Consider the following 56642-nt stretch of genomic DNA (forward strand, 5'->3'; position numbering starts at 1 on the left):
CGTTCAGGCCCAGCCTGCCGGCGATCATCATCGAGCGGCGCATATGCGGCGGATCGCTGACGACGAGGATCGAATCCAGGCCATTCTCCCGCAGCAGCGGCTTCGCGTTCTCGAGATTCTCGAACGTGGTCGTTGATCTGTTCTCGACCACGATGTCGGAGGCCGGCACGCCCTCGCGGACGGCCCAGTTGCGTGCCGCCTCGGCTTCGGTGACTCTGTCGCCTCCTCCGAGCCCTCCGGTCATGACGATCCTCCTGACCTTGCCGGCCTTGTAGAGATCGACCGCATGGCGAATGCGCTCGGCGAAGACGGGCGACGGCTCACGGCCGAACACCGCTGCGCCAAGCACGACGGCCGCGTCCGCAGGACCATCGCTGGATCGGACGGAATAGACCGCGATCTCCGCGACGGCGGCCACCGCGAGCAGCATCGTGACGATCAGCGCCAGCCGGACAAATCTGACGAAGCGTCTCACCACCGGCCCCGAAGGTCAGACGCCCTCGCCCGTCCAGTTGCGTACGCGATAGAAGATGTGACGTCCAAGCCGCGCTTCCTTGACCATGTCCCGTATCCAGTACGGTCGAACATAGGTCGCGTGATAGTGCGTCGCGGTTCCGACATCCGGCAGATAAGTGCCTTTGACCAGAACGTCGTCGGCCACGCGCTGGGCGATGGCCCAGGACTGGCGGTCGTAGATGCGGTCCGGAATGCCGTCGCAGGCGAACGAGAACTGACACTGGTTGCGGCGGTTCTTGTTCTCGTAGACGACGGCGCAGACATTGTCGGGATAATAGCCCGAGCGGGTGCGGTTCATCACCACCTGCGCCACCGCATACTGACCCTTCAGCGGCTCGCCGCGCGCTTCGAAATAGACCGCCTCGGAGAGGCACTTCTTGGCGCGCGCCATATCCTTATCCAGCGTTTCCTGGACCGGGCTCGATATCGGATCGCTGGGCAAAGCAGCGAGGACCGTCGCCGTGCCCGGAGCGACCGGCATGGCGGCGATTTCGAGCGGGGTTTCGGAGGAAGACGGAGTCAGCGACGCGAGCGTCAGCGTTCCGGGCGTCGAGCCATCGGCTGCCGCGTCGTCCGGAATGGTTTGGTCGGTCGGAGCCGAATCCGGCGAGCCCTCGGCATAGACGCCGATGCCGGTCATCGTGTCGATCCGCTCTATGATTGGTGCCTGCGCGAAGGCGAAACGGCTGGCGAGACTCGGCGGAAGAATTGTGTGGCGCAGCGAGGATTGCTCGGCGTCGACATCGTCTTCCGGTATCGAATTGGCCTCGGCGACGACGAATGCCCCGTCATCGGGAGACTGATCGGGGAAGCTGGAATCGAAACTGTCGAGCGTGGCGAATTCCACGGTGGGACGCGGAGCCGCCGGCGCAACATAGGACAGCCAGCGCACCTCGCCTTCCCATTTCGAGCCCGCCAATGCAGCGGCATCCTGGAAGGCGATCGTCGTCGTGGAAAGCGTGAACGCCGCGAGCACCGAACCGGCAATCGTAACGGGAGACGGAAGCCGGGAACGACGCTGACGCATGAGAACGCAACCCTACGCAACCACGGACGCGACACGATGAGTCACGTCAAAAGCACAGGATCATGATGATCAGGTCTTAAGGTTGAGGGAGGGTTAAATTGGGAGGCCGTCGTCCTCCGGCTCCGGAGGACCCATCGATGCCGATGTGTGGATGCTCCGGTCAAGCCGGAGCATGACGGCTACTTCAAGCGCTTCTGCCGAACCGCCGCCTGCGCCGCTGCGAGCCGTGCGATCGGCACCCGATAAGGCGAACACGAGACGTAATCGAGGCCGACATCCTGGCAGAAGGCGACGGAGGCCGGATCGCCGCCATGCTCGCCGCAAAGCCCCATCTTCATGCCGGGCCTTGTCCTGTGGCCGCGTTCGGCACCGATACGTACGAGTTCTCCGACGCCCTCGACGTCGATCGTCGTGAACGGGTCAGCCGGCAAAACGCCCTTCAGGATATAGGCGCCGAGGAAGGTGCCGGCGTCGTCGCGCGACATGCCGAAAACGGTCTGCGTCAGATCGTTCGTGCCAAAGGAGAAGAATTCGGCACTCCTGGCGATGTCGCCGGCGCAAAGCGCGGCGCGCGGCAGTTCGATCATCGTGCCGACCCGGTATTTGACCTGCGTTCCGGCTTCCCGACTGACCGCGTCTGCCGTCACGTCGATCCGGTCCTTCACCATGTCCAGTTCGTTCCTTGTGGCGACGAGCGGCACCATGATCTCCGGTACGACCTCGACGCCCGTCGCCTTTGAGACCTGGACGGCGGCCTCGAAGATCGCGCGAGACTGCATCTCGACGATCTCGGGATAGGCAATCGCAAGTCGGCAGCCGCGGAAGCCGAGCATCGGGTTGAACTCGTCGAGTTCGTCGGCGCGGCGGCGCATTTTCTCCGGAGACATTCCGAGCGCAGTCGCGATCTCGATCGTGTCCTCTTCCGTCTTGGGCAGGAATTCATGCAGCGGCGGATCCAGCAGACGCACCGTGACCGTGCAGCCGAGCATGACCTTGAATATTTTCGCGAAATCGTGCCGCTGCACGGCCAGCAGCGTCGCGAGCGAGGCGCGGCGGTGTTCCTCGCTCTCGGCGATGATCATCTCGCGCACCGCGCGGATACGCGTCGCGTCGAAGAACATGTGCTCGGTGCGGCAAAGGCCGATGCCCTCCGCGCCGAAGCGGCGGGCGGCCTTGGCGTCATCCGGCGTATCGGCATTGGCGCGGACGCCGAGCGAGCGGACTTCGTCGGCCCAGCCGAGAACTATGGTGAAGTCGGCCGGAAGCTCCGGCTCGGTCATCGGCGCCGCGCCTTCCAGCACCTGGCCCGCCGTGCCGTCGAGCGTAACGATGTCGCCCGCCTTCAGGATCATGCCGCCGGCCGACATCGTGCCGGCGCGCTCGTCGACGCGGATCTCGCCGGCGCCGGTGACGCAGGGCTTGCCCATGCCGCGGGCGACAACGGCGGCGTGGCTCGTCCGGCCGCCGCGCGCGGTCAGGATGCCGGTCGCGGCGTGCATTCCGTGGATGTCCTCGGGGCTCGTCTCGACGCGGACGAGGATGACCTTCTTGCCCTCGCCGGCCAGTCTTTCGGCCTCGTTCGGCGAGAAGGTGATCTCGCCCCAGGCGGCGCCGGGAGATGCGGGGAGGCCCTTGGCGATGACGCAGCGCTGGAACGCCGGATCGATCATCGGATGGAGAAGTTCGTCGAGCAGCAGCGGAGGGATCTGCAGCAACGCGTCGTCGCGTGTCAGCGAACCGGCCTCGACCCTGCCGACAAGAGTGCGCAGGAGCATGCGGGCGCGGCTTTGCGTCGGCGCGTGCTCTCCCGCCGGTCGGTCAGGCAATGAGTCCTTCCTGCCGTCCTCCACGGCATTTTCGCTACGCACGTCTTGTTCCCCAGCGAGGTCGCGGCGTTGTGGGTGACGAATATGGCGTGTTCGCGAGCGACACATAACCCCAAAAGAAAAACGGCCGGCATGACGCCGGCCGTTTCTTACGAAGTGATGCAGGATTACTGCGGCGGAGAGGCCGGCGGCGAGGCCGGAGCCGGGGCCGGGGCCGGCGGCGAAGCCGGAGCCGGGGCCGGCGGAGAGGCCGGTTCGGCCGGAGAGGCCGGGGTCGACGCGCGGCCGGTATCGGCCGGAGCCTCGGTTGAAGTCGGCGAAGTGTTCTGCGCCGTCGTGTTGTTCTCGCCGAAATAGAGATAGGCGAGCACGCCGGCGGCGATGACGAGGGCGCCGACGATGAACCAGGTCACCCCGCTGTCGGAGCGGGTCTCGACCGGGACCGGATCGATCCGGCGTTCCATCGGGTCATTTGGATCGGTGTAGCTCATTATGTCACCCTTTCGGTTGTCGAGCGGCTCTCCGGTACGCGGGAAGCAGCCCCGGGTTTTCAGCGGCCGAGGAGGCCGGAAAGACCAATGAAGATCAGGTAGATCGCCACGATGTAGTTGAGCAGGCGCGGCATGATCAGGATGAGCACGCCGGCGAGCAAGGCGACGATCGGTTGTAACGTGACGATATTGATCTCCACGGACGTTTTCCTCTCTTGAACGGCCTTTCGGGCCGAGGCTGCCGCACATTCCGGCACGGCGGTCCGCACGCAAAACGTTCCCGAGCGTGTCAGGTTCCAGTTTTGGGGCGGGCGGATGGCAAAGCCGCGACGGGGTGACGCGGCCGATCATGCTCTCCAGAGGAGACGCCGGAAAGACGAGGCGTGACGTTGACCACAACCACAGGATTCGCACCAACGGACCATTGACTCTGGCTGCGCGAGTCACGATTTTACATTCAGGATCAGTAGTTTAGATTATTTCTAAACTGCGTTTGTAGCTCCGGACCCTATGATCGTTTGCTCCTGTAATGTCCTGAGTGAGACCGCCATCCGCGAGGCATGTGCTTCGCTGGACGCGGCTCCGCGTACCCCCGGCCAGGTCTATCGCTGCCTTGGGTGCAGCCCGCAGTGCGGCCGCTGTTCGCGCACCATCAAGACGATCCTGGATCAGGCACTGGCCGCCTGCCCGGCGGCGTGCGCGGTCTGCCCGAGCGGGCATGCGCACGCGCACAACGAGAATGACATGCTCCCACACATCAGCGAACTGGCGATCGACGAAGCCGCCGAATAAGGCGCTTGCGTTCCTGTTGCCTCTTGCCCTCGCCACCTCCATAACTTAGAAGACTTCTAAGAAGTCGAATTCAGGAGACGTGCCGTGAAGGGCGACGCCAAGGTCATCGAATATCTCAATCGCGGTCTGCGATCGGAGCTGACGGCCATCAATCAGTACTGGCTGCACTACCGCATCTTCGATAATTGGGGCTTCAAGGACCTCGCCAAGAAATGGCGCGAGGAATCGATCGAGGAGATGCGTCACGCGGACAAGTTCATCGCTCGCATTCTCTTCCTCGAGGGCTTCCCGAATCTGCAGGTACTGGACCCGCTCCGCATCGGCCAGTCGGTGAAGGAGATCCTGGAAAGCGACCTTGCCGCGGAACACGACGCGCGCAAGCTCTACCAGGAAGCCGCGATCTACTGCCATTCGGTCGCCGACTTCCCGAGCCGTGACCTGTTCGAGGAACTGATGAGCGACGAGGAAGGCCACATCGACTTCCTCGAAGAGCAGCTGGACCTCATCGCCAAGCTCGGCGTCGAGCTGTACTCGCAGCACCATATCGGCGAACTCGAAGGCTGATCGGCCTTTTCGCTGGACACCGAAGCCCGGGCAATGCCTGGGCTTTTTGTTTTTGCACGTGCTTCCACCCGGGGGTCGGTACGGCATTCCAGTTCCCGCCTTTTGTGAAATTTCGCGCCGACAAAAAACCGTCCAAAGAAGCTCCGGCTTTCGACTTTCGGCTAGGTCCGTGAAGGCGCCCGCCTATTTCGGCCAATATCGAATTGTTCTAATTATAAGCTATTGAATCTGCTGGCGTTTCTATTGCCGCGTCCTCCCCGGGCTTCTACAAGGCACCACATTCCGGTCAACCGGAACGCGATCCAAGGAGGAATGTCGTGTCTGCCTTCTCCCTCTCCCGACCGCTTGCTTACGCCGCAGTCGCGATCTCCATGCTTCCCATGCCCGCGTTCGCGCAGAGCAAGGAAGTCAACATCTACACGACCCGCGAGCCCGGCCTGATCCAGCCGATGCTGGACGCCTTCCAGGAAAAGACCGGCATCAAGGCGAACTCGGTGTTCATCAAGGAAGGCCTTGGCGAGCGCGTTAAGGCCGAGGGACAGAACTCCCCGGCCGACCTGCTGATCGCCGTCGACATCGGCAACCTCAAGGACCTCGTCGACCAAGGCGTCACCCAGCCGATCGTCTCGAAGGTGCTGGACTCGGAAGTGCCGGCTAACCTACGTGCCGCCGATCACAGCTGGACGTCGCTGACCCTGCGCGCCCGTGTCTTCTACACGTCCAAGGACCGGGTGAAGGACACCAACATTACCTATGAGGACCTCGCCGATCCGAAGTGGAAGGGCAAGGTCTGCATTCGCTCGGGCAAGCACCCCTACAACGTCGCCATGATCGCAGCCTTCATCGCCAAGCACGGTGAGGCGAAGACCGAGGAATGGCTGAAGGGCGTGAAGGCCAACCTGGCGCGCAAGGCCGCCGGCGGCGATCGCGACGTCGCCCGCGACATCCTCGGCGGCATCTGCGACATCGGCCCGGCGAACTCGTACTATGTCGGCCTGATGCGCACCGCCAAGGAAGACGAGCAGCGTAAATGGGGCGAGGCGATCAACGTCCTCTTCCCGACCTTCTCGGACGGCGTCGGCACCCATGTGAACGTATCGGGCGCGGCGCTTGCCAAGAATGCGCCGAACAAGGACAACGCCATTGCCCTGCTCGACTTCCTGGCTTCGCCGGATGTCCAGAAGCTCTATGCGGACGATAATTTCGAGTACCCGATCGTCGGCGAGCCTAACCCGACCATCAAGGCGCTTGGAACGCTGAAGGTCGATTCCCTGTCGCTCACCGAGATCGCGAGCCATCGCAAGCTGGCAGCCGAACTCATCGACCGAGTCGGTTTCGACAATTGAGGTTTGACACGGCGATCCGGGTCCGCCCGGGTCGCCGCCTTATGAAATGACCGTTTTCGAAGAGATCGCCCACACGTCGAAAAGCCGTGCTCCGTTGAACGGCTGGCTCGTCGCGAGCGGATTTGTGGTCGCTCTCGTCCTCGCGCCGGTCGTCGCCCTGGGCTTCATCGCCGCCCGCGGATCGGGCGAGCTCTGGCCGCACCTCATTCGCTATGTTCTGCCGACAGCCATCGTCGACACCGCGACCCTCCTGATCGGCACAGGTAGCCTTGCCGCCTTTATCGGCGTCGGCACGGCTTGGCTCGTCACCGCGCATCGCTTTCCCGGCCGCGGCCTGCTCGAAGTGGCGCTTCTGCTGCCGCTCGCGGTGCCGACCTACATCATGGCCTATGCCACGATCGACCTGATGCACCCGCTCGGGCCAATCCAGACCGCGATCCGCGCCGTCCTCGGCATCGCCAGCCCCGCCGACTTTCGGCTGCCGGATCTGCGCACGATGTGGGGCGCGATCCTGATCTTCGGGTTTGTGCTCTACCCATACGTCTATCTCGCCACGCGGGCGATGTTCCTGATGCAATCAGCCTGCGTGATCGACGTGGCGCGCACGCTGGGTGCGGGACGCCCCGCCGCCTTCTTCCGCGTGGCCCTGCCGCTGGCGCGGCCGGCGATCGCGGTCGGCACCAGCCTCGTAATGATGGAAGCGCTGAACGATCTCGGCGCGTCCGACATCCTCGGCGTTCGCACGCTGACGGTCTCGATCTATTCGACCTGGGTCAACAATTCGAGTCTCGGCGGCGCGGCACAGATCGCGCTTGTGATGCTTGCGGTCGTGCTCGGGCTGATCGCGCTGGAACGGTGGGCCCGGCGGCATCAGCGATTCAACACGCAGGCGCAGCGAAGCCGACGCATTGCTCCCTCGCCGTTGACTGGTATCGCGGCCTTTGGCGCGATCCTGTTCTGCGCCGCACCGATCCTGTTCGGCTTCCTGTTCCCGGGGCTATACCTGCTGAAGGAGGCCGCCAAAGTGATCGCACGGGACGGCATCGCTCCCCATCTGCTCAGGGAAGCCGCGACGACCGTGACGGTTGCCAGCATCGCCACCGTTGTGACGGTGGGGCTCGGCCTCATCCTCGCCTATACGGCACGTCTCGTGCGCGGACCGCTGCCGCCGTTTCTCGTCCGCGCCGGCAGCATCGGCTATGCGATCCCCGGCACTGTGCTAGCCGTCGGCCTGCTCGTCCCGCTTGCCGGCTTCGACAACGCGATCGACGGCGTGATGCGGCAATGGTTTGGCGTCTCGACCGGGCTGCTGCTCTCGGGTACCGGCTTCGCGCTCATCTACGCCTATGCGGTGCGCTTCCTCGCGATCTCGACCGGCGGAGTGGAATCCGGCTTCCTGAAGATCGCACCGAGTCTCGATGCCGCTGCGCGCAATCTCGGCGAAACCTCATCGGGCGTCATCCGCCGCGTCCACATTCCGCTGCTGCGCCCCGCCCTCGGAGGAGCGGCGCTGCTCGTCTTCGTGGATGCAATGAAGGAACTCTCGGCGACGCTGCTGCTGCGCCCATTCGGCTTCGAAACGCTCGCGACGCACGTCTATTCGGAGGCCTCGCGCGGCACCTATGAAGACGGGTCCGTCGCGGCGCTGCTCATCGTTCTCGTGGGCCTGATCCCGGTGGCGTTGCTCGCCCGCGCAAGTCAGGTGCCTCATGCCGAAGGTGTACGAACCGCCGGCCGGATTTCATCCGAAGCCTAGCGGCTCAGCCACCAGCGGCGGCCATCCGCTCGGCGCGCTCGCGCTCGACCGCCGCGCGCTTGGTCGCGATCGATGAGACGATCACAATGACCGTGACGATGCCAATCAGGATGGTGCAGACCGCGTTGATCTCAGGCGTCACGCCGAGGCGGACGGATGAATAGATGCGCATCGGCAGCGTCGTGGCCCCAGGGCCCGTCGTGAAGCTCGAGATCACCAGATCGTCCAGCGAGATGGTGAAGGCGAGCATCCAGCCGGAAATCACGGCCGGCGCGATGATCGGCAAAGTGATGACGAAGAAGGTCTTGGCTGGCGTCGCACCGAGGTCTTGCGCGGCCTCTTCCAGACTTCGATCGAAGCTCAGAAGCCGCGACTGAACGACGACCGTGACGTAGCACATGCCGAACGTGATGTGCGCGAGCGTCAGGGTCCAAAAACCGCGCGCCATGCCGATGGCGACGAACATCAGCAGCAGGGATAGGCCGGTGATGACCTCCGGCATGACGAGCGGCGCGTAGACCAGCCCCGAGAACAGAGTGCGCCCCCGAAACCGGCCGTGCCGGACAAGGGCGATCGCCGCCATCGTGCCGAGCAAGGTCGCGACCGTCGCCGACAGGAAGGCGACGCGGGCGGTCACCCAGGCGGCGTCCAGAAGCTGCTGGTTCCGGAAGAGCGCGCCATACCATTGCGTCGAGAATCCGCCCCAGACCGTGACCAGGCGCGAGGCGTTGAACGAGTAAATCACCAGGATGATGATCGGGATGTAGAGGAAGGCGAAGCCGAGCGTCAGCGAGACGATGTTGAACGGGGAGAGGCCCTTTTTCACTTCTCGGCCTCCAGTTGGCGCTGCTGGACATGCTGGTAGATCACGATCGGCACGACGAGCACGAGCAGCAGGAGCACGGCGACAGCGGAGGCGATCGGCCAGTCTCGGTTGAGGAAGAATTCGTTCCAGAGCGTGCGGCCGATCATCAGCGTGTCTGAACCGCCGAGCAGATCCGGGATCACGAATTCGCCGACGGCTGGAATGAAGCAGAGCATGCAGCCGGCGACGATGCCGGGGATCGAAAGCGGGAACGTGATCTGCCAGAAGGATCGGATCGGCGGCGAACCGAGATCGGCGGCAGCCTCCAGCAGCGTCTCATCGAGCTTTTCGAGGCTCGAATAGAGCGGAAGGACCATGAACGGCAGGTAGGAATAGACGATGCCGATGAAGACCGCCGTCTCGGTGTTCATGATCGCCAGCGGCTGATCGATGACACCGAGCCAGATCAGGAAGGTCGACAGGAGGCCTTCCGGCTTCAGGATGCCGATCCAGGCGTAGACGCGGATCAGGAACGAGGTCCAGAACGGCAGGATCACCAGCATCAGGAGCATCGGCTGGAGGCTCTTTGGCGCACGCGCCATGGAATAGGCGATGGGATAGCCGATCAGGAGCAGAAGCACGGTCGAGATCCCCGCGATGCGCAGGCTCGACAGATAGCTCTGATAGTAAAGCGGGTCGTCAGCCAGGAAGGCGTAATTGGCGAAGGAGAAGCTCCTGATCTTCTCCCAGATGCCGGAAATCCCGTCGACCAGAAGATCGAAGCTCGGATCATAAGGCGGCTGCGCAATGACGGCCGTCGACAGGCTGATCTTCAGGACGATCAGGAAGGGCACAAGAAACAGCAGGATCAGCCACAGGAACGGCACGCCGACCTCTATCAGCCTCTGCCAGTTCCTTTCCCCCCGTTCTGCCAAGACCGCCCCCGTCAGTTGGTGAGGAGAACGCCCTGTTCGGGCGCCCAGGTAAGCCAGACCTTGTCTTCCCAGCTGATCGGCCGCTCGACCAGACGCGTGCGGTTGGTCACCGTCGCCTTGACGATATCGCCGCTCGGAATTTTCACGCGATAGACCGAGAGGTCGCCGAGATAGCCGATGTCCCAGACCTCGCCCGCGAGCACGTTCGGCGTACCGGGCGGCGGCGGCTCGAGCGCGACGATGAGCTTCTCGGGGCGAAGGGCGAGCCACGCATCGCCGCCCTGCGCGCATTCGACGGGATTGGTGACGAGGATCGGCGCGTCGGTCCACTCGCTCTTGAGCTTCACATTGCCGGACGCGTTGTTCTCGACCTTGCCGGGGATGATGTTCACATCGCCGATGAAGTCCGCGACGTAACGGGAATTCGGCTGTTCGTAGATCTCGCCAGGCGTCGCGACCTGGATGATCTCACCGTGATTCATTACCGCGATGCGGTCGGCGACTGTCATTGCCTCTTCCTGGTCGTGGGTGACGATCAGGAAGGTCATTCCGAGCGTGACCTGGAGATCGGTCAGCTCGAACTGGGTTTCCTCGCGAAGCTTCTTGTCGAGTGCGCCAAGGGGCTCGTCGAGCAACAGGACGCGCGGCTTAAGCGCCAGCGACCGGGCGAGCGCGACGCGCTGGCGCTGGCCGCCGGACAGCTGGTGCGGCTTCCTCTTGGCGAACTGGGTCAACTTGACGAGCGTCAGCATCTCGTCGACGCGCTTGGCCCGCTCTTCCTTCGGCATGCCCGCCTGCTTGAGGCCGAAGGCGACGTTGTCTGTGACGCTCATATGCGGAAAGAGCGCGTAGGACTGGAACATCATGTTGACCGGCCGCTTGTAAGGCGGCGTGCCGACGATGTCCCGGCCTTCGAGAAACACATGGCCCTCGGTCGGATCCTCAAACCCGGCCAGCATGCGCATCAGGGTGGTCTTGCCGCAGCCCGACGGGCCGAGGAGCGCGAAGAATTCGCGCTCATAGATGTTCAGCGTGAGATTGTCGACGGCGGTGAAATCGCCGAAGCGCTTGGTGACGTTCTCGAAGCGAATCAGCGGTTTGGCGGCCGGATCGGTCCATGGGCTGAACGCCCGGCGGACCGGTCCGAGTGCCGCCTTGACGGGTGCTGCGGGCATTTCTGGGCTCCCCCACCGGGCGCCCCCGCGCCCGGCTCCAGACTGCGAGGTTGGATAGTCGGGCTACTTGCCGGTTTTTGCTCTCGTCCAGGCGCGCGTGATGACGCGCTGCAGCTTGGGATCCTCCACCGTCGAGACGGTATAAAGCCGGCTCAGCGTGTCCGCGTCAGGATAGATCGACGGATTGTCGAGCACTTCCTTGTCGACGAACTGCTGCGAGGCGAGGTTCGCATTCGCGTAGGCTACGAAGTTCGTGGCCTTCGCGATAACCTCGGGACGCATCATGTAATCGATGAACTTGTGCGCGCCGTCCGCGTTCGGAGCATCGGCCGGGATGGCGAACACGTCGAACCAGAGCTGCGCGCCCTCCTTCGGGATCACATAGGCGATCTCGACACCCTTGCCAGCTTCCTCGGCGCGCGAGGCGACCTGGAAGACGTCGCCGGAATAGCCGACCGCCGCGCAGATATCGCCGTCCGCGAGCGCGTTCTTCCATTCGTCGGAGTGGAATTTCTTGATGTTCGGACGAAGCTTTTCGAGCGTCGCGCCGGCCTTCTCGATGTCTTCGGCATTGGTGAGGTCGGGCTTCAGGCCGATATAGTTCATCACTGACGGCAGGAGGTCCTCGGCGGAATCGAGCAGCATCACGCCGCAGGAGCTGAGCTTCTTGAGGTTTTCCGCATCGTAGAGCAGGCCCCAGGAATTCACCGGCGCGTTCGGCAGCGTCTCCTTGATCTTGGCGACGTTGTAACCGATGCCCGTCGTGCCCCACATATAGGTGACAGAGTATTCGTTGCCGGGGTCGTAGCGCGCGACGCGGTCCTGGATTTCCGGCCACATATTCTTGAGGTTCGGGATCTTCGACTTGTCGAGCTTCTGAAACACGCCCGCCTTGATCTGACGGTTCAGGAAGGTCGCGGTCGGGACGACGATGTCGTAGCCGGTCGAGCCGGTGAGGAGCTTTGTCTCGAGCAGCTCGTTGGTATCGAAGGTGTCATAGACGACTTTGATGCCGGTCTCGGCGGTGAAGTCCTTCAATATCTGTTCGTCGATATAGTCGGACCAGTTGTAGATGTGGATTTCTTGCGCAGACGCCGCGACCGCGAAGTTGAACCCAGCCGTTAGAGTTGCGATTGCTCCCACAAACAACTTAAGAGGGCGACCACCCATACTTCGCGCTTCCTTCTGATAACGCATTCCTTTTGCAGGTTACGAAGCGTCTGCGGAATGCACAAGCCACCATTGGATAACGCTGATCGCCCGATTTGGTTGAGGTTGTCACGGCGCCCGGATTGACGGCCTTCATGCCGACCGGCACTCTTGGGGAAGGTTCGGCGCGGGCGCGTCGACCAGCAAAACGTACCGGAGCGCGCGGGCCCGAGGGGTCCGGAGCCGCAGTTTGAAGGGGCCTTCGCGGTTCCTTGAAACCGCGGCTCACGCGAAAGCGCATGGCAAAGAAAAAAGCTCAAAAGGACGCCGCCTCGTCACTTCGAGGCGTTGCGAACGTGGAAGAGGCGCGGGCCTGGGTGGCCGCGCGTGGCATCGAGGAACTGGAATGCGTCGTGCCGGATCAGGCGGGCGTCGCGCGCGGCAAGATCATGCCGGCGTCGAAGTTCTTCAACTCGCCGGCGATGAACCTGCCCTCCTCGATCTTTCACCAGACGATCGCAGGCGAGTATCCCGACGAAGACATGCCCGGAGCCGGCGATCCAGCGGACGCCGATCTCGTGCTCGTGCCGGATTTCTCGACGCTCTGCGTGGTGCCCTGGGCAAACGATCCGACGGCGCAGCTCATCCACGACTGCTATCACCGGGACGGACGGCCGATCGAGGTCGCGCCACGCCAGCTCCTGAGGCGCATCGTCGAGCTCTATGCCCACAAGGGCTGGCGGGCGATGGTGGCGCCGGAGATCGAATTCTATCTCGTCAAGCCGAACACCGACCCGGACTATCCGCTGGAGCCGCCGGTCGGCCGCTCAGGCCGCCCGGAGACCGGCCGCCAGAGCTATTCGATCTCCGCGGTGAACGAGTTCGACGACCTGTTCGAGGACATCTACGACTTCTCGGAAGCGCAGGGCCTGGAGATCGACACCCTCATCCACGAAGAGGGTGCGGCGCAGATGGAGATCAATCTGCGCCACGGCGATCCGCTGCAACTCGCCGATCAGGTGTTCATGTTCAAACGCACGATCCGCGAGGCGGCGCTCGTCCACAACATCTACGCGACCTTCATGGCGAAGCCAATCGCCGGCCAGCCGGGCTCGGCCATGCACATCCATCAGTCCGTAGTGGACAGCGAAGGACAGAACATCTTTTCCGACGAGCACGGCAAGCCGACGCCGGAATTCTTCAACTTCATCGCCGGCCAGCAGAAATACCTGCCCTCGGTGATGTGCATCCTCGCGCCCTATGTGAACTCGTATCGCCGCCTGACCAAGGACGCGACGGCGCCGATCAACGTCGCCTGGGGTTACGACAACCGCACTACCGGCCTGCGGGTACCGCCAGCCGGCGCCGAGGCGCGGCGCGTCGAGAACCGCGTGCCCTCCTCCGACGCCAATCCATATCTCGCAATCGCGGCGAGCCTCGCCTGCGGCTATCTCGGTATGCAGGAAGGACTGCAGCCGACCGAGCCGGTCGAAGGCTCTGCGCACGGCCTCGACTACGACCTGCCGCGCGGGCTCCTCGAAGCGGTCTCCAATCTCGAGGAGAACGAGGCGCTGCGCGGCATCTTCGGCGAGACCTTCGTACAGACATATGCAGCGATCAAGCGAGGCGAGTACGAAACGTTCATGCGCGTGATCAGCCCCTGGGAACGCGAATTTCTGCTGTTGAACGTGTGAGCCAGCCGCAAACCTACTACGAAGCCACCGCCGAACCGCTTGCCGAATTTCCGCCGCTCGACGGCGACCGGCGCGCCGATGTCTGCATCATCGGCGCAGGCTTCACCGGTCTCAGCTCCGCATTGTCGCTGGTCGAGCGCGGCTACTCCGTCGTGGTGCTGGAGCAGGACCGGGTCGGCTCGGGCGCGTCGGGACGAAACGGCGGCCAGATTCATAGCGGGATGCGTCGCGACCAGATGCATCTGGAGCAGCAATTCGGCAGGAGCGATGCCTGGCTTCTCTGGGAGATCGGCCAGGCCGCGATCGCCCAGATCGACGAACGCATCGCCCGTTACGGGATCGACTGCGAACGCCGCTCGGGATTGGTCTACGCCGATCACAAGCCGCGCTACGTCGCGGACACCCATCGCTATGTCCGCTATCTGCGCGACAAGTACTCGTACGGCAAAGTCGAGGCTCTGGACCGCGACGGCATCCGGGCGCTCGTTCGCTCGGAGGACTATCACGGTGGCATGATCGATCGCGGCGGCGGTCATCTGCACCCGCTGAAATACGCCCTCGGCCTCGCCCGCGCGGCGGTCGCCGGTGGCGCGAGGATATTCGAGGGCACGAGGGCCGAAGCCTTGATCGACGGTGCGCGAACGCGTGTCGTGACCAAGACCGGAACGATCGCGGCCGACTGGGTGATCATCGCCGGCGACAGTCTGATGAAAGGGCTGCTTCCCGAGGCGGATGCCCGCATCCTTCCCATTGCCTCGACGATCGGCGTCACGGCTCCACTCGGCGAGCGGATGAAGGACATTCTGAACACGCCGATGGCCGTGGCCGACAGCCGCTTCGTCGTGAACTATTTCCGCCCGACGGCCGATGGCCGTCTCTTGTTTGGAGGCGGCGAGAGCTACGCCAATTCCTACGTCGCCGATCCCGCGAACCTCGTCCGCCGCGCGATGACGGCGGTGTTTCCGCAGACGGCAGGCATCCCCTTCGAGTTCGCCTGGAGCGGCATCGTCGGCGTCACTCCGACGCGGCTTCCGATGATCCGGCGGGTGAAGTCGAACGTTCTGCTCGCGGCGGGTTATTCCGGCCAGGGTGTCGCGCTGGCGCCTTTCGCCGGCTCGGTGCTCGCGGAAGCGGTGGCCGGGACCATGGAGCGTTTCGACGTTCTGTCCCGCCTGCCGGTGCCGAGCTTTCCCGGCGGCGTGATGTTCCGCCATCCGCTGATGGTCGTCGCGATGCTCTGGTACGCGCTGCGCGACAGGCTCTGAGCATTCACGCTCCATTCAGCCACATTCGTGCAGCATCACTCTCAATGCGACGGGTTCGCGAAGAGAGCCGCCGACCGGCGGAATGAGGGGATCATGACCACACGTAAGATCATGGCGTCGGCCGCCGCGGCCACGATGCTTCTTGTCAGCGCGCCTGCCTTCGCGCGCGACTATCATCGTCACCACCACCGCGATGGCAACGGTGCCGCCGTCGGCGCCGCGCTTGGCGCGGGCGTTTTCCTTGGCGCATTGGCCGCGAGTTCGGCCGCCAACGCCGATCCGTATTATCCGCCGCCTCCCCCGCCGCCGGCTCCGGCCTATTACGGCCCGGATCGCGGTTATGACGAGACGGCTGACGAGGCGGTCAATGCCTGCCGCCAGGGCTTGCTCGACGTGGCGCGTCGTCACGGCGCCTATGATGCCGAGATCGACCGTGTCGATTATGTACGTGAGACGCCGGATGGTGGGCACCGCATCCGTGCGGAGATCACGATGATCTATCCGCGCGACGAACGGACGTCGGAGGTGGTCTGCCACACCGCGGACGGCATGCTGGTGAGCGCGAGGACTGAGTGATCAAGTCCTCATCCTGAGCCGGATGCGCAGCATCCGTGTCGAAGGATGGCCAAGCCCTCCGTGCCTGGGTCATCCTTCGACACGAGCCTTCGGCTCGGCTCAGGATGAGGTTCATCCTTAAGCCGCGAAAACCCGATAGCGCTCCGGGATAAGCCCCACCCGCTCGCCGATCTTCGGCTCATGGCCGGCGGGCACGGCGGCTTCGATCGTCGCCTTGCCACCATCGATCGGAACCGAGACATCGACGCGATGCGTCGGACCGAAGCGGCGGACTGCCAGCACCTCGCCTTCCAGGGCATTATCGCCGAGCTGGCCGATCTCGATGTCGTGCGGGCGCACGAACAGGCGAGCATCGCCCTGTGCGACACCCTGCGTGTCGAGCCCGATGTTCCGGCCACCGATACGCACCAGCGAACCGTCGACCTTGATCGGCAGCGCGACGGATTCACCGATGAAGTCGTGGACGAAGGCGGATGCCGGGTTGTCGTAGACCTCGCTCGGCGAACCGACCTGCTCGATCTTGCCGTTGCCCATCACGACGACGCGGTCGGAGACTTCCAGCGCCTCTTCCTGGTCGTGCGTGACGAGGATCGAGGTGACATGCAGTTCGTTGTGCAGATTGCGCAGCCAGCGGCGGAGATCCTTGCGCACCTTGGCGTCGAGCGCGCCGAACGGCTCGTCGAGAAGCAGCACGCGTGGCTCGATGGCGAGCGCGCGGGCAAGCGCCACGCGCTGGCGCTGGCCGCCCGAAAGCTGCGACGGATAACGGTCGGCAAGGCTGCCGATCTGGACGAGCTCGAGCAATTGCTCGACCTTGTTCTTGATGAAGCTCTCGGGCTTGCGCTCGCGGCGCGGACGAACGCGCAGGCCGAACGCGATGTTGTCGAACACGTTCATGTGCCGGAACAGCGCATAGTGCTGGAACACGAAGCCGACATCGCGCTCCTTCACCGAGAGGCTGAGCGCATCCTGCCCGTCGAAGCGCACCGCGCCGGAATCGGGCCATTCGAGGCCGGCGATGATGCGCAGCAGCGTCGTCTTGCCGGACCCCGAGGGACCGAGTAGAGCGAGGAGCTCACCCGACTGGATCTTCAGGCTGACATCGTTCAGCGCCTTGAAGCTTCCGAAGTTCTTGGTGACGGACTGGACATCGATGTTCATCGGCGGGTTTCCGAGAGGCGATTTTCGAGGACGGTCTTCAGCACGAGCGTGACGAGCGCGAGGAAGGCCAGGAGCGAGGCGACCGCGAAGGACGCCGAGAACTGGTACTCGTTGTAGAGGATTTCTATGTGCAGCGGCATCGTGTTGGTCTCGCCGCGTACATGGCCGGAGACGACCGACACCGCGCCGAACTCGCCCATCGCGCGGGCGTTGCAGAGCAGCACGCCGTAGAGCAGCGCCCATTTCACGTTCGGCAGAGTGACGCGGAAGAACGTCGACCACCCGGACGCACCGAGCGAGATCGCCGCCTCTTCCTCGGCCGTGCCCTGCTCCTGCATCAGCGGGATCAGTTCGCGCGCGACGAAGGGGAAGGTGACGAAGACGGTCGCCAGCACGATGCCTGGCAGCGCGAAGATGATCTTGATGTCGTGGTCGATGAACCACGAACCGAAGAAGCCCTGCGCACCGAAGAGAAGCACGAAGATCAGGCCGGCGACCACCGGCGAGACCGAGAACGGCAGGTCGATCAGGGTGATGAGGAAGCTCTTGCCCTTGAATTCGAACTTGGCGACCGCCCAGGCCATGACCAGGCCGAAGACGACATTGAGGACGACCGCGATGACGGCGGCGGTCAGCGTCAGCTTGATCGCATGCAGCGCGTCCGGATCGGTGATCGCGGCGGCATAGACGTCCCAGCCGCGCGCGAAGGCTTGCTGGAACACCGTGACCAGCGGCAGGACGATGAAGATCGACAGGAAGGCGAGCGCGATCCCGATGATCGCCCAGCGCACCGGCGCGGGTTCGGTGCGGACCGGACGCGGAGTGCCGGTCGCGACGTGAACGGTCGTAGCCGTCGTTTCGGGCACGAAATCGGTGACGTCAGCTTCGGTCGCAATGCTCATCAGAACGCGGCGCTCCGGGATTCCGACCAGCGCTGCAGGCCGTTGATGGCGAAGAGAAGCACGAAGCTCGCGAGCAGCATGACCACGGCGATCGCGGTCGCGTCCGCGTAGCGGAACTCCTCCAAGCGGATGATGATCAGGAGCGGCGCGATCTCGGAGATGTTCGGAAGATTGCCCGCGATGAAGATGACCGAGCCGTATTCGCCCACCGCGCGGGCGAAGGCGAGCGCGAAGCCAGTGAGCAGCGACGGCAGCAAGGTCGGGATGACCACCTTGATGATCACCTGCCAGCGATTGGCGCCGAGGCTCGATGCAGCCTCCTCGAGCTCGGATTCGAGGTCGATCAGGACCGGCTGCACCGTGCGCACGACGAACGGCAGGCCGATAAAGACGAGCGCGATGAGGATGCCGAGCGGCGTATAGGCGACCTTGATGCCGAGCGGTTCGAGCAGCGAGCCGATCCAGCCGTTCGGCGCGTAGAGCGTCGTCAGGGCGATGCCGGCGACGGCCGTCGGCAGCGCGAACGGGATATCGACGATCGCATCGAACAGGCGGCGGCCGGGGAATTCGTAGCGCGTCAGCGCCCAGACGACGAAGAACCCGAAGACCAGATTGATCGCCGCCGCGGCCAGCGCGATGCCGAAGCTGATCTTGAGCGCGTTCAGCACGCGCGCGCTGGTGACGATGCCGATGAACTGCTCGAAGGTCAGTTCGAAGGTCTTGAGGAAAAGCCCGGCCAGCGGGATCAGAACGATCAGGCCGAGCCAGGCTAGCGTCAAGCCGAACGTGATCCCGAAGCCCGGGATCACCGTTTTAGGAGCGGCGCGGGTGCCCGCAATGGGGAGAGAAGACATTACGGACGACCCGCTTCCCGCACTTACTTCGTGTAGATCTGGTCGAAGGTGCCGCCGTCCGAGAAGTGGGTCTTCTGGGCGTTACGCCAGCCACCGAAATCCTGATCGATGGTGACGAGGTTCACCTTGGCGAACTGATCCTTGAACTTCTCGGCGACCGCCTCGTTGCGCGGACGATAGAAGTTCTTGGCTGCGATCTCCTGGCCTTCCGGCGAGTAGAGATAGTTCAGATAGGCCGTCGCGACTTCGCGGGTGCCCTTCTTGTCGACGACCTTGTCGACGACGGCGATCGTCGGCTCGGCGAGGATCGACAGGGTCGGCGTCACGATCTCGAACTTGTCCGGGCCGAGTTCCTTGACCGAGAGATAGGCCTCGTTTTCCCAGGCCAGCAGGACGTCGCCGATACCCCGCTCGGTGAAGGTGACGGTCGAGCCCCGTGCGCCGGTGTCGAGAACCGGGACGTTGCCGAGGAGTTGCTTGACGAAGTCCTTGGCCTTCTCGTCGGAGCCATATGCCTTCTTGGCGTAGGCCCATGCCGCGAGATAGTTCCAGCGGGCGCCGCCCGAGGTCTTCGGGTTCGGGGTGATGACCTGCACGCCCGGCTTCACCAGGTCGTTCCAGTCCTTGATGCCCTTCGGATTGCCCTTGCGGACGAGGAAGACGATCGTCGAGGTGTAGGGTGCGGCGTTCTCCGGCAGCTTCTTCTGCCAGTCGGCGGCGAGGAAACCCTTCTCGGCGATTTCGTCGACGTCATAGGCTAGCGCCAGAGTGACGACATCGGCCTGGAGGCCGTCGATCACCGAACGGGCCTGCTTGCCCGAGCCACCATGCGACTGCTTGACGGTGACGGTGTCCCCCTTGTGGTCGGCAGCCCACTTGGCCGCGAACGCCTTGTTGAACTCGACATAGAGCTCGCGGGTCGGATCGTACGACACGTTGAGCAGATTGATGTCGGCGGCAAATGCCGGGGCGGCAATCAGCACGGCGGCGGCGGTCGCCAGAAGTTTCTTGAACAGCATTGCGTGCATCCCGTCTGACGCCATTTCCCACGCCGGGAACGGCTTAAGATGGCTATACCTGCAACGCAAGATGCGATATGTCAACAAAGAACGTAGATTTTATGTCTCTTATTTTTATCTACGTAATTTTTGCGTATTATTTGTCGCCGATGTGAATACCGCATTCGGTCTTGCCCGAGCCTCTCCAGCGGCCCGCGCGAGCGCCCTCGCCCTCAGCGGTTCTGCTCGTGCAGGGCATGCAGCCGATCGACGAGAAGCCCAGAGCCTGGAGCGGGTGCAACGGCAGGTGATGGCGGACGAAATAGGACTGGATGTCCTGCCCGTCGAAGGTCGCCAGCGGGTTCACCTTGATGCGCGGACCATCCGCCTCGACAACCGCGAGGTTCGAACGGCTATCGCCATGGTAGCGTTTGCGGCCATTGATCCAGGCGCCGAAACCGTCGAGCGCGCGGCCGAGCGGCAGGACCTTTCGATAGCCGCAGCAGGCGTCGGTGTCGCTCGCCCACAGCATGTCTTCCGGGTCGAGCCGGTCATGGTCCGCTTGGTCCGGCTTGAAGACGCGGATGTCGGTCAGGCCGAGCTGGTCCTGCAGCGTGTCGCGATAATCGAGCGTCTCGGAGAACAGCATGCCGGTATCGAGGAAAAGCACCGGCGTCGAGGGATCGATCTCGGAGATCATATGCAGCAGCACCGCCGATTCCGTGCCGAACGAGGACACCGCGGCGATGCCGCCCGGGAACCGCTCGGCGAGGATCGTTTCCAGCACGTCCTGCGGCGTCGCATTGGCGACTTTCACGTCGAGCTCCGCCGCGCGATGCGCGAGGGCTTCGTCGGCGGGAATGGCGAGGTCGAACATCAGACGTTCTCAAACTGGCGGGTCTTGCCCGCGATGCTGGATATGGCGGCGCCGAAGCGTTGACGCCAGGGTCGCGAGCGGCGGACGACCTGGCCTAGGACCAAAAGCGCGGGACCGTCGCCGACTTCGGTGACGAGACCTGGAAGATCGCGAAGCAGGCCCGTCGCCGACGCCGCGTCCGGCCGAGTGCCGCGCGCCAGCACGGCGACCGGCGTCTCGGGATCGCGTCCGGCGGCGATGAGGCCCTGCGCAATCACTCCGGCGGTCGCCTTGCCCATGTAGACGGCGAGCGTGAAATCGTCGCGGACGAGCCCGCTCCAGTCGATCGCCTCCGCCTCGGCGGCGCGATGGGCGGTCATCAGGATCAGGCGGCCGGATTCGTTGCGGAAGGTCAGCGGCAGTTCTGCCTCGGCGGCGCAGCCCACGGCGGCCGTGATGCCCGGCACGACCACGACCTCGATGCCGGCGTCCTGAAGATGCTCAAGCTCCTCTCCGCCCCGGCCGAAGACGAACGGATCACCGCCCTTCAGCCGGACGACCCGAAGGCCCTTGCGGGCGGCGAGCACCAATTCCTCGTTGATCGACCGCTGGGCGACGCATTTCGTGCCGGCCTTCTTGCCGACGAAGACACGCTCGGCGTCGCGGCGCGCGAGATCGAGGATTTCGGCAGTGACGAGCTCGTCGTGGAAGATGATGTCCGCATCCTGCAGGACGCGGAGCGCCTTCAGGGTCAGAAGCTCGGGATCGCCCGGACCCGCGCCGACGAGGAAGACGATGCCCTTGCGCGAAATCGGAGCCGATGCCGCGTCGTCAATCGCGGCATCGAGCGCGACCGCGGCCTCTTCCGTGCGCCCGGAGAGGAACGCCGAGCCGATCGGACCGTCGACGACATTCTCCCAGAACCGGCGACGATCGACGGCTTCGGGAGCGAATGTCGCAAGCCGCTCGCGGCGTGAGCCGATCAGATCGGCAAGCCCGCCGAGACGCGCCGGCAGCAGCGCCTCGATGCGCGCACGCAGCCGGCGGGCGAGAACCGGGGCCGCGCCTTCGGTGCCGATGGCGGCAAGGACCGTTCCGCGATCGATGATGGCGGGCGTAATGAAGCTGCAAAGCTCGGTGCGATCGACAACGTTCACCGGAATGCCGAGTGACTTGGCGCGGGCTGAAATCAGGCCGTCGACCGGATCGCCGGCCGATGAGACGATCGCCGCGACGCTGGAGAGATCAACAGTCTCTGGATCGACCGCGCCTGCGATCTCGATCTCTCCCGCCGCCGCCAGTTCCTGCAGTTCGGGCAGGACCTCATCAGCGTACAGCCTCACGCGGGCGCCTGCTCCGGTCAGGAGCCGCACCTTGTTCAGAGCCGCCTCGCCGCCGCCGAAGACGAAAGCCCGGCGATCCCTGAGGTCGATGAAGATCGGAAAATAGCGCATTCGGCCTTTCCACCGCCCGCACGCGGCGATGCAGTTTAGATAACACCTAAACTCGGTATGTTAAAGGCCAGATCGCACGCGAATCATATGTAGATTTGCCTAGGTCGTGATCGGCTTCGGACCGCGAACGGTCAGTCCCCGGCGGACGAGGCATTCCCACGCCTCCTCCGCCGTCTCGGCGAACTGGAAGAGCGCCAGATCCTCCGGCTTGATCATGCCCTCCTCGGCCAGAGCTTCGAAATTGATCACCCGGGTCCAGTAATCCTTCTCGAACAGCACGATCGGCATCTCCGGCGCCTTGCCGGTCTGGCGAAGCGTCAGGATCTCGAACAGTTCGTCGAACGTGCCGAAGCCGCCGGGGAACACGACCAGCGCCGCCGCCCGCATCGCCAGATGCATCTTCCGCATCGCGAAATAATGGAACTGGAACGTCAGGTCCGGTGTCGAGAAGGCATTCGGCTCCTGCTCGAACGGCAATTGGATGTTGAAGCCGATCGAGGGCGCTCCGGCTTCGGTCGCGCCGCGGTTCGCGGCCTCCATGATGCCCGGACCGCCGCCGGTCGCGATGACGTTGTCGAGCACGCCATCCCGGGGATGCAACGCGCCACCGCGCTCGGAGGCGATGCGGCCGAATCTTCGCGCCTCCTCATAGAGGAATGCCGAATGCGTGCCGGGACGCGGTTTCTGGCCGGGCATCAAGGTGGAACTCGTATCCTCCGGGTCGCCACTGCCGCCGGGCATGATACGAGCCGAGCCGAAGACCACGATGGTCGAGCGTATCGACCAGGCGCGCAGCATCTCCTCGGCCTTGGCGTATTCCAGCAGGAAGCGGACGCCACGCGTGCTGTCGCCCATCAGGAAATCGGGGTCGAGCGCCGCCAACCGGTAGGCGGAGGCCGCCATCTGCGCGGAATTGTCGTGCGATGGCGGGTCGTCAGACATCACACCACGGGAGCGGTTGCCGCGCGGCGAGGACGACGAGCGGGCTGCGTTGCGAACTGCAAGGCGGCGAGGCGCGCGTAGACGCCGTTATGAGCGACAAGCTGATCGTGCGTCCCGGACTCGACCAGCCGGCCGCGATCAAGGACATGGATGACGTCGGCGTTGCGCACTGTCGACAGACGATGGGCAATGACGATGGTGGTGCGGCCGCTCATCAGCCGGTCGAGCGCGCTCTTCACCTTCGCCTCGGATTCGGCATCGAGGGCCGAGGTCGCCTCGTCGAGGAGGAGGATCGGCGCGTCGCGCAGCATGGCGCGGGCGATTGCCACGCGCTGCCGCTGGCCGCCGGAGAGGTTTCCGCCGCCCTCGCCGACCGGATGATCGTAGCCGTCCGGGAAGCCGACAATGAAATCATGAGCGTTGGCGGCCTCCGCCGCGGCGATCATTTCGCGCTCCGTCGCACCGGGTCGACCCGCCAGGATGTTGTCGCGGATCGTGCCGTCGAACAGGAACGGGTCCTGCGTGACATAAGCGATCGAGGCGCGGAGCGATTGCAGCGTCACGCCGCGCAGATCCTGGCCGTCGATCAGCACCTGACCCGAACTGGGATCGTGGAAACGTTCGATCAGCGAGAAGATCGTCGACTTGCCGGCGCCGGACGCGCCGACCAGTGCTGAAACGCGGCCGGCCGGAAAGACGAGACTGAGATTACGCAAAGCCGGTGTGTTGCCGTAGTGGAAACCCACTGCGTCGAATGCAACCTGACCCTGCACGAGATGCAGTGGCGCGGCCTGCGGGTGATCAACCAGCGTCGAGGGCGTATCGAGGAAGTCGTACATCATCGAAACACCGACGAGCGTCGATTCCATTTGCACCTGCAGCTTCGCTAGCCGCTTGGCGGGCTCGTAGGCGAGGAGCAGCGCCGCGAGGAACGAGAACAGCGAGCCGGCATCGCGGCCGAGATGGATCACGCCGTAGCCGCCATAGATGACGATGACCGCGACCGCGACGCCGGCGAGGCTCTCCATCAAGGGGGAGGTCCGCGCACCGAGATTGGCGATCTTCAACGACTGCCAGGCGCTTCGGTCGATCGCGCTGTTCATGTCGACGCGCATGCGCGGCTCCATGCCGAAGCTCTTGACCACGGTGATGCCGAGGATCGTCTCTTTCAGCGTGTCCACGATGCGCGACTGGGTCTGGTATTCCTGACCGGCGATCTTGCGGGTTCGCTTGACGAGGCTCGTCACGCCGAGCACGGCGGCCGGCATGATCACCAGCGAGACCAGCGACAGCCACGGATCCTGGATCACCATCACCGTGACCAGGCTGACGAGCGACAGGAAATCCTTGCCGAAGCTCGTAACGATGAGGTCGAGCGCGCGGCGGATTGCCAGGGCATTGCCGGAGACACGGGTGACGACGTCGCCGATCGAAGCAGAGTTGAAATAGTCCATGCCCTGATCGAGCAGATGAGCGTAGAGCCGCTTCTGCTGCGACGAGATGATGTCCGTGCCGATGCGGTTCATCACCTTGGCGCGGTAATAGTCTGCGACCCCCTTGGCCAGATAGATCGCGAGCACCGACGTCGCGACGACCCAGATCATGGCCGCGTTCTTGTTGATGAAGATGTCGTTGACGACGCTCTGGATGATCCAGGCGCTGGCGCCGGTCGCGGCAGCGACCACGCCCATCAAGGCGAGTGCGAGGACATAGCGCGGCGCGTATTGGCGACCTTCCTCCCGCAGGAGCCGCTTGAGAAGGGCCATGTTCCCGACGGACGACCGCGGCGACGGCGATGCGGACGTGCGAGAAGTTCCTGCGCTTGTGGCTGGCCTTTGGCCGCGATGGCTCAAGAAATCAGTCCCGATCTGGGAGCGGGCCTCTTTGGCCTCGCCGGATGCATGCGACGCACGCGTTTCGAGCCCGGCTGTTTCCCACGTTTCGCGGCGACCATCAAGGCGGCCACAGGCCGCTGGCCCCGACTGGCCGGAGCGCCTCGAATTCGCCGTGAAGCGTGCCATCTGTCAGGAAGGTTCAAGCGTAACGAGAGAAACACCCATGTCGATGAAGATCCTGCCTGCCCTGTTGGCCTTGGCGGTCACCCTCCCCGGCAGCGCCTTCGCCCAGATGGACCATTCGGCGCACGGCACGAGCGGGGCGTCGTCCTCGCCCTCGACTGCCGCGTTCGAAGCCGCCGACAAGAAGATGATGCAGGATATGTCGATCCCTTACACGGGCGACGCCGATGTCGATTTCCGCGCCCATATGATCCCCCATCATCAGGGCGCGATCGACATCGCCAAGGTGGCGCTGGAGCACGCGAAGGACCCGGAAACGAAGAAGCTCGCCGAAAAGATCATCGCCGACCAGGAACGCGAGATCGCCGAGATGAAGGACTGGCTGGCGAAGCACAAGAAGTGAGGCAGGCCGATCAGGCTCGCGGGAGCCACCAAAGGATCGCGGCGGCGGCCAGCGCCGGAACGCCGAAAACGAGAACGAGGATCGGTAGTTCCTCGAGAATGGTATAACCGGCGCGGCTGACGCCGATCCACAGATTGACCAGTGAGGCCGCCAGCCAGACCGGGATGAAGATCGTCACGGCAGTTGCGGCGTGGCCCGTGGCACGACCGACGAATAGCGAAACGGCGAGAAGAAGAAGACCGCCGGAAATGACCATGATCGTGTGCATCGGGGCGCTTCCAGAACATGATCGAACCCCGAGTAACCTCGCGGTTCGATCACTTCGCCGTCAACCAATTATCCGCGGCGACAGCAGGTCTTCGAGACCAATACGGCGGATGAGTTCGGCACGAACCCGGTCGGCGACCCCGTTCACGATCTCCGCGCCGTCCTGCGACGGGTCGATATGGACACGGAACGGGCGCTTGCCGAATGGCATGCCGACGACGTTCACGATGGCCTTCGCGACTTCCGCCGCGTCGGCATCGGCAGGCTCAAGCGCCGCCAGTCCCTTGAGAGCCTGTTCCGGCACGCCCTTGTACGGCCCCTCGTCGTACTCCGCCGCCCGCGCCTTGTCGTCCGGCGAGCCGGAATGTGCGAAGTGGTTCGTTCCCTTGGTGAAAGCTCCGGGCACGACGATCGAGGTTTCGATGCCCCAGCGGGTCAGTTCGCCCGAATAGGAGACCGCCAGTGAATCCATCGCCGCCTTCGCCGCGAAATACGGCGCCAGATAGGGCGGCGTGCCGCCTCGTGCGCTGCTGGACGACACCCAGACGATCAGGCCCTTGCCCTGCTTGCGCAACTGCGGCAGCGCCGCCCGGTTCACGCGCTGGGTGCTGAGGACGTTGATATCGAACAGTTCCGCATATTGCTCGGGTGTGAAGGCTTCAGCTGGTCCGAAGCTCATATGCCCGGCATTGTGCATGACGACGTCGAGCCAACCGGCTTCCTCGACGATCCTGGCAATGCCAGCCTCGACCGAGGCATCGTCGGATACGTCGAGCTCGACGGCGCGCAGGTCGACCCCATGCTCGACCGCATATTTCAGGGCAGCTTCGGCCTGTGGAGCGTTACGGCCGGTGGTCTGCCGCATGCCGGCAAAGACCGTATGGCCGGCATCGGCGAGGGCACGGGCGGTGAGTGCGCCAAATCCGCTGGACGCACCGGTTATGACGATGACCTGTTTCATGACACGATTCTCCAAGTTCGATTTCAGATTGAGGGTGCTCAGACCATGCCGCCATTGGCGCGCAGGACCTGACCGTTGATCCAGCCGCCGTCAGGGCCGGCTAGGAAGGAGACGACGGCCGCGATATCCGCGGGGGTGCCGATACGCTCGAGCGGATTCATCTTTTCGAAGCGAGCAATCACCTCCGGCGACTTGCCGTCGAAGAAGAGCTCGGTCCCGGTCGGACCCGGTGCGACCGCGTTGGCGGTGATCGAGCGGCCGCGCAGCTCCTTTGACAGGATCGCCGTCATCGTCTCGACCGCAGCCTTCGTCGCCGCGTAGACGCCGTAGGTCTCAAGCCTCGCGCCAACGAGGCTGGTCGAGAAGTTGACGATCCGGCCGCCATTGCGAAGGCGGCGGGACGCTTCGCGCAACGTGTTGAACGTGCCTTTGAGGTTGACGGCGATCTGGCTGTCGAACAGCGCGTCGTCGCTGTCCGCGAGCGTCGCCAACTTCATGATGCCGGCACTGTTGATGACGACGTCGACGCCGCCGAATGCGGCTTCCGCCGCATCGAACATGCGGGCCACTTCGACCGCGCTCGAAACGTCCGCCTGAGCAGCGAGCGCACGGCCGCCGGCTGCTTCGATCTTGCGCACCAGCGCCTCGGCGGGGGTCTGGCTGCCGGCATAGTTGACGACGACCGTGAAGCCGTCGCGGGCAAGGCGCTCGGCGACAGCGGCGCCGATACCGCGCGAGGCGCCGGTGACGAGGGCTACTTGGTTGATCATTGGTCCGCTCCTTCTCTGCGATGGCCGATCGCGTCGGCCGATGAGGGAAAGATGGACCTTTCTCCTTTGCGGATAATCGGGCACTATCCGGCAATGTTGTCCGAAAAGCACGAACAATAGATGGACCGTTTCGACGCCATGCGCGTCTTCACACGCGTCGTTGAACGGCGGAGCTTCACTCTCGCCGCGCAGGACACTGGCCTGCCGCGCTCGACTGTGACCGATGCCATCAAACAGCTCGAAACGCGGCTCGGCGTTCGGCTGCTGCAGCGAACCACGCGGCATGTCAGCCCGACGCTCGACGGCGAGGCCTATTACCGCCGCTGCCTGGTCCTAATGGCCGATCTGGAAGAGGCGGAAGCCGCGTTCGCGGGTGCGAAGCCGAAGGGCCTGCTGCACGTCGAGGTACAAGGCACCCTCGCCCGCCATTTCCTGCTGCCGAGCCTGCCCGGTTTCTTCGAGCAATATCCGGACATCGAGCTGTTCATGAGCGAGAGCGACCGCTGGGTCGATGTCGTACGCGAGGGCGTCGATTGCGTGGTGCGCTATGGCCAGTTGCCGGACAGCGACATGGTCGCGCGGCGTGTCGCGACTTTGGAGCGCATCACGTGTGCGGCGCCGTCCTATCTCAAACGCTTCGGCACGCCGACGGACTTCACCAAGCTCGACAGTCACAGGATGGTCGGCATTCGCCTGTCATCGACGAGTGCTCTGACTCCGCTGCAATTCGTGAAGGACGGGACGCAGCATATCGTCATGCTGCCGACGACGATGTCGGTCACCGGACCGGAGAGCTATCTTCCTGCGGTCAGACTCGGTTTCGGTATCGCGCAACTGCCTTATTTCCATATCCAGGACGATCTGAAGAGCGGCGCGCTGGTCCCGTTGATCGAGAAGTACCCACCGCCGACGGCACCGGTGTCGCTGCTCTATCCGCGCAACCGCCAGCTTTCGCCCCGCGTTCGCGTGTTTCTCGACTGGGCTCAGCAGGAGTTTTCACGCAGGGCCGACAGCATGAACCGGAATATTACGCAATTGTAATACTTCAGATCGACCAATGTAGTAGGCAAAAAGTACTATTCAATCTGTTTTGACAAAGCACGCATGCAATATCAGGAGGATCGAAATCAGGCTTATGCCGTTATTGAGCTACATTTGAATCCGAATTCTTCCCGTAGACGCGGGTAGTGCCGTGATTCCGGACCAAGATCATGAGCGATCAAAACAGGGGCAAGGGACCGCTGATCATAGGGGGGCTTATCGTCCTTCTGGCCGGCGTCGGTCTCTGGTGGTGGCAGTCCTCCAAGGCCGCGCAGGAAGCTGCCGCCCGGTATCACGCAGCTCCGCCCGTTCCGGTCACGGTTACGCAAGTGTCTACTCAGGACCTGCCCGTCTATCTGACCGGTGTCGGCACCATTCAAGCCTACAATACGGTGACCGTGCGCACCCGCGTCGACGGTGAGCTTCAGCAAGTCAATTTCAACGAAGGCCAGTTCGTGAAGCAGGGCGACGTGCTCGCCCAGATCGATCCGCGTCCGTTCAAGGCCGCCGTCGATCAGGCGGTCGCGAAGAAGGCGCAGGATGAGGCCCAGCTCGCGAATGCCAAGCTCGACCTCGGCCGCGCCAACGATCTCGCCTCGCGCGGCTTCGACACCAAGCAGCAGCAGGACACGGCGAAGGCACTGGTCGATCAACTGACCGCCCTCGTTCAGGCGGACCAGGCGGCGATCGAGATGGCGCAGCTCCAGCTCGATTATTCGACCATCCGCTCGCCGCTCAACGGCCGCACCGGCTTCCGCCTCGTCGATCGCGGCTCGATCGTCCACGCGACCGACACGACCGGCCTCGTCGACATCGTCCAGCTCCAGCCGATCACCGCCGTGTTCGCGCTGCCGGAATCCGATCTCCAGCCGCTCGCGGATGCAGAGCGGGCCGGCGAGGTCGACGTCTGGGCAGTGACCCCGGATGGCAGGACCGATCTCGCCAAGGGCAAGCTGCTTCTCCTCAACAACCAGGTCGACATGCAGACCGGCACGATCAAGCTCAAGGCCGAGTTCCCCAATGCAGATCTCGCGCTCTGGCCCGGCCAGTCGATCAGCGCGCGGGTCCTCGTCCGCACCATCAAGAACGCGACCACGGTCCCGCCGGAAGCGGTGCTGCAGGGCAACAAGGGCGCCTATGCCTTCGTCATCGGCCCGGACAACAAGGCGCAGGTCCGCAATCTGACCACGAGCGTCGTCGCCAACGGTCGCATGGCGGTCGAAAGCGGGCTGAAGCCCGGCGAGACGGTCGTCACCGGCGGGCAGTACCGGCTAAGGCAGGACACGGTCGTGCAGGCCACCGATCCGGCGACGGCGAAGAGCGCCGACGAGAGCTCCGCTCCGAAGGATCAGGGCACATGAACTTCCGCCCTGAGGATGAACCTAGGAACGCAACGGAGGTCGAGCCTCCGGTTTCGTTCGAGGATACGAGCGTCGGTGACAAGCCGCGTGGCAAGTCGGAACAGCCGTTCGGGCCGGAACATGGCGGCGGCGGAGGACGCGGCTCGAACGGCGGCATGTCCGGCCCGTTCATCCGCTTCCCGATCGCGACTTCGCTCCTCATGGCGGGTCTCGTCTTCGTCGGCCTCCTCGCCTACCCGCTGCTGCCGGTCGCGCCGCTGCCGCAGGTCGACTTCCCGACGATCCAGGTCTCGGCCAACTATCCCGGCGCCAGCCCGGAGACGATGGCGTCCTCGGTCGCACAGCCGCTGGAACGGCAGTTCGCGCAGATCTCCGGCGTGACGCAGCTCACCTCGACGAGTTCGCTCGGCACGACCTCGATCGCGATCCAGTTCGACCTCAACCGCCAGATCGACGCCGCGGCCGGTGACGTGCAGGCCGCCATCAACGCCGCCGGCGGCCAGCTTCCGAGCGACCTGCCAAGCCCGCCGACCTATCGCAAGGTCAACCCGGCCGACTCGCCGATCATGCTGCTGTCGGCGACTTCCGATACTTTGTCGCTGACCGATGTCGACGACGCCGCCGACACCAAGATCGCGCAGCAGCTCAGCCAAATTCCGGGCGTCGGACAGGTCTCGATCGGCGGCGAGCAGAAGCCAGCGATCCGCGTCCAGATCGATCCCGCGAGACTCGCGGCCAAGGGCCTGTCGCTCGAGGACGTGCGCGCCAACCTGTCGATCCTCACCGTCAACCGGCCGAAGGGCAGCCTCGATAGCGCGAGCCGCACCTTCACGATCTACAACAACGACCAGCTCACCAAGGCCGATCAGTGGGATAAGGCGATCATCGCCTACGTCAACGGCGCGCCGATCCGCGTCAGCGATATCGGCCAGGCGGTGTCCGGTCCCGAGGATGCGAAGAAGGCGGCCTGGGCCAACGGCAAGCGCGGCGTCTTCCTGATCATCTTCAAGCAGCCCGGCGCCAACGTCATCGACACGGTCGACCAGATCAAGAAGGAGCTGCCGCGCCTGCAGGCTTCGATCCCGCCGGCGATCGACGTCAAGATCCTGAGTGACCGCACGCAGACGATCCGCGCCTCGGTTCAGGACGTCCAGTTCACTTTGATGCTGACGATCGCGCTCGTCGTGATGGTGATCTTCCTGTTCCTGCGGAACGTCTGGGCGACGATCATCCCCAGCCTCACCGTGCCGCTGGCGCTGCTCGGCACCTGCGCGCTGATGTATGTGACCGGCTACAGCCTCGACAATCTCTCGCTGATGGCGCTGACCATTGCCGTCGGCTTCGTCGTCGACGACGCCATCGTCATGCTGGAGAACATCGTCCGGCACATCGAGAACGGCGAGAAGCCGATGGAGGCGGCGCTGAAGGGCGCGGGCGAGATCGGCTTCACCATCATCTCGATCAGCCTGTCGCTGATCGCGGTGTTCATCCCGCTCCTGATGATGGGCGGCATCATCGGCCGCCTGTTCCGCGAATTCGCGGTGACGGTGACGATGACGATCGTCGTCTCCGCGATCATCTCGCTGACGCTGACGCCGATGCTGGCCTCGCGCTTCCTCAAGAACCACGAGGGCGAGAAGCACGGCCGGTTCTATCTGGTCGTCGAGCGCGGCTTCGACGCCATGCTGCGCGGCTATGCCTGGGGCCTCGACGGCGTGCTACGGCACCAACGGCTGACGCTTCTCGTCTTCTTCATGACGGTCGGCGCGTCGGGCGCCCTCTTCTATTACATCCCGAAGGGCTTCTTCCCGGTGCAGGACACCGGATTGATCCAGGCGACATCGGAAGCCTCGCAGGACATCTCCTTCGCGGCGATGACAAAGCTGCAGGAGGCGGCTGGCCGCGTCGTGATGCAGGATCCGGCTGTCGCCAGCGTCGCGATGGCGATCGGCAGTGGCGGAGGCGCGCAGACAGCCAATACCGGCCGTATGTTCATCTCGCTCAAGCCGCGTGACGAGCGCGATGCGTCGGCGACGGAGATCATCAACCGGCTTCGCCCGAAGATCGCCGAGGTGCAGGGCATCGCACTGTTCATGCAGCCGGCGCAGGACATCAATGTCGGCGGCCGCGCGGCGCGCACGCTCTACCAGTACACGCTGCAGGATCCGAACCTGGCCGAGCTGAATGAATGGGCGCCGAAGCTTCTCGACAAGATGAAGACGCTGCCGGGGCTGCGTGATGTCGGCACCGACCAGCAGACCGACGGCCGCACGCTGACGCTCGACATCGACCGCGACCAGGCCGCCCGCTTCGGCATCACGCCCGACACGATCGACGCCACCCTCTACGACGCCTTCGGCCAGCGGCAGATCGCTCAGTATTTCACCCAGATCAACAGCTACCACGTGGTGCTGGAGATCACGCCCGAGCTGCAGCGCAACCCGGACACGCTGAACCGCATCTACCTGAAGTCCTCAACCACCGGCCAGCAGGTGCCGCTCGGCGCATTCGCCAAGTGGACGCTGCAGAAGGTCGCGCCACTCTCGATCAGTCATCAGGGCCAGTTCCCGGCGGTGACGCTCAGCTTCAACCTCGCGCCCGGCGTCTCGCTCGGCCAGGCGACGCAGATCGTCGAACAGGCCAAGGCGGAGATCGGCACGCCACCCTCGGTGTCCGGCTCGTTCCAGGGCAATGCCCAGGCGTTCCAGGCATCGCTCGCGACCGAACCTCTCCTCGTCGGCGCCGCCCTCGTCGTCGTCTACCTGATCCTCGGGATCCTGTACGAGAGCTACATCCACCCGCTGACCATCCTCTCGACGCTGCCGTCGGCGGGTCTCGGGGCGCTCGCGATGCTGATGCTGTTCGGCTTCGATTTCAGCCTGATCGGCCTGATCGGCGTCGTCCTGCTCATCGGCATCGTGAAGAAGAACGGCATCATGATGGTGGACTTCGCCATCGAGGCGGAGCGCAACGAGGGGCTTTCCGCCGAAGCCGCGATACGCCGCGCCTGCCTGCTGCGCTTCCGGCCGATCATGATGACGACGGCCGCGGCCCTGCTCGGCGGCGTGCCGCTGATGCTGGGCGCGGGCGCCGGCTCGGAAATCCGCCAGCCGCTCGGCTACGCCATGGTCGGCGGCCTCCTCGTCAGCCAGGCCCTGACCCTCTTCACGACGCCTGTCGTCTATCTCTATCTCGACCGGCTGTCGGACTGGCTGAGCGGCGAGAAGCACGAGGACAAGGAGAAATCCCCCTCACCCGCTCAAGCGCATTAGCCCACAGCACGGCGCCCTCCCTCCCCGTGTCGGGGAGGGCCGACTCGCGAAGCGAGCGGGGTGGGGCAAAGACCCTTCGGAAAGTTATGCCTCGCGGAGGCCGCTCCCCACCCCGGCTCGCGCTGACGCGCGACTCGGCCCTCCCCGTTCCGGGGAGGGAGACCCAAACGCACCTTCCCGTTCAGTGGCCGAGTTCTGCGAGGATGGCTTCCATCACGCCGTCCGGATTTTCCATCACCTCGGCATTGGTAACCCGAAACACGCGCATTCCCTCTTCTCGAAGCCGCGCGTCACGGATCGCATCTCTCGCTGGCGCAGTCCCCATCGCATGGGTATCGCCGTCGACCTCGATTACAAGGCCGGCCTTGAGGCAAACGAAGTCGAGCACATAGCCCAGACGCGGCGCCTGCCTCCGAAAGTGAAAGCCGCGCGCCCGCAATTCGCGCAGCCGCACCCGCAGCCTGACCTCGGGCGGTGTCATGCGCTTGCGGAGGGAGCGGGCGAACGGGACGGACATCGGTGAAGTGTCAGCGAGCCCAACAACGAGCGCAATCCCTCCCCGTGTCGGGGAGAGAGGCGGCGCCGCCTCGGCTGCATCAATCCAGCTTCGGCAGTTCATGCGCCCACGGCGCTTTCGACAATCGCTTGCTGAGGAAGTCGATCAACACGCTGACCCGGACCGGGCGTACCGTTCCCGGCGGTGTCAGCACGTAAAGCGCCAGCAGTTCCGACGACCAGTCGGGCAATACCTCGACCAGTTTGCCGTCGCGCAGTTCCCGCCAGATCAGGAATTCCGGCATCAGGCACATGCTGAGCCCGCCGGTCAGCAGCGGCACGACCACGTCCGCATTGTTGACCGAGAGGCAGCCCTGGATGCGCGCGATGAACTCGCCCTGATGCGGATGGTGCAGCGTGATCGAGGTCGGCGCGGCGAGGTGCGAGAAGACGACGGTATTGTGCTTCTCGAGCTCGCGCGGATGTGTCGGCGCGCCGTGCTTCGCCAGATAGTCCGGCGACGCCACCAGCGGGCGGCGCACCGCGAACAGGCGGCGGGCGCGGAACGACGAATCCGACAGCACGCCGATGCGGAGCGCGACGTCGATCCCCTCCGCGACGAGGTCGGTGCGGGTGTCGCTCAGCCGGAGATCGACCGAGACTTCCGGATATTCCTTGAAGAACGCCGCGAGCGCCGGACCGAGATGCTGGATGCCGAACGACATCGGCGCGGACAGCCGGACAAGCCCGCGCGGAACCGCGGCACCCTCGGTGATCTCCTCCTCGATCGCCTCGCCTTCCGCGAGGATGCGCGTAGCGCGGTCGAGCGACGCCCGACCGCTTTCGGTCAGAGAAAGTTTCCGTGAGGTGCGGTGGAAGAGAGACGTGCCGAGGCGGAATTCGAGGCGCGTGATCGCCTTCGAGACGGTCGCCTTCGACAGGTTGAGATCGCTCGCGGCCCCCGAAAAGGAGCCGTGCTCGGCGACCTTGGCGAAGATCGCCCAGGCTTCGAAATCGGGGAGATGCGGCATGCCGAATCCAGGTTGGATCCGGATCATGCCGCCATCTCCCCGTTTTGTCGTCATTTGCTCCCACCGTCATCCTCCGGCTTGACCGGAGGATCCACGTCACACGGCACGGGCTTGATGGGTCCCCTGGTCGAGCCGGAGGACGACGCCGAGCTAGCGTCGCGCGATCCAGTCGCTGGACAGCGAGAGATCGGCCTGTCCGAGGCCATGGCTCAACGGCAGAAGCCGATGATCGACGTCCGCGCCACGCTCGGTCAGCGCCAAAGCCAGCCGCGCCGCATTCTCCTGCGGCACGATCGGGTCCATCACGCCCGAGAGCATAAGAACCGGCGTGTCGTGCAGATCCGCCTTCGGCATCTCCTTCAGCGGCACCATCGCCCGCAGCAGCACCGCGCCGGCAACCGTACCGGGCCTGAGCAGCAGCATCGCCGCGGCGATGTTTGCGCCGTTCGAAAAGCCGACCGCCACCGGCTTGGCGAGCCCATACCGCTCGCGCGCCTCCTCGACGAAATCGGCGAGTTCGTTCGCGCGACGGCGGACGTCGTCCTCGTCAAACACGCCCTCGGCAAGGCGGCGGAAGAAGCGCGGCACGCCGCCTTCCAGCACCTTGCCGCGCGGCGAGAGAATGGCCGAGCCCGGCGCGATGACGCGGCCGACATCGACGAGATCGTGCTCGTTGCCGCCAGTGCCGTGCAGCATCAGAAGCGGCGGCGAGCCGATCACGGTTTCCGGCTCGTAGCGGTGGATGAAATCAAGTTCGGTTGTCGTGGACATGGGAATGCTCCGGGAAGCCGGCTGCCTTTCGGCCACCGGCTCCCTCTTCGACAGAGGTTTCGACTGGATCAGACGAGCTCGGGGAGCACGCCTTCGATGCGTTCGCGATGCGCTTCGAGGAAGCCCGGCAGCTTCAGCGCCTCGCCGAGCTTCGCCACCGGCTCGTCCGCGGCGAAGCCGGGGATGTCGGTCGCGATCTCGAACAGCACGCCGCCGGGTTCGCGGAAGTAGACCGACCGGAAGTAGTTGCGGTCTTTCTGCTCCGTGGTCCGGATGCCGTGGTTCTGCGCCAGCTTCTCGACCATCGCCGCCTCTTCCGCGTCGTCGGCCGCGCGGAAGGCGATATGATGCACCGAGCCGCCACCAGCCCGACCGGCAAGGAAGCCGCCGACCTCATGCAGGTCGACGATGCCGCCGTTCCTCGTGTCGCCGGCCTTCAGGCGGATCAGCGAGCCCTCGCGAGCGACCTCGGTGAAGCCGAGGACATCGGTCAGGATCGCCGCCGTGGGAGCGGCCTTGGCGAGCAGAAGATTGACGCTGTGGAAGCCCCGGATCGCATGCTCGGCCGGAATATCGCTGCCGGTCCATGCCGCCTCAGTTTCGACACCAGGCACACCGACGACAGCAAGACGCATGCCGTCCGGGTCGCGGAACGACAGGATCGGCTCTCCGAACCTTTTCACCAACGGCTCATGCTCGACGCCCTTGTCGATGAAGCGATGGGTCCAATATCCGATCGAGCCTTCCGGCACGCGGAACACGGTTTCCTGCGTCTCGCCGACGCCGACCCGGCCCTTCGCCACGTGATCCCACGGAAAGAAGGTCAGGATCGTACCGGGCGAGCCGGTCTCGTCGCCGTAATAGAGGTGGTAGGTGCCGGGATCGTCGAAGTTGACGGTCTTCTTCACCAGACGCAGGCCGAGGACCTTGGTGTAGAACTCGACATTGCGGCGCGCTGGGCCGGCGATGGCGGTGACGTGATGAATTCCAGAAGCGCTCATAGCGGTGATCTCCATGGCGCCGGCCGGTGCCGGCGTTTGCATGACCGCTAAGTTAGGAGGCGCCGCATCGCGCATAAATGGAAACTAATGAAAAGCAACGTTTCCAATTTTTTCCAATGAGGCGAGGCTGACGCCTCGCCTCGATAATCGTCATGCGCCTGCGTACGGCGAGTTCTCTTCGACTTTCTTCTCGGCGTCGTTTTCTGCAGCGCCAATTTCCCCGCGCAGCGCTTCCTTGCCGCGTTCCGCCACCGCCCTGACGCGATCTCCGAGACCGCCGACTGCGTCCTTGGCATCCGAGGTCGTGAGGCCCTGGGCCTTCGCCTCGTCCACCACCTGTTCATAGGTGTTCTCGGCGATGGCCGCCGCCTGCTCGTAACCTTGATCCGCCAGGTCGCGCGCTTGCTGTTTGACGCGATCGCTGGCCTCGCCCATCAGGCGCGCCTCGGTTCGCGTCGTACGCATGATCGCGCCGAGTGCCGCGCCGATGGCGAGACCCGCCGCCGCCACTATCAGTGGCTGCTCGTTGGCGAAGTCGGTTGCCGTGCGACGAACATCGCGGCTGGCGACATAGGCCTGATGCCCGAGTTCGCGGCCACGACGGCTTGCCTGATGTCGAAGCTCGCTGGCGCGATCACCGACTTGAGACGCCGCTTCGGCGACGCTTTCGCCGGCGCCGGCAACCGCATCATAGGCCCGATGTCCGGCCTCGCGCGCTTTACCGAGGAGGCTATCCGAACTCTGACCGCTCGACCGGTAGTCCGAGGAATACGGCGCGGAATGAAGCTCGTCCGCCTCGTCGTCGACGGAGCTGTAGCCGCCTGTCGAGCCGGTATAGTCGTAGAGATCGCGTCTCGAACGCCGGTCCCGCGACAGACTTGGCAGCTTTCCGCTGCGTCCCGTCATCAGCCAGGCGAGACCGACGCCGACGAGGGCGACCGGGATGGGATTGTCGCGCATGCCCCGGCCGAGATTGCGGACGAATTCGCCGCCTCCGCCGTTGCGGGCATAATCCCAGACCTCGTCGGCAAGTTCGCCGGGCGTCATGCGGTTGCGGAGTTGATCCAGCGTGCTGGCGACGCCGGCTCGGGTCTGTTCGACATCGCGTTCGATTTCGGCGCTGGACCTGTTGTCCTGCATGGTCATTTCACCTGCTCCTTGAGCAATGCGGCGTCACGCTTGACCTGACCGGTTGAGCGAGATGGCGCGAGGTTGGACACTTTGAGATTGCTGATCCCGCGATTGACGAGGAGGTAGCCGGCGAGGCCGATCACCACCGCGACGATGAGCGAGGACCAAGGCGCGGCGATGCCGACCTCGATGAGAGCCGCGACCAAGGCCGCGAGCAGCACGTTGACGGCGCCGATGAGAAGCACCGCGCCGCCGATCATCAGGCCTAGTCCGGCCACGCCCTGCGTGACCTTTTCGGACAGTTCGGTGCGGACGAGTTGAAGCTCCTTGCCGAACAGAGCGGTCGACTGCTGGAACAGATCGGCGATCAGTCCAGGCACCGAGCGGGTGTCGGTTCGTTGTTCAGTTGCCGACATTGCGCGTTCCTCCGATGCCGGGTCCGATCTCGTAATCGGAACGTTCTGCTCCCTCGCCGAGCGGCAGCGCGCCGCGATTGTCGGAGAAGCGGCGGGTCGAGCGGTCGAGGTCGTCGCTTGCCGAACGCCTGTCGGCGGAGCTCTTCAGGAAGCGCGACAACACCACACCTGCGAGTACCGCGCCGCCGAAGACCAACGCCGGATTGCGGCGAGTGAAGTCGCGCGCGTCGTGGATGAGATCGTCGACATTGCGCTGCCGCACGCTGGAGGTGAAACGCTCCACGCTTTCCGCCGCGCCACGGACATAGCCGGCGATCTGCGGCGATTGCTGCTCGAGGTCGTCGGCGGCGCGCCTCACCGCCCCCGCAATGCTGTCGAGGCGGTCGGCGCCGGCGCCGATACTCTCGTTCGCATAATCCCTGGCGCGATGTTTCACGTCGTCGGCGAGGCTCGAAACGTCCGAGCGCGCGTCGCGGGCGGCGGACTGTGCCTGGTCACGAAGGGCACCGACCTGGCGATCGGTTTCGCTGCGGATGTCGTCGAAGGAACGCGCGGCATCGTCCCGCGCGTCGGCAAACGTGCCGCCCGACGACTGTGTGCTGTCGGTAGATGGAAAATTACTCATGGCATCTCTCGCGGTTGAGGTCCAAGGGGCCTGTGGGACGAGCGCCCGCAGATGCACTTTCAACCGCTGGAGGAGTGTTCGCGTTCCGGGTCGGATAGGATGATTTTCGCGGAGAGTCGCGGCCTGCCGTGCTCAGGAATCGACGCGGAGCAAAAGTCCCTCGGAGGGACGCAGAACGACACTGCTTCCGGACGCTCCCTCCCGGTCGAGATGGGTCGACAAAAGAATGGTCGCATCTCCGAACATGGAGAGGTCTTCGAGCTGCTTTTCGTGCCCGAGATTGAGGATGACGAGCAGATGCTCTCCTTCGAAGCGTCGCTCGTAAGCGAGCACGTTTCCATCGCGCGCGACGGCCGCATAGTCACCTACCGAGAGCGCCCGATGGGCGCGGCGGAGCGAGATGAGATTCCGGTAGAGGCTGAGGATCGAATGGCGATCCTCTTTCAGCCTCTCGACATTCTTCTCTCGCCAGTCATCCGAAAGAGGAAGCCATGGCTCGACCGTGCTAAAGCCCGCGAAGTTGTCGCCGGCCCATTGCATCGGGGTGCGGACCGGATCGCGGCCAAGTCCGAGGCCCGGCTCATTCACGCCCCATGGGTCCTGGACCCGTTCCGGCGGTATGGCGACATCGGGCATGCCGATCTCGTCGCCGTAATAGACCGTCGGCGTGCCGCGCAACGTCAGCAGCAGCATCGCGGCCACCCGCGCCTGAGCCTCGCCGACCCGCGCCGCTATGCGTTGACGGTCGTGATTGCCGAGTACCCAGTTCGGCCATCCGCCCGGCGGCAGGAGGCCCTCATAGCGCTCGATCATCCTGGCAAGAAGCCGCGCATCCCAGGGCGTTTCGAGCAGCTGGAAATTGAATGGCAGATGCGCACCGGAGAGGCCTTCGCCATAATAGGCGACGACGCGCTCGACCGGCAGGTAGATTTCGCCGATCAGAACCCGCTCGTCATAGTCCTCAAGCACCGCGCGCATGTTCCGAACCACCTCGTGCACCTCCGGCCGGTCGGCCGAATAGGTCTGCTGGAAGCGGCCGATCATCGGCTGGCTGGGCTGGTAGCCGGCGTTGTCCGGGTTGTCGCGGAAATCGACGTCCTTGATCAGGTGCCAGATCACGTCGACGCGGAAGCCATCGACCCCGCGATCGAGCCAGAAGCGCAGAACGTCGTACATCGCCGCGCGGACCTGCGGATTGCGCCAGTTGAGGTCCGGCTGCTGCACCAGGAAGGCGTGATAGTAATATTGCCCGGTCGCCTCGTCCCGTTGCCACGCGGAACCGCCGAAATTCGAAATCCAGTTGTTCGGCGGACCGCCGTCCGGCGCGGGGTCGCGCCAGATGTACCAGTCGCGCTTCGGGTTATCGCGCGATGAGCGGCTTTCCCTGAACCAGGCGTGCTGTTCCGAGGTGTGGTTCGGCACGAAATCAAGGATGACCTTCAGGCCTTTCGCATGCGCCTCGGCGACTAATCGGTCGAAATCCTCGAGCGAGCCGAACATGGGTTCGATCGCGCAATAGTCCGCGACGTCGTAGCCGAAATCCGCCATCGGAGAGACGAAGATCGGCGAGATCCAGACCGCATCGACGCCGAGCCAGACGAGGTGGTCGAGCCGCTGCCGGATACCTTCGAGATCGCCGATGCCGTCGCCGTCGGAATCCTGGAACGATCTCGGATAGACCTGATAGACGATCCCGCGCTGCCACCAGAAGGCGTCCTGCATCCCGCTCGCTTTCGATGTGATCCGCCGCACGATTGTAGGGGCCGGACGGCGAAGTTCGAGGGCGACAAGTTTAGCGCTCGGCCGATGACACTGCGGATACGGATTTCCAGCGTCCAGCCGCTCACGGCACCGCAACCTATAGCCGAATGTCTAATCCTCCCAATCATCCTTTACGGGCATCAAAGCATTAGATCGCCGTAATCCGCCCCAAACGGTTCGGCGGAGTTTTCTGGATATCCATTCGATGCTGAATCGCTTCATTGCCCGCGCCGTCGAGGTCTTCACCGGCCGGGTTACGCTCGTGATCCTGGCCGCGCTCCTGATCGCTGGCGGCTGCGGCTTCTACGCAGCGCATCATTTCCGCATCAACACCAACATCAACGACCTGCTCTCGGCCGAGCTGCCCTGGCGCAAGGAACAGCTCGCCTATCAGAAGGCGTTTCCGCAGCGGCCGCGCCAGATCATCGTCGTCGTCCAAGCGCCGACCGCCGAGCTGACCAGTGCGGCAACTTCCGCTTTGGTCGACGACCTGTCGAAGCAGACCGACCATTTCACCGCCGTCGAGGATGCCCAGGGCGACGCTTATTTCCGCAAGAACGGCCTTCTCTTCCTGCCCACCGAGAAGGTCCGCGACACCACCAACAACATGATGGACGCCGAGCCGCTGCTGGGCACGTTCGCGACCGATCCCAGCATTCGTGGGCTGATGGAAGCTCTTCGTAAGGGTCTCGACGGCATTGACGGCGGCGATGTCACGCTCGACGGCATGGCGCCACTGCTCAACTCGGCATCGGACACCATCGAGACCACGGCGTCCAACGGCTTCCCGACTTTCTCGTGGAAGCGCCTGCTGCCGCAGCAGGAAGGCCAGCCGAACGGACTGCGCCGCATCCTGCTTCTCACCGCCAAGCTCGATCTGGGTTCGCTGACACCGGGCGCGAAGGCGACGGGTGCTGTCCGGAAGGCGATCAGTGACCTCGACCTCGCCGGGAAATATCACGCCGATGTCCGCCTGACCGGCACGGTACCGATCACCGACGAGGAATTCTCGAGCGTCAATGATGGCGCGGCGGTCAACGGCGCGATCACCGGTGCGCTCGTCGTGATCATCCTCTGGCTGGCGCTCCGCTCCTTCCGCCTCGTTTTCGCAGTTTGCCTGACGCTCGGTGTCGGCCTCATCATCACCGCCGCGCTCGGCATCGCCATGGTCGGCGCTTTCAACCCGATCTCGATCGCCTTCGCCGTCCTGTTCGTCGGCATCGGCGCGGACTTCGCTATCCAATTCGGGATGCAGTACCGCGAGAACCGGCACGAGTTGAAGAACACCCGGAACGCTCTGGTCGCGACCGCCGGCAAGATCGGCGCACCCCTGACTTTGGCTGCCGTCGCGGCGGCGATCGGCTTCCTGTCCTTCATGCCGACCGCCTATGCCGGTCTCGCCCAGCTCGGCATCATCGCGGGCGGCGGCATGATCGTGGCGTATGTCGCCAGCCTCGTCCTGCTTCCGGCCCTGTTCAAGGGCGTCCGTCCGCCGGAAGAGCCGCATTCGCTGACCCAGCCCTTCCTGATCCCCGTCGACAACTTCCTGAAGCGCCACCGCCTCTGGGTCGTGACGCTCACCTCGCTGATCGTGCTGGCCGGGGCTCCGGCGCTGATGAAGCTGCAGTTCGACTTCAACCCGTTGCACCTGCGCGATCCGAATTCGGAAGCGGTGAAGACCTTCGTCGAACTCAGCAAGGACCCGGCGGTCGGCGCGCAGAGCGCCCAGATTCTCGCAAAGGATCACGACGAGTCGATCGCCCTCGCGGCGCGGCTGAAGGAAGTACCTGAGGTCGCGTCCACGCGCACGCTCGACACGCTCGTCCCGATGCAGGATCAGGCGAAGAAGCTCGACTACATCCAGAACGCCGCGCAAGTCCTCGATCAGTCCATCAACGGGCCGAAACAGCCCGCACCGAGCGATCAGGAAAACATCGCCGCGCTGAGCAAGGGCGCCGACGAGCTTAGCAGCGCGGCCAATGGCCGGACCGGCCCTGGTGCCGAGGCCGCCAAAAGGCTGGCCGGCAATCTGCGCAATCTCGCCACCGCCGACGAGGACCATCGGGACAAGGCTGGCGAGGCCGTGCTCGTGCCGTTGCAGCAGAATATGGACGACCTGCGCCTGCTCCTGACGGCGGGGCCTGTCGATGCCAATTCGGTGCCGAAGGTCATCGCGCAGGATTGGGTGACGCCGGACGGCCGCTACCGCGTCGATATCCTGCCCAAGGGCGACCCGAACGACAACGACACGCTGCTGAACTTCGCGCGCGCCATCGAGAAGATCGATTCGCGCGCGACCGGTCCTGCCGTCGATACGCTGAACTGGGGCCGCGCGATCATTACCGCCTTCGCCCAGGCGTCGGGTCTCGCTCTGCTCGGCATCGCCATCCTGCTCTGGATCGTTCTGCGGAGCATCAAGGATGTCGCCGCGACGCTCGTGCCTCTCATCGTTGCGGCGTTGATGACGTTCGAGATCTGCGGCCTGACGGGCTTCGCCCTGAACTACGCCAACATCATCGCGCTGCCGGTGCTGCTCGGCGTCGGCGTGGCGTTCAAGATCTACTACATCGTCGCCTGGCAGCGCGGTCAGACCGACTTCCTGCAATCGACGCTGACCCGCGCGGTGTTCTTCAGCGCGCTCCTGACCGCCGTCGCCTTCGGTAGCCTGTGGTTCTCGGTCCATCCCGGCACGTCGAGCATGGGCAAGCTGCTGGCGCTCTCCTTCGCCTGCACTCTCGCCTCGGCGCTTCTGTTCCAGCCGGCCCTGATGGGCGAGCCGCGCAAGAAGCCGGAAGCCGAGCCGAAAGCGGAACCCGTCGCTCGCGGCGCCTGAACGCGAACGGCCCCGACCATCCGGCCGGGGTGAGCCATCCTCCCGTCATATGTCCTTAGGCGCGGATTCGTTTCGTGCTGGGATCGTCCTGATCCATAGGAGATTTTCCTCGCGGCCACATCCGCGCCGCGTTGAGCTCCGTATCTGTGTGTGCGTGATTGACGCGCGGCCATTGTTCGAGCGGCGCGCAGAGATGGGTGTTCCTGAGTCCATGACCGTTGCGAGCGAGCCGAGCAGTCTCGGCCTGTCCACCGGAGCCGCGCTCACTATCGGAGCATTGGCCACCCCTCTGCTGGGTCTCTTATCTGGCCTCGCTGTTCACGGGCTTCTGGTCAGCCTGTTCGTCTTCGTCGGCGTGGGAATCGCGGTCAGCCTCGCCATCCCGCTCGGGCTTCCCCTCGGTCTCGCAAACGCGATCACCTTGTTTAGAGCCATCCTCACCAGTGTACTCGCCGGCCTCTCGGTGCAATTCTCGATCGTGACCGAACCCGCCGCAGGCATCCTGCCCGTGGCGATTGCCGCGTTCGCGCTCGCCACGGACGGACTGGACGGCTGGATCGCCCGGCGTTCGAATACAATTTCGGAATTCGGGGCACGCTTCGACATGGAAGTCGATGCCTTCCTGATTCTGGTGCTGTCCGTGCTCTGCCTTGTGCTTGGCAAAGCAGGCGCGTGGATTCTCGCCGCCGGTCTCCTTCGCTATGCCTTCGTCATCGCCGGCATTGTATGGCCCGCGCTCACCGCGCCGCTCTTTCCATCCTTCCGCCGCAAAGCAGTCTGCGTCATGCAGGTGTGTGCGCTGATCGTCATGCTTCTGCTGGAACCGCCCCTCGCGAACGCGATCGGGGCGATCACCCTGGGCGCTCTTGTCCTGTCATTCGCGATCGACACGGCCTGGCTATTGCGCAGGACCGCGCCCGCCCTCTGATGGCGAGCCTGAACGAAACCCTCGGCCTCGCCCGCTCGATCGCGATCTATTACGGCCGGCCTTGGAAGACGCGTGCGGCGCGCCGTTTTTATAGCGCCATGATCAGACCCGGCGACCTCGTCTTCGACATCGGCGCGCATGTCGGCAGCCGCTCGCGCGTATTCAGCAAACTCGGGGCGCACGTCGTCGCGGTCGAGCCGCAGCCTTTGTTCTTTCGTTTCTTGACAAAGACCCAGCCCGCGAACGTCATCCTTCGCGACTATGCAGTCGGCGCCCAGGCGGGGGAGGCGAACCTGCACATCTCGTCACGACACCCGACCGTCTCGACGTTGTCCGCGGACTGGATCGATGGCGTCAGAACAGATCCCGGTTTCGGCGCGGTCAATTGGGACGGCACGCACCGCGTCAAGGTCACAACGCTCGATGCGATGATTGCGGAACACGGCCTGCCGCGCTTCTGCAAGATCGACGTCGAGGGCTTCGAGGCAGACGTTCTGCGCGGACTGAGCCGGCCGATCCCATGCATCGCCTTCGAGTACCTTCCCGCTGTTCTCGACCGTGCCGAGACCTGCGTGAACCTCATCGCGCAACTAGGCGACTATCGCTTCAATCGCGTGCGCGGCGAGAGTTTCACGTTTGCTTCCAGGAATTGGGTGCCAGCGGCCACGATGATCGAGCACCTGAAATTGCTGAGAAGCAGCCGCTCCTCCGGTGACATCTACGCACGGCTCGTAGCATGACAGAGCCGACCGCTGCCCTCTCTCGGCCGCGCATCATCGGTGTGTTGTTCGCGCTTCTGTTCGTCTGGGCTTTGCTCGTCGCGCCGGACAGGCTGGAGGCAATGAAGGCGGCGTCCTTCGCCCGCGTACCGGTAGAACTGCCCGTCCTCCTGCTGTTGCTCCTGCTCGTCGGTGGCGCGATGGGTGCGGTCATCCGCAGCCTGACGACAATCGCGCTGTTTCTGTTGCTCGTCGCCAAGCTCGCCAATGCCGGGATGTATTTCGCGTCAGGCCGTCCGTTCGATCTCGTCCTAGATCTCGATCTGCTCGGCGCCGTCCGCAATCTGATGAGCGGCACGCTCGGCAACGTCCTGGCCGTTCTCGGCATCATCGCGCTGATCAATGCGCTGTTCGGCCTGCTCTTCCTGATCTGGATATCGCTGCGAATGCTGGGGCGTTTCGCGCAAATACCCGGCCCCCAGCGGATCGCGCTCGCGGCGTTCTCGGCGATCTCCATTGCGGGCTTCGTTCTCGACACGCCCGGCGTCACCGCAAATGCGTCGAACCTGCTGATCAGCCAGGTCACCCGGGCGCAGCAGAGCGCCGTCGACCTCGACGCATTTCACCGGGAGGCGACATCAGACCCGATAACGGAAGAGCTTCCCGCCGACCTCCTCACGGCGCTAGCCGGCAACGACGTATATGTCGTCTTCTTCGAATCCTATGGCGGTACGCTCCTCACCGATCCGGCCTTCAAGGCACGCACCGAAACGGCTCTCGCAAAGTTCGACGAGGCGCTCGCCCGCAAGCACATGGTCGCACGCTCGGGCTTCCTGACCTCCACCACGCTCGGCGGCCAGAGCTGGCTCGCCCATTCGACCCTTCTTTCAGGCCTGCGGATCGACAATCAGCGCCGCTATCAGGCGCTCGTCCGGGGCACCCACGGCACACTGGTGAAGGACTTCAAGCGGGCCGGCTGGACCACCGAAGCCGTCATGCCGGGGATCACCATGCCCTGGCCGGAGGGCCAATGGTTCGGCTTCGACCGCGTGATGGCGGCGAAGGATTTGGGCTATCGCGGCAAGAGCTTCGACTGGGTCACCATGCCCGACCAGTTCACGCTCGAAAGCTTCGAGCGGCTGAAGGGCGATGGGCCTGTCATGGCGCAGATCACACTGCTGTCGAGCCACATTCCGTGGGCACCGCTACCCTCACTCGTTGAGTGGGAGAAGATCGGCGACGGCACCATCTTCAACGCTCAGGTCGATGCGGGTGAACCGCCGGACACGGTCTGGCGCAGTCCGGATCAGGTGCGAGACCATTACCTCCGCTCAATCGAATACGTGCTCGCCACGCTCTCCTCATGGATCGAGCGCTATGGCAATGAGCGCACCGTCGTAATCGTCGTCGGTGACCATCAGCCGATCCCCTGGGTGGCCGGAAAAGATGTCGGGCATTCCGTGCCCGTTCATATCATCGCGGGGAACCCATCGACATTGGCCAGAATTGACGGCTGGAGATGGACAAACGGCATGCGCCCCAGCTTGAATGTCGAGGCATGGCCGATGGAAGAGTTCCGGAAGAGATTTGTGGCCGCGTTCTCCGGTTCCGGATCAAGTTGAGGCGCGCATGAATCGCCACCTCGCTCCCGACGCTGATATTTCGACGGCCTACGAGATCGCCGCTCTTCGCGATCTTGAGACGGATGTTCTGCCGCTCTACTGGCCACTTGCCTCCGCCTCGAAGGAGGAAAGCTTCGTCGTCGGCCAGGTCGGCCAGTCGCTCGACGGCCGCGTCGCCACGTCCTCTGGCGATGCCCGCAATGTCTCGGGCAAAGCCGGGATGCAGCACCTCCACCGCCTGCGCGCGCTGTCGGATGCGGTGATCGTCGGCGCGGGCACAGTGCTCCACGACGATCCTCGGCTGACGGTGCGCGAGGTCGAGGGCGCGCACCCGGTCCGCGTGATCGTCGATCCGCACGGACGCGTTCCGGACACCGCCCGCGTCTTCGCCGACGACGGGACCAGGCGAATCACCATCCAGTCCTGCGATGCGAAACGGCCGGAGGGGATCGATGTCATCAGGCTCGATGCCGCCAACGGCACGATCGATCCCGTGGCGATTCTGGCCGCCCTTGCGGAAAGAGGCCTGACCCGAGTGCTTGTCGAGGGAGGAGCGCGGACACTCGGACCGTTCCTGCTTGCCGGCGCGATGAATCGCCTGCTCATCACGCTGTCGCCACTGATCATCGGCGACGGCCCGTCAGGGCTCGCTCTGCCGCCGGTGCCTCACCTGCGCGACTGCCTGCGTCCGCGAACCACCTTCTACGATCTCGGCGGCGAGATCGTCATCGACTGCGCGTTCCACCATCACGAAGCGGGCGAAGCGAACAGATCCTGATGGCCGATCCGGCAGGAGCCGGTCGCCAGATGGTCGAGACGAAATACGGACCACTCCGCCGTCCCCGCCTGCCCCGCCTCCTCAGCCGCCGACGCAATTCCCTTGATGAGCTGGCGCTTGAGCATCATGTCGCGGGGACCTAGCCGCCACGGACTCTCCGTCATCTCGATGGCGTATCCGGCATTGGCGAAGCATTCGCGTGCATAGACGACCGCATCGCCGCCGAGGGAAAGGCCGAATCCCTTGTCCGAGCGCTGATGACGATTGAAGGCTCTCCGCACATCCTCATCGAGTGGATGCTCCGGAGACCAGCTCATCAGACCGTCGAAACTGAGAACGCCATAGAACGCCGCACCCCCGGAGACGACATCTCTGACGAGCCGCTCTATCCACTGGGCGGAAACGAGATCGAGCAGGGCCGACGCGGTTACTAGACGCGCATCCCGGATCGGGAGAGGCGATGAGGCGAGGTCCAGAGGGACAATCTCGGCATCGGGGCAACGCTGCGCCGCTATCCTGAGGAGCTCCTTGTCACCATCGACCAGCCGCCAACGCGCCGAGGGCAGATGTGGCGCCAGAACCCGCGTGCTCGCACCCGTCCCCGCCCCCAGATCGACTATCAGCGGGCTCGGCAAGGCACTTGCGAAAGCGACCGCTTTCGTCAGCAGGTCTCCGTCGCGGGCGGCCTCGTCGGCGCCGGATCTCAGATCGAGCCACGCTGGATCGAAGCCGCTCACGGCGCGACCCGTTCCAGCGCGGCCCCGAAGCGATGCGCCGTTTCCGCCCAGACCGGCAACAGGCTGCCCGCCCGCGCGGCCGCCCTGGCAGTTTCCGCCCGGCGCTTCGGATCGCTCAACAGGTCGCGCAGAGCGCGCTCGAGCGCGTCGACATCGCCGACCGGAACCATCGTCCCCGAGCCGTCGCGCAACACGTCCGGCAGTACGCCGACCGGACAGCCGACCACCGGCAAACCGCAAGCAAGCGCCTCGGTGAAGGCCATGCCGTAGCCTTCATAACGGGACGGCAGAACGAAGATGTCGGCGCCGAGCAGTTCGTGATGCGCATTGTCCGTTGGGCCGGCGAAAGTGACGCGTTCGCCGAGGCCTGCGGCGCGTTCCCGCAACATCGCGGCCCATTCCGGGTCTGACGCCTCGCCGACAAATCGCGCGCGCCACGGCAGATCCGTCAATCGTTTCAGCGCGTCGATCAGGACGTCATGCCCCTTTCGCTCGATCAGCGAGCCAAGGGTGAGCAGAACCGGTGGATCGCCGCGGCCAAGGGCATGTCCGAAGCGGTCGGTGCCGGGTTCCGCGACGGTGACTACGCCGGCGTCGACGCCGAATTCCTCGACGACAAGCTTCGATGTTTTTGGCGCGGTCACGATGACTGCCCTTGCGCAAGCCAGGGCCTCGCGCTCGCTCTCGTGCAAAGTCCGGATCGCCGCCGTATTCAGACCGGACTCATGCGACAACGGATGATGAACGAGGCCTACGAGCCCGAGCCGCCTCGCATGGGTCCGGGCAATTTCAGGCAGGACAGCGAAAGCCAAGCCGTCGACCACGACGAGCGAGCGATCCGGGATGGCGGCGAAGGCCTCGGCCGCCGCCGCTCGCTCCCGATCGGTTGGAAACGGATACGCACCGATGAGAGACAAGGTCTCGACCGTCCAGCCCATGTCCCTGAGCTCCGCGATGATCCGCCGGTCATAGCCATAGCCGCCGGTCGGCCGGGCCAAATCTCCGGGAAAGACGAAGGTCAGCCGCCTCACAAATCGGTCTCGAACCAGGCCCGTGCGGCATGGCTCTCGTGCAGCATCACGCGAAGCTTTTTGATGCGTCCCACCGGCCCGAGTTCTCCCGCCACGATCTTCGCTTTCAGCGCATCGGAAACGACCTTCGCCATGAACTCCGTCGTGGTGATGCGCCCTTCGAAGTCGGCGATCTCGTCGAGGTTCTTGTAACGGTAGAGGTCGAGGACGTCCGCCAAAGCCGTTGTCGCAAGGCCGATATCGACGACCAGCCCGTCGTCATCGAGATCCTCCGTGAAGAACGCCGCGTCGACGACATAGGTCGCGCCGTGCAGCCCCTGAGCCGGGCCGAAGACGGGTGACGGCAGCGAATGGGCGATCATGATGTGGTCGCGAACTTCGACGGCGAACATGGATCCTCAGAAATAGCGGAAGCGGTGACAAAGGGTGTTGGGGTCGCCGAGGCGAGCCGGATAGTCGGTCGCGGCGTTCGCGAAATCGGTCTCGCCGGAGATCAATACATCGAGCCTCTCGTCGGCCAGGAGAGAGAGGGCGAGCTCCATCCGGCGCCGATGTGTCCACTCGGCGCGCTTTTCCGGCGGCAGATGCCCGACCTGGGACGAAATCAGCTTCAGCCGCCTGCTGTGGAACGCCCCGCCGAGCGGCACGGGAACGAGCTGGTCGCCATACCAGCTCGCCTCGATGATCGTCCCCTCGAACGCACCACAATCGAGAGCGGTTGCAAGGCCAGCAGCCGTCGCGCTGGTGTGAACGACAATATCGCAATCGCGCGGGGCCTCTTCGGGCACGGCAAATGCGCAATCGAGCGCCGAGGCGATGCGCTCACGGTCGGTATTCACGTCGACGATTGTGACTTCGGCGCCTTCACGTTTTGCCAGATGCGCGGCCAGAGCACCGACGACGCCGCAACCAACGACTGCGACGCTATCGCCTGCGCTGACGTCGGCGTCCCAAATCACGTTGAGCGCAGTCTCCATATTCGCCGCCAGCACCGCCCTGCCCTCCGGCACGTTTTCAGGGATAGGTACGACGGCGGCGGCAGGAACGATGCAGCGATCTTGGTGCGGATGGAGGCAGAATATGACCCGGCCGATAAGCTCAGCGGGTCCGTTCTCGACGACGCCGACACTCGAATAGCCGTACTTCACCGGAAAACCGAACTCGCCTTCCTGGAACGGCGCCCGCATGCGCTGGTGCTCGCTCGCCGGCACCCGCCCCGCGAACACTAGACTTTCGGTGCCTCGGCTGACGCCGGAATAGAGCACTCGCACCAGAACCTCGTCGGCTTCCGGCGTCGGAACCTCGGCCGAACGCAGCTCCACCGTTCCCGGCCCCGTCATCCAGAGCGCCGTCGCACGCACGAAAGTCACAGCATCCGCTGCACTATCGCGTCGCGCCTGATGACCTGATGATAGAGCACGCCGCCGATGTGCAGGCAGAATAGGACGAGGATCGAATATCCGATGAAGATGTGCGCGCCCATCAGATAGCGCGCGAGCGCCGGGTCCTTGCCGATCGGACTTGGAATCGGCAGCACGCCGAACAGGCTGAACGGAAAGCCGAAGGCATTGGTCGCTAGGAACCCGAACACCGGCTGCAGAATCAGCGCCGCATAAAGCGCGCCGTGGACGAGTGTGGCGACCAGATGAAGGCTCGGATTGATCTCGGCATTCGGCGGTGGCGGCCATATCCATCGCACGACGACACGCGTGAGCATCACCCACAGCACCAGAAAGCCGAAGGATTCGTGCACGAGATAGAAGGCGGTCTTCGACTCGTCCTTGACGTAATCGATGACGAAGCCGACCGGAAAGGCGACGAAGACGAAGAGCGCGGTCAGCCAATGCAGGACGCGCAGAGCGGGATGGTAGGCCTGCCCCGGAACATCGAAAGACGGTGCTGACACGAGCGAGGCTCCGGTTTCCCTGGAAAGATTGTAAGGCGGGACCGCGCCGGAACCAACAGGCGAGCGCGTCCGGATGTTTGCGGCCCGCTCCTCGGCGCGCTACGACCCTGGAAATGAAGCCCGAACTGAGCGACGAGGAATTCACCGCTTTCTCCCGCCATTACAGGCAGGCCAAACGCGTCGTCGAATTCGGCGCGGGGGGCAGCACGTATTTCGGCGTCACCGAGACTTCAGCGAAAATCTGCGCGGTCGAATCCGATCCGGAATGGCTCGGAAAGATGCGCTCCCACGCGGTCATCGAAGCCGCCGAAACATCCGGCAGCCTGCGTCTCATCCACGTGGATATCGGTCCGATCGGGAAATGGGGGCGGCCCAGAGACGACTCGCAACGCAGCAACTGGCCCCTTTACGCTCAGGCTCCCTGGCCGACGGAGCCCGACCCCGATCTCATCTTCGTCGACGGCCGTTTTCGCCTTGCCTGCCTGCTGACCTCAGTCCTGAAGTCGCGGCCGGGCACGGTCATCATGGCGCATGACTTCTGGAACCGGCCGACCTATCACGGCGCCCTGCCCTTCCTGCGCTGGCAGGAGAGCGTCGGGACCTTGGGAATATTTCGCAGACCGCGCTTCGTCGATCGCTGGCGCCTCCGCCGCGCCCTGGAGGCCGCGACGTTCGACTTGGAATGACGGGTGAGGACGCGCCGTTGCTTCAAAGCACCAGCGCATCACCAAGTCAAATGACGATCTGAGACTTCAGCCCTTGAACTTCCTCGCCAGCGCCTCGGCACCACGTGCCAGAATGCCCGTGTCGAGCCCGACGGCCGTATAGATGCAGCCGGCCGCCATGTAGCGGCGGGCAAGGCTCTCATCCCCGGTCAGGATGCCTGGCCGGTTACCGGCGGCGACGATCCGGTGGATGGACTTCTCGATGAGGGCGACCATGTCCGGATGGCCCTGATCGCCGAGATGCCCCAATGCCGCCGACAGATCTCCGGGCCCGATGAAGACGCCGTCGACGCCCGGTACCGCTGCGATGTCCTCGAGATTCTGGATGCCCAGTTCGCTCTCGACCTGGACCAGAATGCAGATCTCCTCGTGGGCCCGGCTGTGGTAGTTCTTGATCCGGCCGAACCGCGACGAGCGTGATACACCGGCGAACCCACGAATGCCGTCCGGTGGAAAGCGCGTTGCTGCTACCGCCTGCCGGGCCTCGTCCGCCGTTTCCACCATCGGCACGAGGAAGCTCAGGACACCCGCATCGAGATAGCGCTTGATCTCGATCTTGTCGTTGGAGGGGATACGGACGATCGCCTGCGTCTTCGGATATTCCATCACCGCCTGAAGCTGGCCCAGCACCGTCCGGAGATCATTCGGCGCGTGTTCGGCATCGATCAGCAGCCAGTCGAAACCGGCGCCCGCCAACACTTCGGTCGTGATGTTGCTGGCGAGGCTGCTCCAGAGTCCGATCTGCTGCTCGCCGGCCATGATGGCACGCTTGAAGTGATTGATGGGCAGGTCCACGACAAATCCTTTCGTTGAGAGTGTGATGCGCGGGCTCGGCTATTCGCTGAGCGCCTGCTTGCGTTTTCGGAACAGGGTTGGAGAGAGAAGCGCGAGCATCAGCACCGCGACGATCGCGAGCAGGACGGCGCTGATCGGATGCCGCAGGAACACGGTAACGTCGCCGTCCGAGAGCAGCATTGCGCGGCGGAAGTTCTCCTCCAGCTGAGGTCCCAGAACGAGACCGAGCAGAAGCGGCGCGGGTTCGACTCCGACCTTGATGAAGAAGTAGCCGACGCCCGCGCAGACGAGCATCACCCAGACATTGAAGATGCTGTTCGATATCCCGTAGGTACCGATGCAGCAGAACAGCACGATCGCCGGAAAGAGCAGCCGGTATGGGATCTTCAGCATCGATACCCAGATGCCGACGAGAGGCAGGTTGATGATGAGCAGCATCAGATTGCCGGTCCACATGCTGGCGATCAGGCCCCAGACCAGCGCCGGCTGCTCGGCCATGACCTGCGGCCCGGGCTGGATGCCCTGCATCATCAGAGCGCCGATCATCAGCGCCATTAGGGCATTGGCCGGGATGCCGAGCGTCAACAGCGGGATGAAGCTTGTCTGCGCCCCTGCGTTATTGGCAGCTTCGGGTCCGGCCACACCTTCGATCGCTCCTTTGCCGAAGCGTGACGGATCTCGCGCCAGCTTCTTTTCGATCGCATAGGCGGTGAATGGCGGGAGCGCCGCGCCGCCGCCCGGCAGGACTCCGAGGATCGAGCCGATCGCGGTGCCGCGAACCATCGCCGGGAATGCCGCCTTGAGGTCGGCCCAGCTCGGAATGAGATCGCGGATCGACTGTTTGACGACGACGCGCGTGGTCGTGCGTTCGAGGTTCGCGATGATCTCCCCGAGGCCGAACAGACCCATGGCGACCGGGACGAAGTCCAACCCGTCCGACAGGCTCGGAACGCCGAAGGTCATACGCGAGGCGCCGGAGTTCACGTCGATGCCGACGAGGCCCATCAGCAGTCCCAGCAGGACCATTGCGAGCGATTTCGCGATCGAGCCGTGCGCAAGCACGACTGCCGCTATCAGGCCGAGCACCAGCAGGCTGAAATATTCGACCGCCGTGAACTTCAGCGCCAGCGCCGACAATGGCAGGCTCAGCAGCACGATGACGACGGTCGCGACGGTGCCGGCGAAGAATGACGAGATCGCCGCGATTGCCAGCGCGGGGCCGGCACGGCCGCGTTTGGCCATCTCATGGCCGTCGATGCAGGTCACGACCGATGATGTCTCGCCAGGAACATTGACCAGGATCGCGGTCGTCGAGCCGCCATACTGGGCGCCGTAGAAGATGCCCGCCAGCATGATCATCGCCGACGACGGTTCGAGGCCGAATGTGAACGGCAGGAGCAGTGCCACCGTCGGAATGGGACCGATGCCGGGCAGCACGCCGATTGCCGTTCCGATCAGCACGCCGATCAGGCAGAACAGCAGGTTGCCCGGCTGCAGCGCGGTCGAGAAGCCGAGGATCAGATGGTCAAGAAGTTCCATGTCGCCGATCTCACCAGGGCCAGACAGGGATCGGCAGGGACAGGCCTCTGACGAACAGCAGAACGGCGCAGCCGGTCAGGATGACCGCAAAAATCACGCTCTCGACGAAGCGGTGCTCGCGGCCGCCGAAGCCGGCGATGATCACCGTCGCCAGCGCGGCAATGACCAGTCCTAGACGTTCGGCAAGCAGCGCAAACACCGCCACCGACGTGATGATGGCCAGGAGAGGACGGAGCTGGACGGGTTCGATCCCCCGGAAGGGACGAAACAATCCTCGGCCGGTGAAGAAAACGCCAAACGCCATCAGCCCGAGAGAGATGGCGAGCGGCATGTATCCCGGTCCCATATTGGCCGCCGTGCCGACGGACAATTTTCTCGTGGCTATGAGCGCGCCCGCGGCCACGAGAATGAGGAATCCGCCGAACAGCACATCGTGCAGATCTACTTTGCGAACCGACATCGGGTGTCCGTCAGCCGTCGATCTTGATGCCGGCGTCGCGGATCACCGTTCCGAACGACTTGATGTTGGTGCTTAGCCAGGCCTTGAAATCATCCGGCGAACCGGGCCGCGCCAGACCGCCCTGTTCGGCGATCTTCTCCTGGATGTCTGGCATCGCGAGGACCTTCTGCAATTCGGCATTCAGCCGGGCGACGGTTGCGGGAGGCGTGCCGCCCGTCGTCAGCAATCCCTGCCAGGTGCCGGCATCGGTCGCGGCAAGACCGGCTTCCTTGAAGGTCGGAAGGTCTGATGCGCTCTTGATGCGCTCGTCGCCGCTGACAGCGATCCCGGTGAGCTGCTTGTTGGTCACGAACGGCAGCGTCGCCGGCGCACCATTGATGATGACCTGGCTTTCACCGGAGACCACCGCACGGGATGCGGCCGAACCGCCCTTGTACGGAACCGTCTTCCATTCGATGCCCAGACCCTTGGCGATCTGGACGGCGGTAATGTGGTTCATCGCGCCGACGCCGGAGGTCGCCACCGCAAGCTTGCCGGGATTGGCCTTGGCATAGTCGACGAGGGTCTTAACGGAGGTGATCGAGGACGTCGGGCTCACTGCAAGCACGTAAGGTCCGAACATGACCATACCGACAGGTGCGAGATCCTTCTCGACGTTGTAGCTCAGCTCGGGAAACAGGCTTGGTGCCGTGGCGAGCGAGCCGACATCCATCAACAGTAGTGTGTGGCCGTCGGGCTGGGCCTTGGCGACCGTGTCGGCGCCAAGATTGCCGGCGGCGCCGGGCTTGTTCTCGACCACGACCGGCTGGCCAAGCGCCGCCGACAATTTCGGGCTGATCAGGCGGGCGAGAATGTCCGATGTACCGCCCGGAGCGAACGGGACGATGAGCCGGACGGGACGAGTAAATTCCTGTGCCGTGGAGAGTGAAGGCAGCAGCGTGATGGCGGCAGCCACCAGCGCTACCCGGATAGAGCCGAGAACCATGCGTCGTTCCTCCCAGAACGTCGCGATCCGGCTGTCCACCGGTCGCGTTGCGAGCCAGATCTTTTCGATCCTGACCGGGTCACTCTACTGGACGGGCAATGACCAAACGAACTACTCTGAGCATCGATCAATACCTTTTTTGGATCGATGTTCGAGCTGGGTCAGCTGCGATGCTTTGTGGCGGTGGCCGAGGAACTCCATTTCGGCCGGGCCGCCGCACGCCTCAACCTGACCCAGCCGCCTCTCAGCAGGCAGATTCAGCTTCTTGAACACGCACTCGAGGTGAGGCTTTTCGAACGGACCAGTCGTTCGGTGACCCTGACCCGCGCCGGCCAGAATTTTCTGCCCGAGGCACGTCGGCTCCTGCGCTTTGCCGATGGCGCCGCCCTCGCGGCCCGCCGCACGGCCCGCGGCGAAGCAGGATCGATCAATCTCGGCTTCACCGCAGCTTCGGGCTATGAGTTTCTTCCTCGCCTGATCACGAGTTTTCGGGCCGTGGCACCCGATGTCGATCTCGTGCTCAAGGAAATGGTGTCAGCCGACCAGATCGAGGCTCTGACGGCGGGCCGGATCGACGTCGGCCTTATCCGGCCGCCCTTCAACCGGCGTGAATTCGACTCGCTGTGCGTCGTCCGCGAGCCTCTCATCCTCGCGGTGCCGGCCGATCATCCCCTTGCATCGGCAAGTAAGGTCAGGCTCTCGAATCTCGATCGCCAGCCGTTCATCACCTATTCGCCGTATGAGGCGCGTTACTTCTACGACCTGCTCGTGACGGTTTTCGGCGAAGCCGGCATATCGCCGACCTACGTTCAACACATCAGCCAGATCCACTCGATCCTTGGCCTGGTGAAGGCTGGGCTCGGCCTCGCTCTGGTGCCTGCCGCAGCCGGTAATCTCCACTTCGAGGGCGTCGTCCTGAAAGACATCGAAATTGCGCCCGCCCGCGTCGTGGAGCTCCACATGGCCTGGCGCCTTGCGAACAACAACCCGGCAATCGCAACCTTGACCGAGCTGATTGTCAGAACCCAGACCCGGTAGTTGGACGCTTTATCCCGTTTGCGGCAGTTCCGTCAGGAGCTTGTCCAGAGTGATCGGATAGTCCCTCACGCGAACGCCCGTGGCGTTGTAAATCGCGTTGGCAACCGCCGCCCCGACCCCGCAGATGCCGAGCTCGCC

General features: G+C 64.2%; 55 protein-coding genes and 1 pseudogene (2 of these 56 running past the window's edge). 18 read left to right on the forward strand and 38 right to left on the reverse strand.

Annotated elements, in window-relative coordinates; genetic code table 11:
- The 5 genes and pseudogenes from ACFPFW_RS04145 to ACFPFW_RS04165 all read right to left on the reverse strand — a co-directional run.
- Nucleotides 1-475, reverse strand: the 5' portion of a protein-coding gene (locus ACFPFW_RS04145) for a YdcF family protein (protein ID WP_162799688.1). It extends 113 nt beyond the left edge of the window; 475 of the gene's 588 nt are visible here — the first part of the coding sequence; its start codon is at nt 473-475; its stop codon lies off the left edge, out of view.
- Between the two features lie 15 nt (nt 476-490).
- Nucleotides 491-1543: a cell wall hydrolase gene (locus ACFPFW_RS04150; RefSeq protein WP_114957177.1), complete on the reverse strand. Its 1053-nt coding sequence runs from the start codon at nt 1541-1543 to the stop codon at nt 491-493.
- A 179-nt stretch (nt 1544-1722) separates the two neighbouring features.
- Nucleotides 1723-3324: pseudogene (locus tag ACFPFW_RS04155) on the reverse strand (putative PEP-binding protein); the annotation flags it as partial.
- A 212-nt stretch (nt 3325-3536) separates the two neighbouring features.
- Nucleotides 3537-3860, reverse strand: a complete 324-nt coding sequence (locus ACFPFW_RS04160; protein ID WP_162799676.1) for a hypothetical protein — start codon at nt 3858-3860, stop codon at nt 3537-3539.
- Nucleotides 3861-3919: 59 nt separating this feature from the next.
- On the reverse strand, nt 3920-4060 hold the full coding sequence (locus ACFPFW_RS04165) for a DUF3096 domain-containing protein (RefSeq protein WP_114957175.1): 141 nt from the start codon (nt 4058-4060) through the stop codon (nt 3920-3922).
- Between the two features lie 310 nt (nt 4061-4370).
- Between ACFPFW_RS04165 and ACFPFW_RS04170 the strand changes: the two genes are divergently transcribed.
- The 4 genes from ACFPFW_RS04170 (at nt 4371) to ACFPFW_RS04185 (ending at nt 8318) form a co-directional block, all read left to right on the forward strand.
- Nucleotides 4371-4652, forward strand: a complete 282-nt coding sequence (locus ACFPFW_RS04170; protein WP_114957174.1) for a (2Fe-2S)-binding protein — start codon at nt 4371-4373, stop codon at nt 4650-4652.
- 84 nt (nt 4653-4736) lie between these two features.
- Nucleotides 4737-5216, forward strand: a complete 480-nt coding sequence (gene bfr / locus ACFPFW_RS04175) for a bacterioferritin (protein WP_114957173.1) — start codon at nt 4737-4739, stop codon at nt 5214-5216.
- 317 nt (nt 5217-5533) lie between these two features.
- The gene (locus ACFPFW_RS04180) at nt 5534-6562 is read left to right on the forward strand and encodes a Fe(3+) ABC transporter substrate-binding protein (protein WP_114957172.1); all 1029 of its coding nucleotides are present in this window, start codon (nt 5534-5536) and stop codon (nt 6560-6562) included.
- A 46-nt stretch (nt 6563-6608) separates the two neighbouring features.
- Complete coding sequence (locus tag ACFPFW_RS04185; RefSeq protein ID WP_114957171.1) at nt 6609-8318, forward strand: ABC transporter permease; 1710 nt, start codon at nt 6609-6611, stop codon at nt 8316-8318.
- Nucleotides 8319-8322: 4 nt separating this feature from the next.
- On the opposite strand, the gene ACFPFW_RS04190 is transcribed toward ACFPFW_RS04185, so the two are convergent.
- The 4 genes from ACFPFW_RS04190 to ACFPFW_RS04205 all read right to left on the reverse strand — a co-directional run bounded on the left by ACFPFW_RS04190 (nt 8323) and on the right by ACFPFW_RS04205 (nt 12403).
- Nucleotides 8323-9144: an ABC transporter permease subunit gene (locus ACFPFW_RS04190; protein WP_114957170.1), complete on the reverse strand. Its 822-nt coding sequence runs from the start codon at nt 9142-9144 to the stop codon at nt 8323-8325.
- Nucleotides 9141-10058: an ABC transporter permease subunit gene (locus ACFPFW_RS04195; protein WP_114957169.1), complete on the reverse strand. Its 918-nt coding sequence runs from the start codon at nt 10056-10058 to the stop codon at nt 9141-9143. The genes ACFPFW_RS04190 and ACFPFW_RS04195 overlap by 4 nt, the downstream gene beginning before the upstream one ends.
- An 11-nt stretch (nt 10059-10069) precedes the next feature.
- Complete coding sequence (locus tag ACFPFW_RS04200; protein ID WP_114957168.1) at nt 10070-11233, reverse strand: ABC transporter ATP-binding protein; 1164 nt, start codon at nt 11231-11233, stop codon at nt 10070-10072.
- Nucleotides 11234-11296: 63 nt separating this feature from the next.
- Complete coding sequence (locus tag ACFPFW_RS04205; protein ID WP_114957167.1) at nt 11297-12403, reverse strand: polyamine ABC transporter substrate-binding protein; 1107 nt, start codon at nt 12401-12403, stop codon at nt 11297-11299.
- Between the two features lie 278 nt (nt 12404-12681).
- Here ACFPFW_RS04205 and ACFPFW_RS04210 point away from each other — a divergent pair, with 278 nt between their 5' ends.
- The 3 genes from ACFPFW_RS04210 to ACFPFW_RS04220 all read left to right on the forward strand — a co-directional run bounded on the left by ACFPFW_RS04210 (nt 12682) and on the right by ACFPFW_RS04220 (nt 15917).
- Nucleotides 12682-14076, forward strand: coding sequence for a glutamine synthetase family protein (locus tag ACFPFW_RS04210; RefSeq protein WP_379769555.1), 1395 nt, complete (start codon nt 12682-12684; stop codon nt 14074-14076).
- Nucleotides 14073-15341, forward strand: a complete 1269-nt coding sequence (locus ACFPFW_RS04215) for an NAD(P)/FAD-dependent oxidoreductase (RefSeq protein ID WP_379769559.1) — start codon at nt 14073-14075, stop codon at nt 15339-15341. The genes ACFPFW_RS04210 and ACFPFW_RS04215 overlap by 4 nt, the downstream gene beginning before the upstream one ends.
- Before the next feature lie 93 nt (nt 15342-15434).
- Nucleotides 15435-15917 (forward strand): hypothetical protein, encoded by a 483-nt coding sequence (locus ACFPFW_RS04220; RefSeq protein WP_114957166.1) that lies wholly within the window; start codon nt 15435-15437, stop codon nt 15915-15917.
- Nucleotides 15918-16034: 117 nt separating this feature from the next.
- On the opposite strand, the gene ACFPFW_RS04225 is transcribed toward ACFPFW_RS04220, so the two are convergent.
- The 8 genes from ACFPFW_RS04225 to ACFPFW_RS04260 form a co-directional block, all read right to left on the reverse strand.
- Nucleotides 16035-17078: a sulfate/molybdate ABC transporter ATP-binding protein gene (locus tag ACFPFW_RS04225; protein ID WP_114957165.1), complete on the reverse strand. Its 1044-nt coding sequence runs from the start codon at nt 17076-17078 to the stop codon at nt 16035-16037.
- Entirely contained in the window at nt 17075-17980 is a 906-nt protein-coding gene (gene cysW / locus ACFPFW_RS04230) for a sulfate ABC transporter permease subunit CysW (protein WP_114957164.1), read from the reverse strand. The genes ACFPFW_RS04225 and cysW overlap by 4 nt, the downstream gene beginning before the upstream one ends.
- Entirely contained in the window at nt 17980-18834 is an 855-nt protein-coding gene (gene cysT, locus ACFPFW_RS04235) for a sulfate ABC transporter permease subunit CysT (protein WP_114957163.1), read from the reverse strand. The genes cysW and cysT overlap by 1 nt, the downstream gene beginning before the upstream one ends.
- Before the next feature lie 23 nt (nt 18835-18857).
- Nucleotides 18858-19853 carry a sulfate ABC transporter substrate-binding protein gene (locus tag ACFPFW_RS04240; RefSeq protein ID WP_379769564.1) on the reverse strand — a complete coding sequence of 332 codons (996 nt, stop codon included), beginning with the start codon at nt 19851-19853 and terminating at the stop codon, nt 18858-18860.
- A 136-nt stretch (nt 19854-19989) separates the two neighbouring features.
- Nucleotides 19990-20709 (reverse strand): phosphoadenylyl-sulfate reductase, encoded by a 720-nt coding sequence (locus ACFPFW_RS04245; RefSeq protein WP_114957161.1) that lies wholly within the window; start codon nt 20707-20709, stop codon nt 19990-19992.
- Nucleotides 20709-22142: a siroheme synthase CysG gene (gene cysG, locus ACFPFW_RS04250; protein WP_114957160.1), complete on the reverse strand. Its 1434-nt coding sequence runs from the start codon at nt 22140-22142 to the stop codon at nt 20709-20711. Before cysG ends, ACFPFW_RS04245 begins: the two co-directional genes overlap by 1 nt.
- A gap of 99 nt (nt 22143-22241) precedes the next feature.
- Nucleotides 22242-23084, reverse strand: coding sequence for an LOG family protein (locus ACFPFW_RS04255; protein WP_114957159.1), 843 nt, complete (start codon nt 23082-23084; stop codon nt 22242-22244).
- Entirely contained in the window at nt 23084-24850 is a 1767-nt protein-coding gene (locus ACFPFW_RS04260; RefSeq protein ID WP_114957158.1) for an ABC transporter ATP-binding protein, read from the reverse strand. The genes ACFPFW_RS04255 and ACFPFW_RS04260 overlap by 1 nt, the downstream gene beginning before the upstream one ends.
- Nucleotides 24851-25142: 292 nt before the next feature.
- Between ACFPFW_RS04260 and copM the strand changes: the two genes are divergently transcribed.
- On the forward strand, nt 25143-25505 hold the full coding sequence (gene copM, locus ACFPFW_RS04265) for a CopM family metallochaperone (protein ID WP_379769570.1): 363 nt from the start codon (nt 25143-25145) through the stop codon (nt 25503-25505).
- Nucleotides 25506-25515: 10 nt separating this feature from the next.
- Here the strand turns inward: copM and ACFPFW_RS04270 are convergent, their stop codons facing one another.
- Genes ACFPFW_RS04270 through ACFPFW_RS04280 form a run of 3 tightly spaced genes read right to left on the reverse strand, consistent with a single transcriptional unit; the run spans nt 25516 to nt 27503 of the window.
- Entirely contained in the window at nt 25516-25773 is a 258-nt protein-coding gene (locus ACFPFW_RS04270; RefSeq protein WP_114957157.1) for a hypothetical protein, read from the reverse strand.
- Between the two features lie 60 nt (nt 25774-25833).
- The gene (locus ACFPFW_RS04275; protein ID WP_114957156.1) at nt 25834-26733 is read right to left on the reverse strand and encodes an SDR family oxidoreductase; all 900 of its coding nucleotides are present in this window, start codon (nt 26731-26733) and stop codon (nt 25834-25836) included.
- Nucleotides 26734-26771: 38 nt separating this feature from the next.
- Nucleotides 26772-27503: an SDR family oxidoreductase gene (locus ACFPFW_RS04280; RefSeq protein ID WP_114957155.1), complete on the reverse strand. Its 732-nt coding sequence runs from the start codon at nt 27501-27503 to the stop codon at nt 26772-26774.
- Nucleotides 27504-27623: 120 nt separating this feature from the next.
- Here ACFPFW_RS04280 and ACFPFW_RS04285 point away from each other — a divergent pair, with 120 nt between their 5' ends.
- The 3 genes from ACFPFW_RS04285 to ACFPFW_RS04295 all read left to right on the forward strand — a co-directional run bounded on the left by ACFPFW_RS04285 (nt 27624) and on the right by ACFPFW_RS04295 (nt 33177).
- A complete protein-coding gene (locus ACFPFW_RS04285) occupies nt 27624-28544 on the forward strand; it encodes a LysR family transcriptional regulator (RefSeq protein ID WP_114957154.1) in 921 nt (306 codons plus the stop codon).
- Between the two features lie 170 nt (nt 28545-28714).
- Nucleotides 28715-29905, forward strand: a complete 1191-nt coding sequence (locus tag ACFPFW_RS04290; protein ID WP_114957153.1) for an efflux RND transporter periplasmic adaptor subunit — start codon at nt 28715-28717, stop codon at nt 29903-29905.
- 155 nt (nt 29906-30060) lie between these two features.
- Nucleotides 30061-33177 carry a multidrug efflux RND transporter permease subunit gene (locus ACFPFW_RS04295; protein ID WP_114957239.1) on the forward strand — a complete coding sequence of 1039 codons (3117 nt, stop codon included), beginning with the start codon at nt 30061-30063 and terminating at the stop codon, nt 33175-33177.
- Between the two features lie 181 nt (nt 33178-33358).
- Here ACFPFW_RS04295 and ACFPFW_RS04300 read toward each other — a convergent pair whose 3' ends face one another.
- The 8 genes from ACFPFW_RS04300 to ACFPFW_RS04335 all read right to left on the reverse strand — a co-directional run bounded on the left by ACFPFW_RS04300 (nt 33359) and on the right by ACFPFW_RS04335 (nt 40369).
- Nucleotides 33359-33694 carry an endonuclease domain-containing protein gene (locus ACFPFW_RS04300; protein ID WP_114957152.1) on the reverse strand — a complete coding sequence of 112 codons (336 nt, stop codon included), beginning with the start codon at nt 33692-33694 and terminating at the stop codon, nt 33359-33361.
- A gap of 79 nt (nt 33695-33773) precedes the next feature.
- Nucleotides 33774-34730 carry a LysR family transcriptional regulator gene (locus ACFPFW_RS04305; protein ID WP_379769577.1) on the reverse strand — a complete coding sequence of 319 codons (957 nt, stop codon included), beginning with the start codon at nt 34728-34730 and terminating at the stop codon, nt 33774-33776.
- Nucleotides 34731-34853: 123 nt separating this feature from the next.
- Nucleotides 34854-35474: an alpha/beta hydrolase gene (locus tag ACFPFW_RS04310; RefSeq protein WP_114957151.1), complete on the reverse strand. Its 621-nt coding sequence runs from the start codon at nt 35472-35474 to the stop codon at nt 34854-34856.
- 68 nt (nt 35475-35542) lie between these two features.
- Nucleotides 35543-36475 (reverse strand): ring-cleaving dioxygenase, encoded by a 933-nt coding sequence (locus ACFPFW_RS04315; protein WP_114957150.1) that lies wholly within the window; start codon nt 36473-36475, stop codon nt 35543-35545.
- Nucleotides 36476-36625: 150 nt separating this feature from the next.
- Entirely contained in the window at nt 36626-37621 is a 996-nt protein-coding gene (locus ACFPFW_RS04320) for a DUF3618 domain-containing protein (protein WP_114957149.1), read from the reverse strand.
- Nucleotides 37618-38022 carry a phage holin family protein gene (locus ACFPFW_RS04325; protein WP_114957148.1) on the reverse strand — a complete coding sequence of 135 codons (405 nt, stop codon included), beginning with the start codon at nt 38020-38022 and terminating at the stop codon, nt 37618-37620. The genes ACFPFW_RS04320 and ACFPFW_RS04325 overlap by 4 nt, the downstream gene beginning before the upstream one ends.
- A complete protein-coding gene (locus ACFPFW_RS04330; protein WP_114957147.1) occupies nt 38009-38647 on the reverse strand; it encodes a hypothetical protein in 639 nt (212 codons plus the stop codon). Before ACFPFW_RS04330 ends, ACFPFW_RS04325 begins: the two co-directional genes overlap by 14 nt.
- 132 nt (nt 38648-38779) lie before the next feature.
- Nucleotides 38780-40369, reverse strand: coding sequence for an alpha-amylase family glycosyl hydrolase (locus ACFPFW_RS04335; protein ID WP_114957146.1), 1590 nt, complete (start codon nt 40367-40369; stop codon nt 38780-38782).
- Nucleotides 40370-40613: 244 nt separating this feature from the next.
- Here ACFPFW_RS04335 and hpnN point away from each other — a divergent pair, with 244 nt between their 5' ends.
- From hpnN to ACFPFW_RS04360, 5 genes are all read left to right on the forward strand, one after another.
- Nucleotides 40614-43241, forward strand: coding sequence for a hopanoid transporter HpnN (gene hpnN, locus ACFPFW_RS04340; protein WP_114957145.1), 2628 nt, complete (start codon nt 40614-40616; stop codon nt 43239-43241).
- Nucleotides 43242-43452: 211 nt separating this feature from the next.
- Nucleotides 43453-44169 (forward strand): CDP-alcohol phosphatidyltransferase family protein, encoded by a 717-nt coding sequence (locus tag ACFPFW_RS04345; protein ID WP_114957144.1) that lies wholly within the window; start codon nt 43453-43455, stop codon nt 44167-44169.
- Nucleotides 44169-44909: an FkbM family methyltransferase gene (locus tag ACFPFW_RS04350; RefSeq protein ID WP_114957143.1), complete on the forward strand. Its 741-nt coding sequence runs from the start codon at nt 44169-44171 to the stop codon at nt 44907-44909. Before ACFPFW_RS04345 ends, ACFPFW_RS04350 begins: the two co-directional genes overlap by 1 nt.
- Nucleotides 44906-46510 (forward strand): sulfatase-like hydrolase/transferase, encoded by a 1605-nt coding sequence (locus ACFPFW_RS04355; protein ID WP_114957142.1) that lies wholly within the window; start codon nt 44906-44908, stop codon nt 46508-46510. Before ACFPFW_RS04350 ends, ACFPFW_RS04355 begins: the two co-directional genes overlap by 4 nt.
- 7 nt (nt 46511-46517) lie before the next feature.
- Complete coding sequence (locus ACFPFW_RS04360) at nt 46518-47288, forward strand: RibD family protein (protein ID WP_162799687.1); 771 nt, start codon at nt 46518-46520, stop codon at nt 47286-47288.
- Here ACFPFW_RS04360 and ACFPFW_RS04365 read toward each other — a convergent pair.
- From ACFPFW_RS04365 to ACFPFW_RS04385, 5 genes are read right to left on the reverse strand one after another with little or no spacing between them, the layout of a single operon-like run.
- Nucleotides 47258-48025, reverse strand: coding sequence for a class I SAM-dependent methyltransferase (locus tag ACFPFW_RS04365; RefSeq protein WP_162799686.1), 768 nt, complete (start codon nt 48023-48025; stop codon nt 47258-47260). The genes ACFPFW_RS04360 and ACFPFW_RS04365 overlap by 31 nt on opposite strands.
- Complete coding sequence (locus ACFPFW_RS04370) at nt 48022-49056, reverse strand: glycosyltransferase family 4 protein (RefSeq protein ID WP_379769586.1); 1035 nt, start codon at nt 49054-49056, stop codon at nt 48022-48024. The genes ACFPFW_RS04365 and ACFPFW_RS04370 overlap by 4 nt, the downstream gene beginning before the upstream one ends.
- A complete protein-coding gene (locus ACFPFW_RS04375; protein WP_114957140.1) occupies nt 49053-49448 on the reverse strand; it encodes a 6-pyruvoyl trahydropterin synthase family protein in 396 nt (131 codons plus the stop codon). Before ACFPFW_RS04375 ends, ACFPFW_RS04370 begins: the two co-directional genes overlap by 4 nt.
- A 6-nt stretch (nt 49449-49454) precedes the next feature.
- The gene (locus ACFPFW_RS04380) at nt 49455-50426 is read right to left on the reverse strand and encodes a zinc-dependent alcohol dehydrogenase (RefSeq protein ID WP_379769590.1); all 972 of its coding nucleotides are present in this window, start codon (nt 50424-50426) and stop codon (nt 49455-49457) included.
- A complete protein-coding gene (locus ACFPFW_RS04385) occupies nt 50423-50962 on the reverse strand; it encodes a cytochrome b (RefSeq protein ID WP_114957139.1) in 540 nt (179 codons plus the stop codon). Before ACFPFW_RS04385 ends, ACFPFW_RS04380 begins: the two co-directional genes overlap by 4 nt.
- Before the next feature lie 113 nt (nt 50963-51075).
- On the opposite strand from ACFPFW_RS04385, the gene ACFPFW_RS04390 reads away from it, so the two are divergent.
- Nucleotides 51076-51648 (forward strand): hypothetical protein, encoded by a 573-nt coding sequence (locus ACFPFW_RS04390; RefSeq protein WP_114957138.1) that lies wholly within the window; start codon nt 51076-51078, stop codon nt 51646-51648.
- 66 nt (nt 51649-51714) lie between these two features.
- On the opposite strand, the gene ACFPFW_RS04395 is transcribed toward ACFPFW_RS04390, so the two are convergent.
- From ACFPFW_RS04395 to ACFPFW_RS04410, 4 genes are read right to left on the reverse strand one after another with little or no spacing between them, the layout of a single operon-like run.
- Nucleotides 51715-52482, reverse strand: coding sequence for an HpcH/HpaI aldolase family protein (locus ACFPFW_RS04395; RefSeq protein WP_114957137.1), 768 nt, complete (start codon nt 52480-52482; stop codon nt 51715-51717).
- A 39-nt stretch (nt 52483-52521) separates the two neighbouring features.
- Nucleotides 52522-54021, reverse strand: a complete 1500-nt coding sequence (locus ACFPFW_RS04400; protein ID WP_114957136.1) for a tripartite tricarboxylate transporter permease — start codon at nt 54019-54021, stop codon at nt 52522-52524.
- 10 nt (nt 54022-54031) lie between these two features.
- On the reverse strand, nt 54032-54481 hold the full coding sequence (locus tag ACFPFW_RS04405; protein WP_114957135.1) for a tripartite tricarboxylate transporter TctB family protein: 450 nt from the start codon (nt 54479-54481) through the stop codon (nt 54032-54034).
- 10 nt (nt 54482-54491) lie between these two features.
- Nucleotides 54492-55466, reverse strand: coding sequence for a Bug family tripartite tricarboxylate transporter substrate binding protein (locus ACFPFW_RS04410; RefSeq protein WP_114957234.1), 975 nt, complete (start codon nt 55464-55466; stop codon nt 54492-54494).
- Between the two features lie 147 nt (nt 55467-55613).
- On the opposite strand from ACFPFW_RS04410, the gene ACFPFW_RS04415 reads away from it, so the two are divergent.
- Entirely contained in the window at nt 55614-56504 is an 891-nt protein-coding gene (locus ACFPFW_RS04415) for a LysR family transcriptional regulator (protein ID WP_114957134.1), read from the forward strand.
- 9 nt (nt 56505-56513) lie between these two features.
- On the opposite strand, the gene paoC is transcribed toward ACFPFW_RS04415, so the two are convergent.
- Nucleotides 56514-56642, reverse strand: partial view of an aldehyde oxidoreductase molybdenum-binding subunit PaoC gene (paoC, locus tag ACFPFW_RS04420; RefSeq protein ID WP_114957133.1) — the final stretch only. Its footprint extends 2082 nt past the window's final position; only the last 129 of its 2211 coding nucleotides appear in the window; its start codon lies beyond the right edge, outside the window; its stop codon occupies nt 56514-56516.

Origin of the sequence: Flaviflagellibacter deserti, from assembly GCF_042652085.1 — a bacterium.
Classification (GTDB): domain Bacteria; phylum Pseudomonadota; class Alphaproteobacteria; order Rhizobiales; family Methylopilaceae; genus Flaviflagellibacter; species Flaviflagellibacter deserti.

Coding starts and splice junctions, on each gene's coding strand:
- ACFPFW_RS04150 (WP_114957177.1), bottom strand. CDS start 1,543: ATGCGTCAGCGTCGTTCCCGGCTTCCGTCTCCCGTTACGATTGCCGGT.
- ACFPFW_RS04160 (WP_162799676.1), bottom strand. CDS start 3,860: ATGAGCTACACCGATCCAAATGACCCGATGGAACGCCGGATCGATCCG.
- ACFPFW_RS04170 (WP_114957174.1), top strand. CDS start 4,371: ATGATCGTTTGCTCCTGTAATGTCCTGAGTGAGACCGCCATCCGCGAG.
- ACFPFW_RS04185 (WP_114957171.1), top strand. CDS start 6,609: ATGACCGTTTTCGAAGAGATCGCCCACACGTCGAAAAGCCGTGCTCCG.
- ACFPFW_RS04200 (WP_114957168.1), bottom strand. CDS start 11,233: ATGCCCGCAGCACCCGTCAAGGCGGCACTCGGACCGGTCCGCCGGGCG.
- ACFPFW_RS04205 (WP_114957167.1), bottom strand. CDS start 12,403: ATGGGTGGTCGCCCTCTTAAGTTGTTTGTGGGAGCAATCGCAACTCTA.
- ACFPFW_RS04210 (WP_379769555.1), top strand. CDS start 12,682: ATGGCAAAGAAAAAAGCTCAAAAGGACGCCGCCTCGTCACTTCGAGGC.
- ACFPFW_RS04220 (WP_114957166.1), top strand. CDS start 15,435: ATGACCACACGTAAGATCATGGCGTCGGCCGCCGCGGCCACGATGCTT.
- ACFPFW_RS04225 (WP_114957165.1), bottom strand. CDS start 17,078: ATGAACATCGATGTCCAGTCCGTCACCAAGAACTTCGGAAGCTTCAAG.
- cysW (WP_114957164.1), bottom strand. CDS start 17,980: ATGAGCATTGCGACCGAAGCTGACGTCACCGATTTCGTGCCCGAAACG.
- cysT (WP_114957163.1), bottom strand. CDS start 18,834: ATGTCTTCTCTCCCCATTGCGGGCACCCGCGCCGCTCCTAAAACGGTG.
- ACFPFW_RS04240 (WP_379769564.1), bottom strand. CDS start 19,853: ATGCTGTTCAAGAAACTTCTGGCGACCGCCGCCGCCGTGCTGATTGCC.
- ACFPFW_RS04245 (WP_114957161.1), bottom strand. CDS start 20,709: ATGTTCGACCTCGCCATTCCCGCCGACGAAGCCCTCGCGCATCGCGCG.
- cysG (WP_114957160.1), bottom strand. CDS start 22,142: ATGCGCTATTTTCCGATCTTCATCGACCTCAGGGATCGCCGGGCTTTC.
- ACFPFW_RS04255 (WP_114957159.1), bottom strand. CDS start 23,084: ATGTCTGACGACCCGCCATCGCACGACAATTCCGCGCAGATGGCGGCC.
- ACFPFW_RS04260 (WP_114957158.1), bottom strand. CDS start 24,850: ATGGCCCTTCTCAAGCGGCTCCTGCGGGAGGAAGGTCGCCAATACGCG.
- copM (WP_379769570.1), top strand. CDS start 25,143: ATGTCGATGAAGATCCTGCCTGCCCTGTTGGCCTTGGCGGTCACCCTC.
- ACFPFW_RS04270 (WP_114957157.1), bottom strand. CDS start 25,773: ATGCACACGATCATGGTCATTTCCGGCGGTCTTCTTCTTCTCGCCGTT.
- ACFPFW_RS04275 (WP_114957156.1), bottom strand. CDS start 26,733: ATGAAACAGGTCATCGTCATAACCGGTGCGTCCAGCGGATTTGGCGCA.
- ACFPFW_RS04280 (WP_114957155.1), bottom strand. CDS start 27,503: ATGATCAACCAAGTAGCCCTCGTCACCGGCGCCTCGCGCGGTATCGGC.
- ACFPFW_RS04285 (WP_114957154.1), top strand. CDS start 27,624: ATGGACCGTTTCGACGCCATGCGCGTCTTCACACGCGTCGTTGAACGG.
- ACFPFW_RS04290 (WP_114957153.1), top strand. CDS start 28,715: ATGAGCGATCAAAACAGGGGCAAGGGACCGCTGATCATAGGGGGGCTT.
- ACFPFW_RS04295 (WP_114957239.1), top strand. CDS start 30,061: ATGTCCGGCCCGTTCATCCGCTTCCCGATCGCGACTTCGCTCCTCATG.
- ACFPFW_RS04300 (WP_114957152.1), bottom strand. CDS start 33,694: ATGTCCGTCCCGTTCGCCCGCTCCCTCCGCAAGCGCATGACACCGCCC.
- ACFPFW_RS04305 (WP_379769577.1), bottom strand. CDS start 34,730: ATGATCCGGATCCAACCTGGATTCGGCATGCCGCATCTCCCCGATTTC.
- ACFPFW_RS04310 (WP_114957151.1), bottom strand. CDS start 35,474: ATGTCCACGACAACCGAACTTGATTTCATCCACCGCTACGAGCCGGAA.
- ACFPFW_RS04315 (WP_114957150.1), bottom strand. CDS start 36,475: ATGAGCGCTTCTGGAATTCATCACGTCACCGCCATCGCCGGCCCAGCG.
- ACFPFW_RS04320 (WP_114957149.1), bottom strand. CDS start 37,621: ATGACCATGCAGGACAACAGGTCCAGCGCCGAAATCGAACGCGATGTC.
- ACFPFW_RS04325 (WP_114957148.1), bottom strand. CDS start 38,022: ATGTCGGCAACTGAACAACGAACCGACACCCGCTCGGTGCCTGGACTG.
- ACFPFW_RS04330 (WP_114957147.1), bottom strand. CDS start 38,647: ATGAGTAATTTTCCATCTACCGACAGCACACAGTCGTCGGGCGGCACG.
- ACFPFW_RS04335 (WP_114957146.1), bottom strand. CDS start 40,369: ATGCAGGACGCCTTCTGGTGGCAGCGCGGGATCGTCTATCAGGTCTAT.
- hpnN (WP_114957145.1), top strand. CDS start 40,614: ATGCTGAATCGCTTCATTGCCCGCGCCGTCGAGGTCTTCACCGGCCGG.
- ACFPFW_RS04345 (WP_114957144.1), top strand. CDS start 43,453: ATGACCGTTGCGAGCGAGCCGAGCAGTCTCGGCCTGTCCACCGGAGCC.
- ACFPFW_RS04350 (WP_114957143.1), top strand. CDS start 44,169: ATGGCGAGCCTGAACGAAACCCTCGGCCTCGCCCGCTCGATCGCGATC.
- ACFPFW_RS04355 (WP_114957142.1), top strand. CDS start 44,906: ATGACAGAGCCGACCGCTGCCCTCTCTCGGCCGCGCATCATCGGTGTG.
- ACFPFW_RS04360 (WP_162799687.1), top strand. CDS start 46,518: ATGAATCGCCACCTCGCTCCCGACGCTGATATTTCGACGGCCTACGAG.
- ACFPFW_RS04375 (WP_114957140.1), bottom strand. CDS start 49,448: ATGTTCGCCGTCGAAGTTCGCGACCACATCATGATCGCCCATTCGCTG.
- ACFPFW_RS04390 (WP_114957138.1), top strand. CDS start 51,076: ATGAAGCCCGAACTGAGCGACGAGGAATTCACCGCTTTCTCCCGCCAT.
- ACFPFW_RS04400 (WP_114957136.1), bottom strand. CDS start 54,021: ATGGAACTTCTTGACCATCTGATCCTCGGCTTCTCGACCGCGCTGCAG.
- ACFPFW_RS04405 (WP_114957135.1), bottom strand. CDS start 54,481: ATGTCGGTTCGCAAAGTAGATCTGCACGATGTGCTGTTCGGCGGATTC.
- ACFPFW_RS04410 (WP_114957234.1), bottom strand. CDS start 55,466: ATGGTTCTCGGCTCTATCCGGGTAGCGCTGGTGGCTGCCGCCATCACG.
- ACFPFW_RS04415 (WP_114957134.1), top strand. CDS start 55,614: ATGTTCGAGCTGGGTCAGCTGCGATGCTTTGTGGCGGTGGCCGAGGAA.